The sequence below is a fragment of the Arthrobacter sp. SD1074B genome (assembly GCF_056780195.1).
The window spans coordinates 446,924-504,594 of the sequence record NZ_JBRAZT010000001.1 but is presented as its reverse complement, the minus strand read 5'-3'; the positions used below and the strand labels follow the sequence as shown (position 1 = coordinate 504,594).

Genomic DNA, 57,671 nt, shown 5'->3' with positions numbered 1-57,671 from the left:
GATTCGTGCCCGTAAGCCGGTCCCCCACCGCGACACCCTCAACCCGCTCCCCCGCAGCGAAAATCCCACACGGACGCGGGAATCCGGGATTCGCGTATACCCCGCCCGCAAAACTGTCGCGCTTTGGTACCTCAACTGCATCACTCTGGAAGTGCAGGGGCCTGCATTCCGTTGGGGAAAGAACGGATCGGGCGGGGCCAGAATGGGATGAGCACCTCCCTTAGAGCAAGCCCTGGTACTTGGATGAGGTTCTTCGATCGATGAAGTTCAGGGTACCCATGAGTATCCTCTCGGGGGCACCGATGATTCCCCGAATGAACCAGCGAATGAGGCGTGGCAGAGAAAGCACTCCGGCAACGATGACGCCCGTGAGAACGCCAACACCCAATGGAGAGGCGGACCATGCGAGAGCTAGTGCCGTTACTGAATCTATCGTCATGAGCGGAGCGTAATCTGAGCGTGCGACATTTAGGCGCAATGCCGGGCCCGAGGAATCCTTGCACCAGGGCGCTTCTCAATAACGAAGGTTTTCAAGATTCCTTTCCTCCGTCCCATTTCCTTAGAAGTGGAACACGCTCGATTGGACAAAACTCCCCCGCGGCCCTGATCCACGGACCCGAGTAACGTGACATGGTCGCCGGCTGGCGCGAGCTTCAGTGCTACGATCCAACGGATTAGCTGGGAGCTGCCCTTTTTCGGGTTGGGATCTGATTCCCGGCCAGCGCGGCCTGAAGTCTGCATGACCTAAAAGTGGGGATAGATATGTCCGACAAGTTTGACGCTGGCCTTGAGGCCCTTGGCGCGCTCATTGATGCTGAGAACGAGCGTCAAGCCGAGGATAGAAACGAAGCAACCACTCGCTACCAACTTATCGACGCAATCGTCCGAGATGTTCTGACTTGGGACGATCATGCGGTCGTGTGCGAAGAGAAAGCTGGGACTGGCCGTATCGACTATGCGCTGGGGTTTCCTGCACGGCAATTCCTCATAGAAGCCAAGCGCGAGAGCATAACCTTCAGTCTTCCTGCTGGGACAAGACACGGCGTTCATAGCTTGAAATCCCTGACGCATGGGGCAGAAGCCAAAGCGGTTTCTGATGCCGTTCATCAGGCGATGGAGTACGCCAGCGCTAACGGCATTCAAATCGCTGGCATATCAAACGGACATCAACTCATATTGTTCGTCGGAGCCAGAGTTGACGGTGTGCCGCAATCCGATGGCAAAGCGTTGGTGTTTACAAGCCTTGAGGACATGCGGACGAACTTCCGGGCTCTATGGGATGCTGCCAGTCCAGAGGGCATCGATAATCGAACGCTCCTTCAACGCCTCGTAACGACAGTCAGCCAGCCCCCGCTGCCTCTGTCGGCACGTCTTCCCGTTTATCCAGGAATGAAGCGAAGGAACGAGCTGCAGGCTGACCTCGAGATACTTGGGGATCTTTTCCTTGAAGACTTGGCAAAGATCGGGGACATGCGAGACCAGTTCCTTCGAGACTGCTATGCCACGAGTGGTGCTTTGTCGCAACATGCGTCGATTAGTAAAAACATCCTCGAAAGTAGGTATGCCGCACTCGATTATGAAGGCACCACGGAAGCCGTTCCGGCGCAAGGAAAAAGAGGACTGGCTCCGCAGCTAACACGGGACATGCTGGCCACAGCAACCAACCGTCGTCCCATTGTTCTCCTCGGCGATGTCGGAGTCGGGAAGAGCACTTTCATTCAGCGGCTTGTACACGTCGACGCAGTGGAACTCTTCTCCCAAGCATTCACTGTCTACATCGACTTTGGTTCTAGCACTACACTTGCAGATCTCCGAGAGCACGTGCTGACTGAGACCATCAGACAACTGTCGGATCTTCTTGGTACGTCGTTGAATGACAATTCCTTCGCCCAGTCGGTTCACCGACAGGCCCTCAAGGACTTCGATTCATCCCCGTCCGGCCAACTCCGGGAAATTGATGAGAGGGCCTACAAGATCGCCAGACTGCAGTTCCTGCAGAAACTAGTGGATGACCGCCCTGGACACATCGCGACAAGCATTAAGAACATCCAAGCCTCGAGGCGAAAGCAGGTCGTCGTTTTTCTGGACAACGTAGACCAGAGAAGCACAGACGACCAGGACCAGGTCTTCCTGATCTCAAACGAGCTCGCAAGCACGTGGAACGCAACCGTTTTCGTAACGCTAAGGCCAGAAACGTTCTACCAATCGAAGCGAACCGGAGCTTTGTCGGGCTATCAATCACGCGTTTTCACCATCGCGCCACCCCGCGCTGACGTGGTACTCACGAAGCGCATCCAGTTTGCTCTCAGGAACATGCACGGAATAGGTCAGGGAGGCCTCCTGCCGGCCAACGTGTCCGTAACCAGTGAAAAGCTTGAAACCTTCCTTCGAATGTTCGAAGAGAACCTACGGACGAACAAGGGGCTGATGTCGCTCATAGATAACATGGCCTCAGGCAACATGCGACTCGCCCTCCAGTTCGTTTCCGACTTCATTGGGTCAAGCCATATCGCTACTGGCAAGATGTTGGAGATAATCGACCGTTTCGGACGATACGACGTTCCCGTTCACGAGTTTCTTCGTGCACTCCTCTACAAGGATCATGAGCACTTTGATCCGTCAGCTTCGGACATCGCGAACGTATTGCGGTTGCGCGACTCTGATGGCCGGGCCCACTTCTTGATCCCCCTCATAGTTTCCTTCTCCCAGTCACGCGGGGACCAAGTCTCTGGTGAAGGGTTTGTTGAGGCCGCTGAGATATTCACCTTCAGCCAACTTCTTGGTTTCACGGATCTTCAAACCAAGGAAGCCCTGGATCAGTGCGTGAGGGAACGGCTACTGGAGAGCACCCCACGATCCATAGAAAACCGAGACCGAATCTTCTATCGAGTCACCAGCGCCGGGGTCTACACGGTGAGGACCCTCCTGGGATTCTTCACATATGTAGACGCCATAATCGTCGATACGCCGATAACAGACCGTTCCGTCCGAGAGGACATACATGACGCCTTTACCATCAAGGAGCGGTTGGCCCGGGCCAAAATATCCAAGGCTTACCTAGACTCCCAATGGGATCGCATCGACGACGGCGATCTCCCTTGGAACTGGGCGGATATATCTAAGGTCCTACAGCAGGACATCGACCGCGTAGAGAGCAAGGCGGTAACTCCTTACGAACGGGGCTAACGGCTCTCTCGCACCCAAGGTAGCCACTGCCGCACGCAATCGCACCCGTAGCGGGAATCCCGCTCAGGGACGCTCAACGCAAGGAAAAAGCTGCCGATGACAAGCCTTAGTGCCGTAACCGGACTCGCCGTTGCTTGGACTGAGCGGCCTGCAACTCCCTGCAGATCCAGCGTCGGCTCAGGCCGCCGCGGGGATTCACCTGTCATCGCCGGGGCCTAAACCAGGATGTCCTTCGTTTTAATCCGGGAGCTGGTCAGCACTTCAGTATCTGCTTGGTGATCCACCACGCTGATGCGGCCCCGCGATCGGCGGCAGTTTCATCCCCGCCAGTCGCTTCACCGTCGGCGAGGTCTCGCGGTGCAGCTGTTCGTCGAGGGTGACTTTCAGCCGAGCCGCGAGGATTTCGCGGCGGAGCGTGGCGAAGACCTGATTGGTCTTTGCCGGGGCGGCTCTTGTGGCGTTGCCCGCAAGACTTCGTTGCAATGCTTCGTTTTCTCCGGTTGCCCTGCATTCCGCAAGGAGGCGCCGGATCTCGTTGTCACGCATTTTCGTGCATGAGCCTGCCCAGACAGTGTCGAGGATTGCCTTGTCCGCGGGACCGGTCAGATCACTACGGGCCAGTGCCTCAAGAATCGTGATGCCATAGAAGTGCCTCGTGTCGTTGCTGGAGGCAGCAGCCCCCAGGGCCCACTGGGTCCGCCGAATCCATTCGGCCCTGTCATCCGCCTCACGAATCCGCCTTAGGCCGCCGCCATAGGTTCCGACGTTGCCAAGGAGAGTCCTCTTCTGACGTCGCAGTTTCAGCAAAAGGTGAACGGCCACCCCGATGATGGCTGTCGAGAGGGCGATGGATGTGAACGCAGAAATCTGCGTCCACCACTCCGGACTTACCGGCATCGGGGTCCCCTGGGTTGCAGCTACGAGAACCCGCAGAAAATTGCCAACAGTCATGGCGTTGCCGTTCCCTTTCGTCGACCCCGCTCCAGGGGAAGCTCAGTCAAGTTCATCCAGAATCCGGGCTATCTCCCGAAGTGTCGCTGCATCAACCTGACCGCTCTGACAGACACGAAAATTGCGCACGCCTGCGCGCCGCATGCTGCGGACCAGAATAAGTTCCGCCTCGACCCGCTCGGAGACGGGGCCGCCCTCCTCCAACAGGTAGTCAGGGCTAACGCCGAACACCCCTGCCAAGGCCCGCAGGAGCTCCTCCGGGAGGGGCTGCTCCTTGCCGGTTGTCAGCAGGTCCCACCGCTCCCGGGAGACGTAGAAGCCGTGCGCTTGGGCTGCGTCGCGGACTGCCGGATAGTCGAAGGGTTTTCCGTTCTCAGCCGGGATGGTGTTCACAAGTAGGTCGACTTTCCGGGCAAGCGTCTCAGGTCGTCGCCAACGAGGACCATGCTCAGGGATCAGATCAAAATCGTTCATGTTTTCAACTCCAGGTCATTGCTATCCGAAACGATTGAACGGCGACATCTAGCCGCGGCGAATGCTTTGGCTTGTTCGCGCCAAGATCGTGTATCTCCCCTTGTGCATATCTGTCTCGATCCCTGCCCTACTGCGGCAGGCCACGCCTGGTGCACTTTCACACCTCGGGCACGACCGTGCCATGCCCTTTCGCATCTGTTCTTCAAGCCTGCGATTTTCCTCCGCCCGCATTCGCTCCCACTCCCTGGCCTCGATTCGCTCTGTAACCAGCTGTGGCGGGCTGGAATGCGCACTGATCCCCTCCGCGTAATTAACCGTGAGCTCCGGCCGCTTCTGGCCAAGGTCAGCCAGCCACACGATTTGTTTTGGGGATAGTGGCGCACCGCCGGGTGAGGACCACGAGGGCTGCCCCAAGTCGTCCTCCCCAGGAAACTCGGGCGCAAGAAGAGTGCCGGCGCCCACGTGTTCGCAGGCCCGCTCCAGGAGGGCGATTTCGCCTGTCACTATGCGCCGCGCATCCATGACGGCGCCATAGGAGGAACGCAGGTTGATGCGCACGTTGACGCCTACGAGCTTGTCAAGGAGGTGGCTCAGTGCACCCCGGGCACTTTTAAGGGACTGGATCAGCTCCGGGAAGGTACACTCGACCGCTTCGGGAAGTGCCTTGGCGATGTCCCCTTCCTCGGGAAAGGCCCAGTGTTGGACATTCTCTGTGTAGACGCGAGTAACGTCGTCAATGACGTCACCAGTCAGATTCTCGTTCCCTCGAATCTCGCCGAGGAAGGTGGAGACTGTATCAGGCTCCGCCACGGCCATCTCCCACTTGAGAATATCGAGCAGGGCCCTCCGGGAGAGCCTTTTCTTCTGGTACATTTCGACGGCCCGATTCAGCTGGGAGAGTTGATCGTCCGCGCTCTGGATCTTGTTCACTCGGACACCGTAGCCTCAAAGATTTGACCCAAAGTGCGGCGTTCGACAGCTGCACGGCCCGGCGGGCGAGGGACCTCTCGTAAACGAGCAGAAAAGGTATGATGAAGGTCACAAAATCGGTTCGCGCGGGTGACGGGGCGACAGCCCGATCATAGCCCGCCAAAAGCAAAGCCGACCCTGTTCTCAGATCCAGGCGGTCATCAAGCCCGTCACGGTCCCGGGCCACCGATCCGTCCACCTCGCCGGGGAGGGGCCAGCGAAGCGGGCGTCCCCTCCCCAACCACGCCTCAGTAACCCCTGAAGAACTCGTGCAGCTTCCGCCCGACCATCACGGTGAGCCAGCCGAAGCCGGTCAGCACAGCGAAGGCAGTGCCGGCGATCGCGAGCCTCCAGTACCACTCGTGGGCGTCCAGGAACCACATCCAAAAGGTATGGAGGATGGGCTGGAGCCCGAATGCCGCCCAGACTGCCTGGGCTGTCCCGAACACGATGGAAGCCGCTATCGCCAGCGGCAGGAGCGCAGCGCTGATCTGGCCGACGGTACGCCAAGTCACCGTTCCTCGGAGCCGTGCGACGTGTTCACTGGCTCGTCGGACCTGCTCGCTAACCTGCGTGCCGGCTTCGTTGAGCGCGACGCGACTCTCCTCCAACTGGGCCAGCATCGGACGGCTTGCATCAGCGAAAGCAGTCTGCATGGCGTGCTCGTGTTCCAGAAGCTGCTTGCCGAGTCGGGGAACCAGGTAACCGGCGAGCTTGTCGTGGTCGACGTTGACGGCACGCTGGCGTTTTACTTCGTCAGCCAACTTCAGGTTCGTCGCTGACAGCGCCATGATCTGCGCGGCCACTTTCCGCGTCAACGCGAGGGCGGACAGGTCGGAGGCCCGGACCATCGACCCGTCGGGCAGCTGCACGCTTCTTGAACTCGCCAGCACTTCGAGCATCTCGCTTTGTGTCTTCGCCAGCGTCCTCAGCATATTCTCGAGCGAGTCGTTCGCGGAGGCGTCGGAGCGCGTCTGCTGCTGCGTCGACCGCTGCCTCTGCTCCAGTGCCAGCCAGACGCGGGTCGAGATCTGTGTTGCCTCGTTGGTTGCCTTCACGACCTCCTGCTGGTTCTTCTCGATTTCGTCGAGCCGGGCGTGCAAGACGCTCAACAGCTCCGAAGTCCGCTGGTCCACTTGTTGCTGGTGCTGCTGTTCGAGACGATCCATGATTGTCACGCTGTTGCTCCTTCAATTCCTGTTTCCTTGCGAAAATCTTGTCGAGGCCGTCGGCGGTGAACTCCGGCGAGAGTGCGGAGGCCTTGCGCCGGCGGATCCGGGGGTCCTTGCCCGGGGTAGTGTCATCCCGCATCTTGTACGTGATTCCCGCTGCCGTGTCACCGGCTTTCCTGCTGCGGTACCCGTCGCTCTTGACCTTGTGCCGGGTAGTGACGACGTCGACTCCGCGGGCATTGCATGCCGCGGTGAAGGTCGCCATGTCAACCGCGGAGGGGTCGAGGGCGGCCTCCGTGATTGTGTCGCCGAACTGCTGATCGAAGGCCGCCATGTCGCCGCGCTTTTGAGCCCAGTAGGAATCCTTCTGCGCTGGCTCGGCCGTGATGACCTGCATGCCTTCCTCGCGCATCAGTTCGTCATTGGCGCGCCTAACCTGCCAGTGCACGCGGAAGTCCCGTGGCGCTCTGCCCGTCAGGGTGTCGTGGTTCAGGATCGTGATGTGGGCGTGGACGCAGCCGCCCTGGCCGTCGTCGTGGACCACGACCATCGCTGGACTGTTGGGCCGCATCTTCTTCGCCAGCAGGAACGCCAAATCCCCCGCCCTCCGTAGGTCAAAGGGATCATTGACATCCAGCTCGTCGGGATGGAAAGACACGATGTAGGAATGTGCCTTCACTCTGCGGCCGTTCTGCTCGGCGAGCAGGTTGCCCATCTTGATGAACGCGTCGATGCTCGGTGCATCGCAGTAAGACCCTGGAGCCAGCCGGTCAGTACCTGCCGCTTTGTGGCCTTTTTTCTTCGCCCCGACGCCGAGCTCCAGGTAGGCCGCCCGGGTACCCAAGTCGTAGACCGGAGACACCGTCGTGATGCTCATGACCGCTCCTTCCCGCTGAGCACAGAAACCATGCGTTCATAGTGCTCAGCCAGTTCGTCGACCACGGGGGCGAGAGCTCCAAGGTCTACCTCGCGCTTATGCGCCAAACGGCTCAACTGGTTGAGATTCACCCCGACGCGCTTCACGGCCACCCGCGCAGCATCCAGAACTTTGAGCTGCACCGCAGTGAGCACGACCAGCGGCGGCCCGGCCGCCCCGCCGCCGCCGACGTGCCCCTCGGCCTGCTTCGCCGCGGCAAGAGCCGCGCCCCGAACGAAGGCCGACGGCGCCAAGCCCCGCCACGTCGCCACCTTCTCGACTAACGCGAGTTCAGCTTCGCTGACCCGCGTGTCGATCCGGCGGCTCCTGGGCTCCGGAGCAAGCTGTTGCGAAGTGCTGCTCATATACCCGCCTCCGTCCAGTCCTGAAGCACGAAATCTGCGGTGGAAAACGAACGCAAGCAGGCACTCTGTCCGACACCGCTTCGCTCGTCGTCCAGTGCGCCGCTTGCGAGGGGCTGGGCTCCGCCCTTCCCCCTCGACCCCCAAACCCGAACCACGGCACTGCACCCGGGTGCTTCTTCACCCAGGTACTGGCCGCCGACGACACGCTGCCCGCCGGTCACGGCGCATCCTCCGTGCTGCGCTGAACGTGCTGGGTAATGGCATGCTCGTCGCCACTGCGGTCCCCAGGCGTCGGCACCGCCCTCGAAGTCCTCGCCCGTGAGGACCGCTGCGCCGACTCGGCGGTAAGCTGCGCACGCGCTTCAACCTCGAGCTGAGCTGCCGGCCCAGGGTGCTTATCGCGCATCAACATGAGCATCCTCGTGTCCACGGCCTGCTGCTCCTTGCGCTCACGATCCCGCAGGAGCCGGAGCTTCTTCGCTGCCGCTGCTTTGACGGCTGCAACCTCATCTTCAATGGCCATAGTGTTTTTCCTTTCGTGGGTTCTCCAGCCACAGGTGGCGGGCTGGAGGTTACTGAGTTACGCCGCGTCTACGGTGCGGTCCTTGCCCGTAACGACGTTGCTGGCCCGCAGCATGCGGTCATAGCTATCTCCCTCGAAGCCCAGCCGATCCGCGATCCAGTTCAAGCTCTCTGTCAGAGTCACTCCAGTGCGCACCCTGAGTTTCATGTCCTGGTGGTGGGGCGTCATGGTCCCTGCTTCAACGTGAGCCATCCTGCATTCCTCGGCCAGGCGTTTCAGGGTAAAGAAGTGTTTCGCGTATACGAACGGGTCAGTTTCGCGTACTTCCCACAGCGACAGGTTCCCTGACAGCACTCCGACTTTGATCTGGTCCAGGCGTGTCGGGAGCTTCAGGGGCCTTGCGAAATGGGCCTCCACTTCCCCGCGCCAATCAAAGTTGGCCACGACCTTGGTATCCGGGTACCGGTGCTTACCGAGAGCCTGCTGAGTCGGATCTTCGTGGGTCAGATAGCGAAGGTAGCTCGCGAAGCCGCCCCTGCCACCCAAGATCTGGACTAACTCCAGGGGTACACCGAACCACTCGGCGATTTGCTCACGGGTGCGGGCATCCTTGCACTGCAACGCGACGTGGACGTGGGGAGGAACCAGGCTTCCATCATGACGACGGTCCTGGTCGTGCTCAGTCCATGCCCACTTGGTGATCGAACGGTGGGCAAGGCCCCGCTGGAGTTGCGTCGGGGTCATGAGTGCTTCGCCCGTTTCCGGATGACGGCGGTACTGCGTGATCTTGAATGAGCGATAGCGAGGGGGCGCGGGCTTCTTGTCCTTGGATTTGGACTTGGATCGGACAGTAGATCGTCCAGGATTGCGCGGACTGACCGCTCTCGAAGTGTCGTTCGCGACGGAACGGTTTTTTGCTGCCGGCATTAGTAACGCACCTCCTCGGAGGTGCTGCGGTGCTCCTGGGAAAGCAGCCAGGCTTCGACAGCCGCAGACCGGTAGCGGACCGTTTTGCCCAGTCTGATGAAAGCGGGACCGCGGCCCGTGATACGCCACTCGCTGAGAGTGCGCTCGGTGACATCCAGTTGGCCGGCGAGGGCCGGCGGAGTGAGAAGGCTGTCCAACACGGGGACGCGAGTACTTGAGATATCGCGTTCGATGGCCGCTAGGCGTTCGGCGATGGAGCTGAGGGTGGGTCGGCTTATGGAAATGGATGTAGTCATAGGAATCCCTTGCGGCTTTTCAGCGGCAAGAGGATCACCCGACGAACCATTTCAGATTTCTATGTCGGCCGTGCACCTTGTGGTGCGTATCCACTCGGGGAGATTACTCTCCACTACTCCTTGTGACTGTTTTCGGAGCATTGATCTCGTGTGTCACACAGTATACACACATGCGTGAGTCGTCCCACGAATCCTCACATTCTTTTACGTAATCCAAATATTTTGGGCTGGCACAGCTCAGCACAGTTCGGGGCCATATCCCCATTGCAGGTATCCGGTTGACGTCCCTACGTCCTATCGGGCCAATGACTGCGCTGGTAATGACGGAGAATCAACCATCGGCCCTCGGTGTGTCGCGCACAGTTAGGCACAGTGCGGTTTCAGTCTCACTCAAGAAAAACTTCCTCTGGGCACGCGGGCGTAGAGCCCAACAGTGGCAACAGATCCGGCCCTGACCTTGCCGCCGCGGAGCTTTCGAGCACAGTTGAGCACGCCAATTTTCAAAGGTTTTGATGTCGGGACAAACTCGAGAATCGGCGGTACACGCGGCACACGCCTTAAAGCAGCGGGATCCCCTGATAAACCAACGAAAAGCGCTCCCAGAGGATGTGCCACTTTTTGTTTCAATAACGCTACACGGTCCGGCGAAATCACAGATCCCCGTACTCCCAACGCCTTTTAGACGCTTGACGAAAAGCCCAAACTCACATTTACTGACACTTCATCCGCACCACGGCGACTGCAAGAAAGATCGGGCATGGGGAGTATCCATCCATACGAAAATAAGAGCGGCAAGTGGTACCGCGTGCTCTATAAAAAGCCGAATAACAGTCAGGGCCAGAAGCGTGGGTTCAAGCTCAAGCGTGATGCACAGGCTTTCCTGGACGCCGTGGAGGTTTCCAAGAGAAGCGGTGAGTTCATAGCTCCGAGCGATGGTCGCATCTCTGTCGAAACCCTCGGGGTGGAGTGGCTGGCAGCCCATAGACACACGGTCAAACCTTCAACGTTCCACAGCATTGAGAGCGCCTGGCGGAGCCACGTCCATCCCAAATGGGGCGACCGCTTTGTCTCTTCGCTGCTGCGCTCGGAGATCAAAGCGTGGGTAGCCTCCCTCTCAGAGCATCGCAGTCCCACAACGGTTTCACGTTGCCTCGGCGTACTCTCAGGGATTCTTCACGACGCCGCGGAAGACAAACGTATCTCCTCGAACCCGGCGGAGGGCGTCAAAATCGCCCGCCGGACGAACCGTCCCCGTGGGTACCTGACGCACAGCCAGGCTGAGGCCCTTGCCTTGGAATCCAAGTACCCCGATTTTGTGCGGTTCTTGGCTTATACCGGTCTTCGATGGGGTGAGGCCACCGGCCTGCGGGTCGGCCACGTGGACCAGTCTGCGCGGCGCGTAATCATCGTAGAGAACGCCGTCAACGTCAATGGCAAGATGGTCATCGGCACACCGAAAACTCATGAGAGTCGTTCCATCGTCTATCCAGCGTTTCTGGCACCTGCCATTGAGTCTGCCTGCGCCGGCAGGGAAAGTCATGCACTCCTTTGGGGCGATGGTGCGAATTACCTTCGCCCGGGAAACATGGAGAGCGGGTGGTTCGCTGCGGCCCGGAAACGCGCGCAAGTGAACGACCCGGCGTTCCCTACGATCACACCCCACGACCTCCGGCACACCGCGGCGTCGCTTGCCATCAGTGCCGGCGCCAACATCAAGGTGCTCCAGCGGATGCTCGGGCACGCATCGGCCGCGATGACGTTGGACCGTTATGCCGACTTGTTCGAGGATGACTTGGACACGGTCGCTGGCGCGTTGCACCAGGCCCGGCAGGATCAGCTCTGGCAACGGGGCGCCACGGCGCCTGAGCCCTGAACTCCAGGATGGTCGGCCTCCCGGCCTCCACGGCAAGCCGGGCTGGACTTGGGCGGCCGACCTAGGCGGATCACGGACAGTCAGGTCCCTAGCACGGTGCACCTGGTCGAAGGGGGCGCACCCGCTGCACAGGTTGCCCGCGACCTCGGAATGTCCCGCGCGATGTTCTATCGACGCTCCCAAGCCCTGGCGCCCTAGAGGGTCACAGCCAGCGCTCCCCTACCTCGGGCGATTCGCTGCCTCCCTGGGGCTCTGGGCCCTGGCCCGGCCGGCTGCGGCTCACCAGAGTGAAAGTGAGAGGGCTTCTTCGTACGCTTTCATGATGTCCTGGCTGATGCGGCCGCGGGCGCTGGGGTTGTGCCCGTTGGCCTCGGCCCATTCCCGGATCCGCTGCGTCTGTTCCCGGTTGGACGTGGTGGCCCTGCTTCTCTGGCGGGCTGAGGAGCCACGAATACGCCGGCCGCGGGCAATGTAGGGTCCCAGCGTCTTGCGCAGCCCGGCTGCGCTCTCTTCAGCCAGGTCGATTTCGTACTCGACACCATCGAGGGCAAAACGGACGGACTCCTGGGCGTCTTCGCCTGAAATGTCATCGATCAGCTGAACGTGAACTTTGCGGGCCAATGGGGTTCCTTTGCTCGGATTAGCGGTGTTGCTCCCCCATGCCAACGCCAGTCTTATCTTTTAGCTCACACTATTTCACACTCGGTTCTCGGCGCTCTCAGGTGCTGGCCGCGCCCACCCTCAACACTGTCCGCGACATCGCCGCTGGCGCCAGGCCGCTTAACCGGCAGCATGGCCACTGACGACCAAACTCACACCGGCAAAGTTGGGCGCAAGGACAGGGAATGGCCTCGCCGGAGTGTTGACTAGGTCTGGCACTCCCTGACTGGGCGGCGCCCATAGCTCACCTCTGCTTTTGAACCGAAGACAGAACTGCAAGACGCTCGAGACATTAGAGAGCACCTGTCCTTACAAAGACCTGCCCGTTTTGCGGAACGCGATCACTGAAACGGATGCCTATCTCAATGCCTTCCGTTGTCGTTTGAACGCTCGTCTGGTCACGCGATTCGACCTGGATTGAGGTGACAGTACGTGCGAACCGGGATCCATCGTTAGCTACCACGAAGCAAGCATCTCCCTCCGACAGGAGAATGGCGGCCTCCGCAACCACTACGACGATGGATCCTTTGAACCGCTCGGTGTAAGAACCCACCCGCTTGTAAGCACTCGAGCTGGGATGAAATGAATGAGCATAGAGAGCCGCCTGGAGGGCCACACCGAGCGCTCGAATACCCTTGAGATAAGCAAGCTGAAACGTCTCATCAAAGGTGTCTTGAATCTCGGCACCGTGTGCGATGTCATTCCTCCGCGTGCAAAGGTCGTCGAGAAAAAAGAGGGCGTTCTCGTGGGGCCCAGGCAGTCCCACATTCCGAAGAGTGGCACACAAGGCGCTGTCTCGAAGGGATAGACCCCAAGCCTCGTCGGCTCCAATATCTCCGAGCATTGAGAGGACGGTCGAACTGCGGAGGTTGGCCGAGTGATGAGCAAGTGCCACGGAATTGATACTCGAGTATTGATGTCGCTCAACCAGGGTCGCATTTTCAAGAAGGACACCAACGTCCTCGTTCGCGTAACGAGGGACACCCTTCTGTATCAGCGAGATAACCTCCATTGACTTGGCAAGGTGTCTTTTACATACGTCCTGGGCAAGGGAGGTGCCACTAGCGGCGCACTCTTCGGCATAATTCTTCAGTAGCAATTCTACGAATGCCTCCCACGCCGCATATAGCTCGATGACTGCCCCTGAGTACTGGGCTCGTCGCCGTGAGGCCGACGAGGGCGCCAAAAGAGCTCGAAGAGTTTGTTCCGCTATCGGGCTAAGCGCAAGCGCCCCTGATCTGCCGAGCCGCCTGATGTCGTTCGTAGCCTGCTGCATGCGAATTTCGTGATCGAGTTCTTGGAGGCGCTCAATAAACGCTTCCAGGGCGGCGATCATCCTGCTGGTGAAATGAAGTTAGACAGAAATTCATTTAGTGAGCGGACGCGCCTCGCGATATCAGCGGCATCCGCAGTACGGCCGCCCCACTCGTTAGCGTTCTCTTCGTAGTAGGACCTGAGCCCACTGCGAATTTCCTCCGCCTTGCCGATTAGTTCGCTCGATTGAGGCAACAGTTGAGATAGAACTATCATCCACGGGTCGTACGCCGCCAAAGTCGATCGCCGGTTCCAGTTCCAAGTCTCATTTTTTCGCGGCCGCCATAGGTAAAAAGCCTCCTGCCCGAGAAGGTCCTCCGCGAACGTAATAGTCTCCACGAACAGGTTCGATAGCTCTCCCAGGAGTTGAGGGGAGAACTTGTTCGAAGCTTCGAGGTAGCTGTCGAGATAATCCCTAAGGGCCAGGCTTTTCTGGAGATCAAGCAGCTGACGGTACGCGAAAAACCTCAGGACTAGCTCTGCATCTGCCATCGATCTATAGTCTTCGTTGCTCCACACGCTGTCGTCCGGGGCGGGCTCACCGGACTGGACTTCCACGTCAGAAGGCTCGGGGATGCCCCATAGACGGCAAAGCGCTCCGGTGCGAGCTAATGTACGGCAGAGCCGATTCATTGGACCGTCTCTCAGGGCATTACGACTCTCCTGGGGAGTCAGCCGCACCCCGCCGCTGTTGATCCTCTCAAATACCAACTGCTTCAGTTGCTGAGCTAGGGCAGGGGTTTTAGCCGTCTCTTGCAGGAGAATGATGGATGAAAGATATCTGCGGTCGATGCCCTTCCGTATCTTCTCGGGCAGTTCTGTATATCGCATACCATTCAGTTGCGCCCATTCGACCAGACCCACTAGGGCGAACTTGTCGGCATAGAAGTCCGAGATGGCAGTCAGACGCTGCAGTCCGTCCATAACCTCGTAGTGACCGAATTCGTCCTCGTAAAGGAAAATCGGCGGGATGGGAACGTTCATGATGAACGACTCGACGAGCCTAGACTTTGCCGTCGAGTCCCAACGATGCCTACGTTGAAAGTCAGGATTCAGTTTGTAATCTCCGCTGCTAAGCAACGTCGGAACAGCGCTAAGAGGATATCTAGCTTGGTCCGTCACAATCCGGACTTCACCCTCCACGTACCGCGTCTCTGGATCCATAGCTGGTAGCACTTGCTCGGCTTCTTTTGAGATATCCACTCTCTCACCGGGCAGCAATTCAAGGCGAACTTCGGTCATGAATGAAACCTTTCCCTAGTAGGTGCAAGCTTGCCATACGTGGATCGAGGCAGCCGACCTCCGCCCCGCAGTCCTCCCACTTTGGATCCCTCCCCCGCCAGCGGCTGGGCATTTCTTACACCTAACCGGGTCGAGGTGATCTCCGTCGACAGCGCCCACCGGCCGGGGCCCTCCCCGCCCGCCGGTGAAGCGCCCCACGACTCGCCCCGCCGATTACTGTCCAGAGGGGATGAGAGGCGAGTTACTACAGGCTCACCCCACATACTTTAGAAATGAATTGGCTGAATGAGGTCCTTATCCCGCTCCTGGCTGCCACAGCATCCGCACTTGGCATCCTAGTTGCCCTAGATCAGGTGACAGCTATGCCACGTATACGCCGGCAGAGCACGTTTTGGCGGGAAGCCCGTCAAAGCTCCAGTCTCGACCGGGACGAAGAGATTTATCTAAGCCTCGAACGGGACGCCAACGCAAGAGTCATCGCGCTTCAGGCACTTCCGGCTAGGAAGTTTTTGTACCCGTCCGCCCTCGTCGCTTTGGGCGTGTATACCTCGTGGCAGGGTGGATACTCAGCCGGAAGCATTCCGCCCGACGCATTTTCTTGGGCGCAAGTTCAGCAAAAGTCGAGTGAGTCCGGGTTGGAACTGCCGTTACTAGTCATAATTCCACTCATCACCTTCGTGGGATTGGTCGGTTGCATCAACGTCATACTGGAGCGCAGCCGAATCATCAATGCTTATCGGGATGGGGAGACCGTTGACCGGTGGAACTTTAAATCGCAGGGTGATGATTGGCCAACAACGAAAGCCTTTGGGTGCCTAGGCACGTTTGCCCTATTCCTTACTGGGTTCGGAGCGCTCTGCCTGTCCGCCGCGTTCGGAGCGTCAGCTGGTGCACGAGATCACCACCTGTCTCAACCACTCCCGCTGTGGACACTCCTCTTATTGCTCATCGGGGTGCCCCTTCTCATGATCGGGATACACGTCTTTAGCCGGATTGCGCAACATACCTCAGTGGCATGGGTGCATCCACGGCCGCTGACTCAAAAGGTCCGAGCCAAAAAGTCAAGCGCTGCACACCGCCGTGCATTCAGGGAACATACGATGTCGTCCTGGCCCGGTAGAGCTCGACTGCCGGCACAAGAAGCCCGTCGCGTCCGCGTCCCGCCACGCCCTACTCGGTAGCCGGAGGAGGGAGGCCGCCGCGGCCGTGAACGGTTACCCTTCCCAAATTTCACTATTCAAAGGAAACCTATGGTTCGGCGTAGCTTAATGCTGTGGTGCGGCCGCGGGCCTGGGCACCTCTTTGTCCTGGTTCCGCCCTTGGGTTGTACGCCGGCGCGTGGTCGCGGTGGATGGCGGTCCGCCGCTGGTGAGTGGCTGCTGTGGTTCGCCCTGAGTGGCGGACCGCCCGGTCTGCGGGAGGTTTCGCCCCCCATGGGGTCAGTGGCCGGGCAGTTGCGATAAGGGGGGAATCCAGCCGCCCGCCCTTCCACCCTTTCGGGTGGAAGGGCCTGGGCTCTGCATTGGGGGTTCAGTTACCCTGCCTAAGCCGGACTATTCGCCCTCGGTGGTGTTTTTGTCAATGATGATCTGCTCCACGGCACTGGCGGTGTATCCCCATGGGGTGAGCTGGTTCAGGTAGTCGAAGTGCCGCTTCTCGGCCGAGCGTCGTGAGTCTTTCTAGATGGTTTTCTCGTACCCGGCGCAGATCAGGGCGATCAGGGAGAACTCGGCCCGTGCGGTGGTTTTGGCGGTGTGGTCCCGGAGCGGGTTCCAGCCCCACCGGTCGGTGTCTTCCACGTCCTGGCTCTGGTGTTCACAGTTGCCGCAGCGGGGGCGCGGGCGCTGGTCGTCCCCGACCTCGTCGTCGCCAGGCCGTCTGCGGGCGATGTCTTCATTACCGCCTTGAATGGGGTGGCGCCCGTCGTCTTTTGGGTGTGGTGGTCACGGGGTAGCTCGCGGCGGGCAGGGTAGGCTGCATCGAAATACTGACTCTGAGAAATGGGGGAACTTATGAGACTCGAGCTGTGGCATTTTTTGGTCATCCTGCCTTTCCTGATCACCGGCGCGGTGGTCTTCCTCATTGCCCGAGCGGCACGTAGGGGCCGCGCCGGGGACCCCGATCACGGTCCTGGGAAGGGCCCGGCCAGCTGACGCTCCCCACCTCTTCTCGGCATAACGAGAAGAGAGCCGGCAATATGTGAACTGCTCCCCGAAAGTTGGACTGAGAAATCAGTTCTGACTTTCGGGGAGCAGTTTTATGCATGGACGAAGTTCGTTGTCCGAGGAGCAGCGCGAGGCCGCGGTGGCGTTGTTTGAAACCCGTTGGGGGTGCTTTGGCGGTAGCGACTCGACTCGGAGTAGGTAGAGGTGCCATCAAACGTTTATGTGATCGATGGCGGACACGCCGAAGTACGACGCTGGTGGCGAAGCCAACACGGCCGGTGTTCTCGTTTGAGTTCAAACTTGATGCTGTGCAGCGGTACCGCGCGGCCCACGGGAGGATCCTCGCCCCTGTTGGGGTCAGTGGCCGGGTAGTTGCGACAGGGGAATCCAGCACCGAACAAGAAGGTGTCAGATTGTTTGTGTAGGAGGGCTGTAGTCGCCGATTGATTGGAGAATCATTGTGGCTATGACTAAACCCCGTGAAGCATCGCCGGAGGAGTTGGCCCGCAGGGCTGCGGCGGCCGGCAGCATGGACGCGTTGAAGGCCTCCGGGGCGTTCGATGAGCTGATGGCGCAGATCGATTCCGGGCAGCTGGAACTCGACGGCAAGGACGGCTTCATCCAGCAGCTGATCAAGGCCTCGCTGGAACGCGGGCTGCAGGCCGAGCTCTCCGGCCATCTTGGCTATGACAAGGGCGACCCAATCGGCCGTTTCCTACCCAACTCTCGCAACGGGTCCTATCCGAAGACGCTCGGAACGTCCGCCGGGGACGTGGATCTGGCCGTGCCGCGGGACCGTGACGGCTCGTTCACCCCGCATCTGGTCCCGAAGGGTGCCCGCCGGACCGGCGGCCTCGATGACATGATTATCAGTCTCTACGCCGGCGGGATGACGATCCGGTACATCGCCCACCATCTGGAATCCACGCTCGGCACGGAGCTGTCCCACGAGACAATTTCCAAGATCACCGACGAAGTCCTCGATGAGGTCCTGGAATGGCAGAAACGACCCTTGGAGCCCCTGTATCCCATCCTGTATCTGGACGCGATCATCATCAAGGTCCGCGACGGACACCAGGTGCAGAACCGGGCCGCGCACATCGCGGTGGGTGTGGACATGGAGGGCATCAAGCACGTTCTGGGCATCTGGGTTGAAGCCGCCGAGGGCGCGAAGTTCTGGGCCGGGGTCTGCGCCGAGCTCGCCAACCGTGGCGTGAAGGACGTGCTGATCGTCTGCTGCGACGGGCTCACCGGGTTCCCCGAGGCCATCGCCGCGACGTGGCCGGCAGCGACCGTCCAGACCTGCGTCGTGCACCTGATCCGTGCCTCGATGCGGTTCATCGGCTACCAGGACCGGAAGAAGGTCGCCTCGGCCCTGCGGCCGGTATACACCGCCCCGACTGCCGACGCCGCGCAGGACGCACTAGATGCGTTCGAGGCTACCGATCTGGGACGGAAGTATCCCGCAACCGTCCGGACCTGGCGGAACGGGTGGGAGAAATTCATCCCGTTCCTGGCCTTCCCGCCGCCGGTGCGCCGCATCATCTACACCACCAACGCGATCGAGTCGCTGAACTACCAGCTGCGCAAGATCATCAAGAACCGCGGGCACTTCCCCAATGACCAGGCCGCCGTGAAGCTGCTCTGGCTGGCGATCTGCAACATCGAAGACAAACGCACCAGCGAACGGGCCAAACTCGACGGCAGAGCCCGGGAGAACCGGTCCAAGACCGTCAACAAACTCATCGAAGGAACCACCACGCAAGGATGGAGCGAAGCCCTCGGCGTCCTCGTCCTGAACTACCCCGACCGAGTCGGACCCTACCTAAACCGATAAGACTCCACCCCACTTACACAAACAACTTGACAGGCTCCCGAACAAGAACACGCCCTCGGAGCGTGGATCCACGGGCAAAGGCAGAAGCTAAGAGAAGATACCCTCCCCCTGACAGGCGGCCCAGCTTGACGCCGCGGTCCCGGGCTGGCAGAAAGGGAGAACGAGGGGCCGCCCGGTCCGGTCCTGAACGCGTCACCGGATTCCGCCCCCGCATCTGTTCAAGGACGGACTTGAACACCGTGGCCAGCGGACTCGACCTGGCCTGACGGGATCGGTCCCTTGGCAAAGAATTGGCAAAGGAATCGCTGTGAAGTGATGTCTCCGACCGTCGGAGACTGTGACCAAAAGCCCCCCTTTTAGCTGGAATACCAAGGCTTTTCGGGATTTTCCGCGGAACTGCGGGGATGATGAAATGGGTTCAAATCCCACCGTCACCGCGGATGAGAAAGGCCCTGCTTCCCTTGTAAACAAAGGGGAAGCGGGGCCTTTTGTTTTGCCTGGAACGGGCCAGCGGTAACAAGGATTTGACGGGCGCTCTCCGCCGGCAGCGCCGGGACCGACGCGCAGTCCCGCGACCAACTCGCTCACCGGGAAGGCCGGGCCTCCTGCACACTGCCCTTGGAGAGCCAGCCACCGGCGAGGATTAGCCGTTTGCCTCTGAGCTGGCTGGGTTCCGGCGACGTTCCTTGAGTCCTGACCGCACGGTAGTGAAGATCGCGATGCCCATGCCCACTGCGGTGAACCACAGACCCTCCGATCCCTGAAGGGCCATAGCCACCGAGACGATCAGGAGTACTGCGGCAACTATGAGAACTGCCCACCGTCCTGCGGTCATTGATTCTTCTGTTCGGTGGATTGGTGAAGCGTACGGGGTGCGCGGGACTTCGCATCATGCCTGCGAAAGATCAGAGCGACCACCACCATGGCCACCACGCCAACCAGCACGGACGGCACGGCGCCGATGGAGCGCCAGAAGAGCGTGAACGGCAGGAACCCGGCCGTGAAGACGATTACATTGCGGAGTGCTCTGGTCTTAGGTGGCATTGGATTGCTCCTTCGATGCGGAACCCGGGTTGGACTTGCTGAGTCAGATACATCCCAACCTTGTGACATGCCGCGAGCCTATCCACTGGGGCAGCGAACGCAAGTCACAGCTGAGGCTCCCCGCCAGAGGACAGACGCGATCTGAGTTCTTCTGCGTGAGCAGCAATCAGCCGGCGCCGCTCCCGAGTGAACCCTCTGACTTGCATGTCCAGGATTGCCCGGCAGCTCAGTTCGTCCAGCTCAAGAAGTTCCATCAGACGACGGCGTGCTTCGTCGAAGTCCTCTGAGTCCTCGACCACGTGGAAGACTTCCTCCCGCCGATCCGCCGCCTTCACGAGGGCGTCCACGACTCTCAGAGTGTCCTCAACATGCCTCCGCTGTTCCGCGTCCATGCAGCGATTCTTCCACGCACGACTATTGCCGGCTTAGCCGTGGCCAACCAGCTGAGCCGGCCAGTTCTGCCACAGATGCCCCAGGCATTTCAGCTGGTCAGGCCGCTGTCGGGAAACTCACAGCAGATCGCTGGGAAGTCCCCAGTGCCAGTGGTGTACCTTGCTTGGCAGACACCCCCCAAAAAACCCAGAAATGAGACCGTCCTCCGTGGCAACCGATTACGACGAACTTCGCTCCGACGTCAAAGAGTCCCAGCACAACTCCCTGGAGGCACTGCGTTCAGCCAACACCCCTGACGCCCGCAGCGTGGGCCGGGAGCTGGACGAAGCAGAGACAGTCGACGGGGTTGATCTTCCGGGGGACTTCATCGCCGAGGAACTGATCGTTCAGGTCATCCCCCAGGCGGACGACGAGTTCACCTGCTACTCGTGCTTTCTGGTCCGCCACCGCTCCCAAGTGGCCCGCCAGAAGAACGGCCAGAGCTACTGCATCGAATGTGAAGGCTGAACCAAAGTACTGGTCGGCTCCAACACGCGTGGTCTGACTTCCCCGGGGAGCCGCGCCAGGCAGGACGCTGTTAGGCGCCAGCGCGATCCAGAAAGCCGGGGTGTTTGGGGTCTGTAGCTTCGTAGGCCAGGTCGGCGTCTTCGTCTGTGAAGACAGCTCGGCGTTCAGATCTGTAAGAGTCCAGCTGCTGCTGATGCTCAGCTTCACTGCTCCGGTGCCACACACTGGCTCTGCCGCCGCTTCCAGCGCAGTGCCTTCATGGGGCCATTGTGCGCCGGAGGAGCCCACACCGGAAGTGGTGCGGGCCCCTCCATGGGCAGATCCAGCAGTGTAGTCAGGTGGGCGTCCCGGCTTCCCCGGGCGCCAGTCCGCTCCCACAGCTCAAGTTGGTTTAGCCGGCGGCCGAGCTACGTCGAAGATACGTTCTCGATGCTGGCATCCACATCAGCACTGCACCGGCAAGGGCCAGGACCAACCCCGCAACTACCAGCGGTGTTGGTGCGGCACTCAACGCACCTGCCAGGGACAAGATGGCCACGATGGACAGAACAAACCTGGCCCAATGTTCGCCTCGCAAAAGCCTGACGGCCGCCCAGGATTGCAGGACCGTCACCGGGAGAACCAGCCCCAAGGTAACCGCGAACAGATCGGAGTCTGTCGGCCACACGGCCATCACGATGGCCGGTACGACTCCTGAAACGAGCGCACTGGCAAGCCAGAAGTATGTTGATGCTCGAAGGACCGCAGGCGCTGTGCCTGCCGTCGTCTGGTCAACAAGATGGTCCATTTTGAAGTCCCCATTCTTCGCACATGCTGCGCCACTTGATGGGCGGGCGCGAAATCCCAAGATTACCTCGGTGCGTCGAACGCTATGCGGCTGGTTCTTCGTCCGAGACAGGCTTCCGGGCCTGCGCGATGTCCGCGGTGGAATTCAACAGGTCGATCTTACGAAGAGCGCGGAAGATACTGGCGAGAATCAGCAAGGCTCCCAGGAGAAGGAAGCCCCCGCACAGCGCGAGCAATGTGTAGAAGTCCTCATCACTGCGGTATGCCGCATTGGCGACCCAGCCTCCGGGCGGGACGAGGAGTATCCAACCGACGGGCACCAGGAGCATTCCCGTGAGAAAAACCGGTGCGTTGTGCCTTCGACCCATTTCATCCCCAAGGAATTGTGAGGCCCCAGAGTAGCCTGTGTCACGCCGGGAGGTGGTGAAGTGGCACTTTTGGCGAGGTAAGCGGCAGCGTAGACCGCAAGGTTGCAGAGCACTCTGGTCTAGCTGGACTTTCTGGCGGTGCTCTTACTCGTGGCCAGGAACGTCGTCACGCCGAGAACCAGCGAAACAGCAATCGCGATGTTGACGGGCATGTTTCCGTTCACCCAGAGGGCGGAAAACAGCGAGAACGCTGCCACTGACAGCCCCGCAAGAATGGCAAATGTCCTGGTCCTGCTCTTAGTCCCCATGCGGCGAGCCTACGCGCCAGCCCTCGGAAGGCAAGTCACAGCCGGCGGGCAGCGCGTGAGCGCTGCGCCGGCTGGAAGTAGTCGGTGAGAAAGCCAGCCAGTAGACCAACCAGGACCAGCACGAGCGCCGGCGACAGCGTGACCGGGCCAATGAAGTCACGGATGTCGACCCTGAACACGAGCATCAGGACGATCACGAGCAGAACATAAGCCACAGCCAAGGCTGCGCTGACCACAGTGATGGTCTTTCCTCGCGTCCACCGCTTCTGCTTGGGGAACTGCTTCGCGTAGTCTTCCGCTGTGCCGAATTCGGCTTGCGCTGTCCCTGTGGCGGCTTCATGGGCCCGGACTTCATCCAGGGTTTCGGCTATCTCAGCTTCAGAGAGCCGGCGGACTCTGAGGTTGAAAGTCAGGCTTCGCTCATAGCTCATGGTTGGTCCTGTCGGGTCCTCCGATCCATGATGGCCACCCTGGTCGGCTCCCTGCTCGAAACGCCGGTCGACGATAATGCGCAGACACCGGCCTTAGCCGGGCAGTAAAAAAATACCTTGATTCCAGCTATAACAACCCCGCTCTAGACGTGGCCATGGTCGCCGAAAGGTTCAACCTCTCCCGTCGCTCTCTGTTCTACGTCTTCGAGAATGACGAACTCCGCCTGGGTGAGCGTATACGCGCCTTGAGAACCCGCAAAGCCTTCGATCTGATCCTTCAAGCAGGTACCCAAAGCATCACCTACTCAGAAATAGCGACCTCGTGCGGATTCAGCAATGTGCAAAGCCTGCGCCGTGCAGTAAAAGAATTTACCGGGATGAACGTGAGGGACATCCATCGCTCCGAGACCGTCGCTCGTGACGCACTGCAACAGCTGCGGGAGTCACTGAACTCCTGACGCCTAAGCACGCTGGGGGAGCGTCAATTGACGACATCCCGGGCACTCCTCAAAGCTGGATTCGGCGTCAGAAGCCAGCGCGTCTAAAACAGGAGAATCCCAACGGCGAAGCGCGTCTTCTAATCCCCCGCGCCGGACGACGAATGTGCGCTGAGGTAGGTTTTCCCAGACGTTCATTTCAGATTTCCAGCGTTTCGCATCTTGACCATAGTGCCGCCAGAGTTCTAGTCGTGGATTGTTGACTCTCCATTGGGCTTGGGTGAGGTTTGGGTATCCGGGGTCTATCACGATGAGTACGCCATCATGCTTCCCCTTAAGCCAGCGGCGTATCAGTGCATTCACGCCGGTTCGAGGGAACGGGGCTCGTTAACTTACATAAAGTCCACCGTCGGCAAACCCCTAGGGATTATCAGAAGGGGCGAAAAACCCGAAAAGACGGGTAAGCCTCAACACAGACAGTCACGTTGAGAACGGCGCCCGGGTTTGAAGTCACCGCAATGACGACCGGTCGGTCAGCGAGCCTGTTCCCCGGTGCAGCCGCGGACGAGAGAGACCGTGGACAGGGCCATGGCGGGGCTTCGAGGCTTAGGTCCGGGGCAACCTGGTCGAGAGCCTCGCGGTCGCGTTTGCGATGTCACGCCCGGAGAGGAACCCTTTTTGGCGACCCCGGTTGCCAAGGGGATGTTCTCCGCCACCGAGAGGGCGGGCACAAGCTTGTGTTCTTGGTAAATGGTGGCAATGCCCGCCACTTTGGGGGCCATGGTGCTGGCGTGCATGAGCTCGCCGTCGACTTAGACGCCGCCTTCATCGGTGGTGTAGGACCCACTGAGTCCTGCTGGCCCAATGCGGTTTGCCGAGACTCCCAAGCACCCTGAGGAAAATACCGGGACGGCTGATCGGTGTGGTCCAGCAGCCGGTCGGCGAGCTGGCACCCAGAGGTGCTACCAAGGCGTCAGCTATGCGCTCCCCGCAACCGCGTGTAGGTCAAACCCGGGACGAACGGCGACTGCGTGGTGGCCTTTTCTGTCGCCCACGGCATACTGCCAATCGGTCAAGGCTTCCGCCCCCTCAGCATCTTGAGATCAAAACGGCACAGAACGGGCGGGCATCTTTCGACCCTCAAGTGCAACGTGCACGCCAAGACCCCTTCGAATTGTGCAACCAGCATCCGTGCGGGCAGGGCGGCATGTATAGCGTGATTTTCCACACAGCGTATCTAGCAAAGCTATGAGGAGAAACACATGCCGAACTACAGGGTGTCGATGGACATCGGGGGAACGTTCACGGACATTGTGGCGTACGACCAGCAGTCCGGAACCTATGAGGCGACGAAGGCGTCCACCACGCCGGGCAACCTGAGCGCCGGTGTCATCGCCGGACTCGAATCGATTGTTACGGACCTGTCCGACATCGAGTTCCTGGTCCACGGCACGACCCAAGGCCTGAACGCGTTCCTGGAACGCCGCGGTGTGCCGGTACTGCTGCTGGCCACCGCCGGAGTCGAGGACACCTACCACATTGCCCGCGGCCCCCGTCTCGAACTTTACAACGCCCAGTACCGCAAGCCAGAGCCGCTGGTTGAGCGAAAAGATGTCATCGGCGTCGGAGGCCGGCTTGACGGCCAGGGCCACGAAATCCGCCCCCTCGACGAGGTGGCCGTCCGGCAGGCGGCGCGCCGCGCCGTGGACGAGGGGTATGGCGCCGTTGCCGTCGCATTCCTCTTCAGCTACAAGAACCCGACGCACGAACTCCGCGCCCGCGAAATCCTGCTCGAGGAACTGGGTGAAGACTTTACCGTCTCCCTGTCACACGAAGCAGCCAAGGAATGGCGCGAATATGAACGCACCTCGTCGGCCGTCGTCGAGGCCTACACCGGCCCGGTGGTCCGCAACTACCTCCTGGATCTGGAAGAGAAACTAGCGGACCGCGGCGTAGAAGCCCCGCTGCACATCATGCAGTCCTCCGGCGGCGTCCTCACGGCCGAGTCGGCCCGCAAGCGGCCACTCCAGACCCTGCTCTCCGGCCCCGTCGGCGGCGCTATGGGCGACGTCGAACTGGCCGGCGTCTCTGGCAACCGCAACCTTATCGGCGTGGATATGGGGGGAACCTCCTTCGACGTTTCGCTGGTGGTTGATGGCAAGCCCGACGTCTCCACAGAGGCGCACCTTGAAGGCCTGCCGATGCTCATGAGCGTCGTCAACATCCACACCGTGGGCGCCGGCGGCGGCTCGGTAGCCTGGCTCGAAGCCGGCGGGCTCCGTGTCGGTCCGCGCTCGGCCGGAGCCACCCCGGGACCGGCATGCTACGGTCGCGGCGGCACCGAGCCTACCGTTACCGACGCCAACCTCGTGCTGGGCCGTGTCGACCCCGATTGGTTCGCCGGTGGCCAGGTCGCTTTGGACCGGGAAGCGGCTATCACCGCGCTTAAGACGGTGGGCGACCAGCTTGGTCTGGACCCTATCGCGATGGCCGAAGGCATCTGTGATGTCGCCAACTCCCAGATGGCCCAGGCCATCCGCACCATCACCATCTCCCGCGGTATCGAACCCCGTGACTTCGCCCTTGTGGCCTTCGGCGGCGCCGGCCCCATGCACGCTGTCTTCCTTGCCAAGGAACTGGGCATCCCCGAAACCGTCGTTCCCCGGTTCCCCGGCGCATTCTCGGCCTGGGGGATGCTGCAAACCAACATCCGCAAGGACTTTTCGGAGCCGTATTTCTACCTTGACGAGGACATCGATCCGGCGGACATGGCCCGAGTCCTGCGGTCCATGGAAGTCGAGGGACTGCGTTCGTTGGTCTCGGAAGGCGTTCCGGAGGAAAGCCGCCGCACCACTGCCTCGGTGGACGTCCGCTACCAGTCCCAGGAATTCTCGCTGAATGTACCGCTGACCTCGGCGGACGAACCAGAATCCGCCGACTTTGTCGCCAACCTCGCCGTCCGCTTCTCGAACATGTACCACGAACGTTACGGTCACTCCAACCTTGGCGCGCCCATCGAGATCGTCGCCCTGCGGACGCAGGCCGTCGGGGACCTGGGCCGGCTGGAAGCGCCGCTCTTCGCCCCGGCTGAGAGCTCCGAATTCAAGCACGAAATTCGCCGCGTGGTCTTCGACCACGTCGAACACGACACCACGGTGGTCCGCCGGGACGATCTGGCCGCCGGCCACAAGTTCGAAGGTCCGGCCATCATCGTGGAGCAGACCGCCACGACCGTGGTGCCGCCAGGGTTCGACGTCACCGTCGACGAATTCGGCTCACTGGTCATCCGCACCCAAGACGTCGAAGGAAACTGAGGTACCGATCATGACACTCGAAGCAGTCAAAACCCTTGATCCCGTGACCGTGGAAATCATCCGCAACGCGCTGACTAGCGCCGCGGATGATATGAACGCCACCCTGATCCGCTCGGCCTATTCCCCCATCCTCTACGAAGGCGGGGACTGTGTGGTGGCACTCCTGGACACAGAGCACCGGGTGCTCGGACAGTCCGCCGGCCTTCCCCTGTTCCTGGGCAACCTGGAAACCTGCTCCATTGCGGTGGAGGAGCTTTACGGCCGGGAGGTCTGGAAGGAGGGCGACGTCTGGATCCTCAACGACTCCTACTTGGGCGGAACCCACCTGAACGATGTCACCATTTTCGCTCCGATTTTCGACGCCGGCGCTGTAGTCGGCTTCGCCGCTACCCGTGCGCACTGGATGGACATGGGATCCAAGGATGTAGGCGGCTCCATGGATGCCACCGACATCTTCCAGGAAGGCTTCCGCATGGGCCCGGTCAAGCTGATGGAGGCCGGAGTCGAAACGTCCGTCGTGGACCTGATCCGCACCAATGTGCGCTTCCCCTACCAAACCATCGGGGACATGCACGCGATGATCGCTGCCCTTCGGATGGGGACCACCCGGATGAAGGAGCTCGTGGGCAGATACGGCATGGACCAGTTGGACGCAGCCCGTGACGAAATCTTCCGCCAGACCGAAGAGATCGAGCGCGAAACCGTTCGCGCCATCCCCGACGGCGTTTATGAAGCCGAGGGAGTGCTGGACAACGACGGGATCAACCTGGACTCCCCCATTCCCATCAAGCTGAGGATCACCGTGGACGGCGACACCGTCGACTTCGACGTCACCGAATCGGCGGACCAGACCATGGGACCCGTCAACTGCGGCGCGGCGCAGGCCGTCTCGGCTCTGCGGGTGGGCTACAAGCTGCTCATCAGCCCGGACTCCAACTCCAACGGCGGATCCTTCCGGCCCATGACCACGCAGGTGCGCTCCGGCTCCGTTCTTGGCGCCGTCGCACCAGCACCCTGCCAGTGGTACTTTTCCCACCTTGGCCTGCTGATCGACCTCGTTTCCAAGGCCATGGCCCCTGCCATGCCCGAACGTGTTGCAAGCGCCAGCCACGGTGACTCGATGATCATCACTGCGGCAGGCTTCGACCCCCGCTTCGGTCGGAATTTCGTCAGCATGGAGGCCACCCTCGGCGGCTGGGGCGCATGGCAGGGCACGGACGGCGAGTCCGCAATGATCAACAACGTCAACGGCTCCCTAAAGGACCTGCCCATCGAGATGATGGAAACCCGCTACCCGCTCCGCATCAACGAGTACTCCATCCGCCCCAACTCGGGCGGCCCGGGCCAGTGGCGCGGCGGCAACGGCGTGGTGCGTGAATACGAGTTCCTGGCCGACTGCGTCGTCGGGCTGTGGTTTGAAAGGTCAAAGACCCCCGCCTGGGGCCTCTTCGGCGGCTCGGATGCGCAGGGCCCCGAAGTTGTCATTAACCCCGGCCGTAGCGACGAAGTCCGCACCTTGAAGGCCAATGCCCGGAAGGTCAAGGCCGGCGACATAGTGCGGCTCGCCGTCGGAGGCGGTGGCGGTTTCGGAGATGTCGCCAAACGCTCCCGCGAGGACATCGCCTACGACATCGTCAACGGTTTCATCACAGAGGACTTTGCCAGAACGCACTACGGATACTAAGCACCCGCCACCAGATTCACAACAGAAAGGATTGCCCGTGAAATACTTCAAGCGATCAGCCACAGCCATCACTCTCGCGAGCCTCGCCTTGCTCACCTCAGGCTGCACCCCGCCCACGCAAGCCGCCTCAGGACCAGCGTCCGCTGCCGATGCCGATGCCGATGCCGGCAAGCAGCTCAAGGTCGGGTTTTTCGGTTTCGCCAAATCCAACGGCTTCGCCCAGGGGACCTTCCTTGGCGTCGAGCAGGCGGCGAAGGCCAACAATGCCACGGCCACCTTTGTTGACCCAAACTTCAACGCACAGACCCAGGTCCAGCAGATCCAGGATGCCGTCACCTCCAAACAGTTCGAGGTGATCGTTGTCCAGGCCAACGACAACCAGGCGCTCATTGCGCCCCTGCAGCAGGCTGTACAGGCCGGCATCACGGTCGTGGTGGAGTTCTCGGTCATCGGACCGAAGTTTGACACCATCCAGCCGCAGATTCCTGGTGCCATCAGCATCGTTGACCTCCCGACCAGCAACGGAAAAATCCTGGGCGAGATGGGCAAGGAGGCCTGCGCCACCGTTCCCGGGGACACCTGCAAGGTTGCCTACCTGGAGGGATTCAAGTCCCTCCCGCTGGACAACGCCCGCACCGACGCCGTGAAGGCGGAGCTGGCCACGGACCCCAAGATCAAGCTCGTGGCCAGTGTGGAAGGCGGCTACACCCAAGACAGCGGCCGCCAAGCGTTCCAGAACGTTTCCCAAGCCAACCCCGATGTCGACGTCGTAATCGGCGCATCCCAGGCGATCACCGGGGCGGCAGCCGCGGCGGGCAGTAGCGACATTAAGTTCATCGGCAATGGCGCGTCCAAATCCAACGTCGAGGCCGTCCGGTCCGGCAAATGGTTCTCCATCTACGTGAGCGACGTCGTGGCCAATGGTGCGAAGGCCACGGAACTCGGCCTCGCCAAAGCCCGGGGAGAGCAGGTCGAGACGGCAGTGGACGAGGCGGCCCTGGCTCCGAACCGGGCCAAGGGAACCAAGCAGGCGCTGGACGCCGCGAACTACGTCTCGAAGTACTCCGACTAGGCCCTGCCTGGCACCACCACGGGTTCCCGGACCGGATCGCTCCCGATCCGGTCCGGGAAACCCCGCTCAAAAGCCCGCACTCAAGTCCCCTTCCATCCCCAGAGGTCACGATGGCTACACAGCAGTTGGAAACACCAGAGCACGTCCGGGCGAACAGGGCCCCGGAGATCTCAGTCTCGGGAATCGGCAAGCGGTACGGTTCCAGCACCGTCTTGCAGGACGTCACGCTGTCCGTTGCTCCCGGGGAAATCCACGGCATCATGGGGGAAAACGGCGCCGGGAAGAGCACGCTGCTGAAAATCCTTGGGGGGGCCATCGTGGCCGATGCCGGCACCGTGTCATTGAACGGGTGCCCGGTCCGGATCACCGCACCGCGGGACTCGATCTCCCACGGCATTTCCTTGATCTCCCAGGAACTGGCGCTCATTCCCGGGCTCTCAGTTCTGGAGAATGTTTTTCTGGGCCGGTGGTCCAACACGGGGAGCCTCCTTCGTTCCCGGAAGGACGCCGCACACTTTGCCCGGCTGCTGGAGGAGACAGGTTTTGACCTGGACCCGAGGGCGATTGTCGGAACCCTGCCCATCGGCCAGGCGCAGCAGGTGGAAATCCTGAAAGCTCTGGCCCGCGGAGCCAGGGTGCTGTGCATGGACGAGCCAACGGCCGTCCTCAACGAAGCAGAGAAAGCGCAATTGTTGCAGGTAATCAGGAACCTGGCCCGCTCCGGTACCACTGTCATACTCGTTTCCCACTACCTGGAAGAGGTTCTGGGGCTCGTTGACCGGGTGACGGTCCTGCGCGATGGGCGGCACATCGTCACCGAAGACGCGGCGGGACACACGCCTGAATCGCTTGTCGGCTTGATGGTGGGCCGGGAAGTTGACTTCCTCATCCCCGAAATCCCTCCGGTCCCGGCCGGTGCCAAGACGGTATTCGAGGCGGTCGGCCTGACCAGCACTAAGGTCAAGGACGTCTCGTTCTCGGTACGAGCCGGCGAAATCCTCGGCCTTGCCGGCCTGGTGGGCAGCGGCCGCAGTGAGACCTTGTTGGCCGCCTTCGGTGCCGACCGGGTTACCGCCGGCCACGTGGAGATCAACGGACGCCGTACCCGGCCCAATTCCATCCGGGACGCGATCGCGGCCGGTCTTGCGCTCGTGCCGGAGTCGCGGAAGGAGCAGGGCCTCGTCATGTCCCGGCCGGCTCCAGAGAATATCGCCCTTGCTACGCTCTCAGACCGGTCGTTGTTCGGCTTCGTCCGAGTCGGTCGGGAAAAGGCCGTTGTCTCCAGTATCAGCCAGTCCGTTGATATCCGTGGCGTACGTCAAGGGCCCATCGCGGATCTCTCCGGCGGCAACCAACAGAAGGCGCTCTTCGCCAAATGGCTGCTCAGCCCTCCGGCGGTGCTCATGGTGGATGAGCCAACCCGCGGTGTCGATATTGCCGCCAAGGCGCTCATCCACGGACTCATCGTCGAACTCGCCGCAAAGGGCACGGCCGTGATCGTCGTGAGCTCCGAGCTTGAGGAAGTCATCGGCCTCTCCCACCGTATCCATGTCATGAGGCAAGGCCGCATCGTCGCCGAATTCGACCGGAATGCCTCCCGCGATGAAGTCATGACTTCAGCTTTTCTGAAATAGGTGAATCAATGTCCACAGCTTCCGTTGCCGTGTCCAAACCGGTAGAGAAAAAACTCAAGATTAACGTCAAGGACTTCGGGATCCTTTTCGGCCTTATCGCCATCATGCTGTTCCTGACCCTGAACACCGGAACGTTCCTCACCGGCCGCAATTTCATCAATCTCTTCGACCAGGCAGCCATCGTGGGCCTGCTCGCCGCCGCTGCCACTTTGTGCATCATCAGCGGTGTATTCGACCTGTCCTCGACGGCCACCCTGGCCGTTTCCGCCATTGCGGGCGTCATGATCACACAACACTTTGGTGTGGCGGCCGGATTCATCGGGGCCCTGCTGATCGGTGCAGCGTTGGGAACCGTCACCGGCCTGATCGTGGTGGGCACGAAGGTCAACTCGTTCATAGGCACGCTCGCGGTCAGCATTATCTACCGAGGGCTGGCCATCGTGATCACGGGCGGCGCAATCGTCGCACCGTTGCCCGAGCAGCTTTTTGCCTTCCAGACTTGGACCTGGCCCAGCCTCTTCGGCCTCACCGCGGGCTCAGTCCTGATGCTTGCCATGACGGCTGTGCTGGGCATCGTCTTGTGGCGAACCACTTTCGGGCGCCGGATCTATGCGGTGGGCGGCAACCTGGAGGCGGCGCGGCTGAGTGGTATCCGTACCGGCACCATCCACGTTGCGGTCTTCGCCATAAGCGGCGTGTGCTCCGCTATGGCCGGAATGATCCTGGCCTCCCGCGCCGGTTCCGCCCAGCCGGCCATGGCGATCGGCGTGGAACTCACGGCCATTGCCGCAGTAGTGATCGGTGGCACCAGCATCCTCGGCGGACAGGGCGCAATGTGGCGTGCGTTCGCCGGGGTCATGATCCTGACGGTCATCAGCAACGGCTTCAACCTGCTGCACTGGGACACCACGTACCAGCAGGTGGTCACTGGTGTCCTCATCCTGGTGGCCGTCGCCGCCGACGGATTGTTCTTCCGCAAGGCGGTGAGATGAGGGCCCATGGTGGACCCTATATATATGGAACCGATTCAGCGGCCCGTAGGCGGCGTTCAGCAGGAAGTTAAAGGATGCGGATAGGACTGCGGCTGCAGGAAGCCAGTTGCCGGAGCCTCGTTCTGGATGGCCGGAACATCGTCTCGGCGGCCCGCGAGGTCCACGCCGACAGCTTGGCCGAGGCGCTGGACTCGGCGCTGTCCGGGATCCGTCGTGAGTTCGGGACCGGCGTCACGGACATCACTGCCGACGTCGGACGTGTCCTGGCGGCCCGGAAGCTGGCCAACGTCGTCGCGGTCCGCATTTCGCCCCGTCCGCCGGCGGACGCGTTCCATGTAGCTGGGCTGCCGGCCCTTGTCGAACCGGCGGTCAGCCGGACCGTGCATGTCTGCGGCGGACACGATATGCGCGGCCGGCCTTTGGCGCCTCTGGACCTTGAAGCCTTCCTGACGGCGCTTCCCGGCACACTGTCCGGGGATGTGCGGAACGTCGCCATTACCTCAGTCGGATCAACAGCGTCGATGGATCACGAGACGCGCATTGCTGACGCCATCCTTTCCAATGACAGCGAAATGCGGATCAGTATCTCCAGCGCTTTCTTTTCAAGCATATTTAGGGACCGCGACTACACGGCAATCCTGAACAGCGCGCTCATGGAGACGGGCGAAGAGCTGGCGGCAATCCTGGAGGCGGCTGGCCGGCGCCATTTTCCCGCCGCTACCCTGTCCTTCGCCAGGAACGACGGCGGCCGCGCCCCTCTTCCGCGGCTTGCGATGATGCCCGTTCACGGGCTCCGGCCCGAACCGGCCATGGCAATCCTCGGTGCGGCCACTCTTGCCGGAGTCCCCGACGGCGAAGTTATTCTCTGCACCGACTCCGGTGTCAGCGTGGGCTACACCCGGCGGGGCTTACCGGCTGCAAACAGCCTAATCCGTCAAGGGTATGAGGCGAGCCTGGCCAGCAACGCTGCAGTTGTCGACTCCTATACTGCTAACCACATGACCCGCCCGGACGTCCCCTCGGTCGTAGCTGATCTTCGTACAGACCAGGGGACCCCACCTCCGTTTGGGCTTATTTCGACCCTGCCCGCTGCCCAGGACGTCGCGCTTGTAGGTTCCGCCGCAGCGCCCCTAACGTCGTGGATCGACAGACTCGAGACGGTCACCGGACGCACTGACCTGGAAGCCGTGCAGCATCGGGCTGAGGAGGACGCCCGGTCGGCAGCGGTACAGCTGGGCGCCAACCCAGGGCAAACCCGCATCATTGAATCGAACGTCTTTGCAATGCCCTACGGCAACCCAGGAATTGTCAGGATCCGCGTCCAGGCGGCCGGTGGAGAGACCGCCAGTGACGCGGAGCAGTTTCTGGCTGCCGGAGCACGGCGTTCCACACCATGAGCACCCGGATCACGGCAGACGATGTCCGGAGCCTCAGGACAGGAGCGCACTTTCTGGCCTGCGCCATCGACCCGACGGCCATCCACGTCTACACGGACATGATTTTGCGGGCCATGGAGCACCAGCCTTTGGAGCTCGCCGCCATCGACGAGCTCGCCCCTGACGACCTGGTCGTGGCAGTCGGAATGGTGACACAGGGCCTCTTCATAGCCGACATGCCTCCAGTGGGTGACGAGTTCATTAGTTGCATCAGTGCCATAGAAGCGAGCCTGGGCAGGAGGGTCCGGGCAGTCTATCCACTCGCTGCTGCCAATATCAACGGAATCATTCCCTTGATGGTCGGGCTGCAGTCCTCGCTGCCGGTGATCGATTCCGACCCGATGGGCCGGGTCTTTCCCCTGATCAGCCAAACAACCCTGAACATCGGCCGGGTACCTATCAGCCCCATCGCCATGACGGGAGTTACGGGAGAACGCGCGCTCGTGCAAGCCAACAATCCGCAGCGGGCCGAGACTCTGGTGCGCGCACTCGTGACCGAACTAGGCGGCTGGGCCGCCACGGCCATGTATCCCTGCACTGCCGCGCAGCTGAAGGAACATGGCGTCCACGGGTCCGTCAGCCGGATGATCCGAATAGGCCAGATCCTGGATGCGGAAACGTCGGTCGAGAGAAAGTTCCTGATGCTCGCGGAACTTCTCGGCGCCACGCGCGTCGCCCGCGCCCGCGTGAGCCACATCGAAGGCCTCTCCCGGCCCACCGATCTCGGGTTGCCTGCACAGCCGTCAAGCGTGACCCTTGAAGACGAAAGCACCGGCCAGATCATCCGGCTGGAGATCCAGAATGAGATTCTCCTGGTCCTGGTGGATGGTGCCATAGCGGCAGCCGTCCCTGACATGGTGACGCTGCTGAACTCCGAGCACGGCACAGTGGCTAGCCTCGACGACTTGCGCGTGGGCAACGTCGTGGACATCCTCAAATACCCCGGCGCAGCCCAGTGGTATTCGCGGGCTGGCCTTGACCTCACCGAGCCAATGGCTTTTGGCATCCCCCTCCGGCACCCAAGGCGGAGTGATGCATAGGTCGAAAAGCGTCACCCGACTGGACGTCGCAGGGCTTTTGGCCCACGGTTCCCTCCGGGGCACGACGCCGCTATATCTGACGCCCTCGAGCGCGACAATAGAGAATGTCGTCCTGGTCTCCCAGCTTGAGGCTATCCAGCGTGTGCGGCCCAACACGGTCGTCGTCCTCTCCCCCGGGATGGGAGCAGGCGGCTGGCTGGTATCCGCGGCGTTACGGCACGCATGGGAACGGAGGGCCAGCGCCGTCGTCGTTGCCGAAAGCACCTACTCCACTGCCGTGATCGGCCTGGCCGAGCGGCTTGGCATCACTCTGCTGGCCGCCGACGAGGACCCGGCCGGCGTCGCTTTGGCAATGGCGGCTGAAATCGGTGCCGCCTTGTCCGTTGTTGACGCAGAGCTGGCCCGCTTCGCGCGCGCGGTCGCAAAGAACACCTCCCTTGGCGATGTGCTTAGAACCATTTCCAACGAACTGGACGGGGTGGGCATTTCGGTGGAATACGACGGCGTCGTCCTGGCCTCAGCCGGGATGCCCTTGCGGGAAGCGGCCGAAGTCATCGCGGTGGAAATACGCGGTGGGAACAGCGCCGTCCGCTCCACTCTGTCAGCCCGCGTTCCCGCATCCGGCGTCCACAATCTGCAGCTGGTTCGTTCGATCCTTGAGGTCGCCATCCCTTCGGTCAGGGCGGCTTGGCTGTTGGGCGACTTCCTTGAGGCTTCGCGCGCCGTCCCCACCGCCGCACTCGCCGGACTGGACCAAGGCCCCGATTCCTCCGGCGGGGCGTTCGAAGTAGAACACCGGCACCTGTTGACCCAACTGGGTTGGCGGCCGGAGGATAAGTACGTCGCTCTGTGGATCCGGAGCCGTCCAGGGCACGACGCTCGTTCCGAGCTGACGGCCGTGCTGCGCCTGCTATGGCGGAAGGTGGCAGCCCGCCGTCCCCTAGCCGAAGTGAACGGCGGCTGGCTTGCCCTTGTACCGGCCGAAAACCGCGACGTCTCTGCACAGTTGGAAGCCCGGATCAGGACACGGCTCGCGGAGACTCTTGCCGAGCTCGGCCTTGTTGTCGGCCTGTCAGCCTGGTGTGAGGACCCGCCCAAACTTCCATCCATCGTGCGCGAGGCCCGACTTGCTGCTGAATCCGCCTGGGCCGCGGGGCCAGGCACGGTTCTATCCTTCGCCGACCTGGGTGTGGCGGCGGCCACCACTTTCGTTGACTCGGACGCCATCAGCCTCGTGGCCGAGCTCGCGCTGCCCCGGTTGATGGCCTCCGCCGACCGGGATGTGATTATTTCGGCCGTGGCCGCCTTCCTGGACCACCACGGATCTGTAAGCCTCGCAGCGAAAACACTGGACCTGCACCGGAACACCCTCCAGACCAGGCTCAACCGGGCCCGCGAGTTGGGTGTTCCGCTCGACAGCCCGGCTGAGCTGCTGTCCGTCCATCTGATCCTCAATGTGCTGCGAGGGCCCTCCCGGGGCAAACCAAATTTCCAAAGAAACACCTTCGAAACCAGAAAGGACTCCCTATGAGTTCACAGTTTGATTCCTTTGACGACGTCTACGCTTCCGCGCAGGACACCGTGGGCGTTCGCCTCTTCACCGCCTCCGTCATCGCTGACGCCGGCACCAGCATGGCACGCATCTTCACCACCCACCCCGACGTTTACCCCGTGGGAGGCAAGAAAACACTCGCCGGGGACACCAACCCGGTATGGCTGGAGCAGGTCCTCCAAGGACAGCAGCCGTTCCTGGGTGCTGACACCGACGCTATCCGCGCCTTCTTCTTCGACTCGGCAACCATTGAGTCGCTGGGATGCGGGGCGATCGTTAACGTTCCGGTGGTGAGCAACGGCGAGACCATCGGATCGATGAACTTCCTCGGGCCCGAGGGAAGCTACGACCAGAAGTCGGTGGACGCCGCCATGAAAATCGCGCGGCGCTCCGTTCGGCTGCTGGAAGATGCCCTGGCCGACAACAACTAGTTCCAACCGCGGCGCGGCAGTTGGACGCCGCCCGCGGAAGGGCAACAGAAAGGAAGACGCTGCATGACAAGAAATCAGCCGGGTGCCCTGACCATCCGGAACGCCCGGATCTTCAACGGTGAATCGCGCGACCTGTTCGAAGGCACCATCACTGTCCGCGCCGGCCGGATAGCCGCCTTGGGCGACGACGAAACAGCAGGCTCCGCGGCCGGGACGGTGCTCGACGCAGGGGGCCGCACCGTGATTCCCGGGCTCATCGATGCCCACTTCCACGCCTACGCTCTCAGCCTGACTTCGGTCGAGAACGAGACGGGCCCGCTAAGCTACTCCGCGCTGGCCGGAGCCCGGCGCCTTGAAGCCGCACTTCGCCGCGGTTTCACTTCCGTTCGTGACGTGGCCGGGGGCGACATTGGCCTTGCGAATGCCATCGAAGAAGGCCTGTACCCTGGCCCACGTTACTTCTTCACCGGCCCCGCGCTGAGCCAGACGGGCGGCCACGGAGACATCCGCGCGGCCAATGATGGGAGCTGTTTCCATGGGGGCCATATGTGCGAAGTGGTGGACGGCGTGGATGACCTGCTGCGCGCCGTGCGTCACCGATTCCGGACCGGTGCCACGGCGGTCAAGCTCATGACGTCCGGGGGCGTCATTTCGCCCGTCGACCCGATCCGGGTCCCGCAATACAGCGCGGCGGAAATCCGTGTTGTGACAGAGGAGGCATCCCGTAGGGGCAGCTACGCCACCGCCCATGCCTACTCGCCCGAAGCCATTCGGCATTCCGTATTGAACGGGGTTCGCTGCATCGAACACGGCAACCTGCTGGATGCAGAAACCGCCCGACTCATGGCCGAACATGAGGTCTTTCTGGTGCCCACCCTTGTCACCTACGATGCCATGGACCGGCGCGGAATAGAGATCGGCCTCACCGACGTGGGAGCGGCCAAGAACCGGGAAGTACTGAATGCCGGCAAGGAGGCAGTCGAACTTGCACGGGCTGCCGGGGTCCGGATCGGTTTTGGATCTGACCTCATGGGTGAGCTGGAGGACGAGCAACTCGCCGGGCTGCGTCTTCAATGCGAAGTCTTGGGTGTGTACGACGCCCTCCGCTCTGCTACGTCAACCAATGCTGCCCTGCTGCGGCGTGATGACCTGGGACGAATAGCAGAAGGTGCTTGCGCGGACCTCGTAGTGCTGGACGGCGATCCTTTCGATGAGCCCTCAATCCTCTGGGACGAGAGCCGGACCCGCACCGTAATCAAAGACGGAAAGGTCGTGACCACAGGGCACTTTAACAACTACATGCCACCCCTAGACATGGAGACTGCTCCGTCAGTTGAAGTGTAGAAAAACCAGGAAGTGGCTGCAGCCGCTGTTCGCGACGGGATACTCCAGGCGCAAGAACGCCGCCGCGCGATGAAGCAACCAGATAGCTAAACCAAGATCACCGGTTGCTGCGGCCAGCACCGGACCGCAGCGCGTGCTCGAGCAGCACAAGCCGGGCAGCCCAGAACACGAACAGGGAAGCCCCAGCCGCCACGAGCAGAGCGTCCGGCCAGCTGAAGCCACTCTCCAACAGACGGAACCATGCCGGACCACCAATCGTCGTCGAAACGAACATCCCCAGCCACACGGCCAGCCGCGTGCCGTAGCGTTCGGTGGGCGTCTTCTCCATCAGTCCCCCTGCAAAGTTGAAGTGCGGTCCCGCCCCTCGACTCTAGAACACGCGGCTGGCATAGGCTTCCGGCATGGCCGGAAGGAATCACGGTGCTGCAGCCCCGAGAAACACGCCAGAGGCCGGAGGTTCACGTCGCGCGGCGTTCGTGGCGTCGTTCACGTCAGGGTCGCGTGCTCTCACCGCATGCTTGGTTAGAGTAGTGCCCATGACGTTGGGGGACGCGGCCGCCGAGCCGCTTGTACACATCAAAGACTTCCGGATGGACTTCGGGGACAAAACGGTCATCAGGGACCTATCCTTCGATGTCAGGGCCGGGGAAACCTTCGGGTTCCTCGGCAGCAACGGCTCCGGAAAAACCACCACGCTCCGGGCCCTGCTGGGGATCTACCAGCCCACCGCCGGGACCCTCCACATCGGCGGGAAACCCTTCACACCGCGCGACGGCGCCCGCCTGGGGTACCTGCCCGAGGAACGCGGCCTCTACAAGAAAGAAAACGTCCTCGACGTGATGGTCTACTTCGGCCGGCTCAAGGGACTCGACAAGAACCACGCCAAAACCTGGTCCCGCGAGTACCTCGAACGCGTCGACCTCGCCGACAAAGCCACCACTCGGCTGGACAAGCTCTCCGGCGGCCAGCAACAAAAAGTCCAGCTCGGCGTCACCATCATGAACGACCCCGAGCTGCTGATCCTGGACGAACCCACCAAGGGCTTTGACCCGGTCAACCGGCGCCTGCTCATGGACATCATCGAAGAACAAAAACTCGCCGGTGCGACCGTCATCATGGTCACCCACCAGATGGAAGAAGTTGAACGCCTCTGCGACCGGGTCATCCTGCTCAAGGACGGAACCGCCCGCGCCTACGGCAGCGTCACCGACGTCCAGGAACAATTCGGCGGCACCCTCTACCGGATCACCTACACCGGGCACCTGCCCGTCTCTGCCCTCTACGACGTCGTCTCCGACGCCGGCGGAGACGCTGAGCTCTCACCCCGCCCCGGCGGCGACGAGGCAACAGTCCTGCGCGTACTCATCGGCCACGGCATTGCGGTCCGGTCTTTCACCACCGCGAGGACATCGCTCGACGAGGTCTTCATCAAGGTCTACGGCGAACAGCACGAACTGGCGGAGGCATAACCCGATGACACAGCACACCCCCACGCAGCACCCCTCCCCCGCGGGGCCGGCCACCCCGCCGCTGCCCAAGCGCCCCTTCGCCCGGCACAACCTCGGCACCGTGATCGACTTCGAATTCACCCGCACGTTGAAGAAACGCGGGTTCTGGATCGCCACCCTGGCCATCCCTGTCGTCATGGCCATCGTTTTCGCCCTGGTCTACGTCAGCAACTCCTCCACGGCCGCCAGCGAAGACGCCCAAAAAACGGCCGCAGTTTCCTTCACCTACACGGACGATTCCGGGTTGATAGCAGACAACATTGCCAAGGCCATGGGCGGCAAAAAGGCAGGGAGTCCGGACAACGCCCTCTCGGACGTGAAGAAAGGCCTCAGTGACGCCTACTTCGTCTATCCGGCCGAGCCAGCTGCGGAGGCGGTCAAGGTTTACGGAACCGACAAGGGGATCTTTGAGAACGGCAAGTACGACGCCGTCGCCAAACAGCTCCTCACCGCTTCGGCCCAGGCCGCCGTCGGTTCCCGCCAGCTGACCGCCGCGGCCAGCGGCGACGTCACGACCGAGTCCCAGACTTTCAAGGACGGCCAGCCCACAGGCGGTTTCGGCTCCGCGATCCCGCCGCTGATGTTCCTGCTGATCTTTTACATCTCGATCATTCTCCTCTCCAACCAGATGCTCAGCAGCACCCTGGAAGAGAAAGAAAACCGGGTCACCGAAATGATCCTGACCACCCTCAATCCGACCACCCTGATCATCGGCAAAGTTGCCGCCCTGTTTATGGTCGGCTTGGTCCAGATCCTTGTGTTCCTCACTCCGATCGTCGTTGCCTTCATCTTCTTCCGCGACAAACTCGCGATTCCCGACTTCGACTTGTCCACCATCAGTTTCGAACCAGGGACGATGATCGTCGGGGCACTGCTGCTCCTCGCCGGGTTCACCGTCTTCACCGGGGTCTTGGTGGCGATCGGGGCAGTCATGCCCACTACCAAGGACGCCGGCGCGATTTTCGGGCCCCTAATGGCACTGATTTTCGTTCCGTTCTACGCGATCAGCCTGATCATTTCCGACCCCCGCGCACCCATCGTTCAGATCTTCACCTACTTCCCGCTCTCCGCCCCCATCACCGCCTTGCTCCGCAACGCATTCGGCACTCTGAGCCCGCTCGAATCCACCATCATCATCGCCGAGCTGTTCATCGCCGGATTCCTCATCCTCCGGCTGGCCGCACACCTCTTCCGGTACGGGTCCATCCAGTACTCGGGCAAACTCTCCATCGCCGGCACCTTCCGGAAACGCACTACGCCCACCGGGAAATGACGCCTATGCCAACCAAGTTCGCGGACCCTCAGACGTCCCGGCTAATCCGATGCCTACGGTGGGCCTTCGGCATGTCATGTACGGGGCTCGCCATATCAATGACCCTCTCGTGGGACGATCCGGGTCTTCCGCCGATGTTTGGGCCAATACTGGTTCTGGCGTTTTTTGTTTGTGCGGCGAGCAGCGTAGCCGGACTGGCTGCCGTCCGAATCAAACACTCCCGGAAATAGCCCAAGTGTCAGTTTCCGAAGTCGTTTGCCCGGAATGCCTAAAGTCGTCTGCACTGAGTGCGAAGTAAGTACTCCCTGAGCCGCTCCCGTTTCGGTGGCACGCTCTCGAGCTCAGTTCAGGCGGCGCGCCGGACGAACGTTGGGGCGCATTCTCAGCGGCTATAGCCCCACCGGGGCGACAAGGAAGACTACCTCAGGGGCGGAAGCTCCAACTGGGCCAGCCTCTTCACGGCTTCGGGAGTCACCCGGCCCCGTTCCTTGTCCAAGGCGACCCTCAACTGCGCAGCCAGGACATTGCGGCGTACATGGATAGCCAAGACTCTCCGCGACGCCGGATCGGTCTTGAGCTTCCCGTCCGGCGTTCTCAACGTGACGAAGGCGGACGGCAATTTCGGGGGCGTTAGCTGGGCGAGTCGTACTACCGCCTCCGGCGTCTGACGGCCCTGGACTTCGTCGAGGGTAATTCGAAGTTGCGCCGCCCGAATACCCCTCCGTATTCGCAGAATGGTTTCCTTCCGGGATGCCCCGGCCTCCTCATCCACAGCAGACATTGCCTCGCCCCTCTCAATCCACTTCAGTCCTCATCTCGAAGACGTCCGCTAAAGCCAATGGCTTCGCGTCACCGAAGCGGACGGTGCAGCAGCTCTTATAGGAGCGTCTTAACAGAAGCCCACACTGGGTCACATGCGGCATCGGTTCGTCGATCAGCCAGGGTTCAGCGCCTCAACTACCCCATCAGCGTCAGTTGATGATTTCTGCTCGCTCGCTCAAAAGCACCGATAGTCGTTTCCGCCATGTCTGCAGCTGTTCGGGTGTCAGTCGGTTCCACTCGGTGATTTCGCCGCAAATCCGCAACGGGTCTCTGCTCCGGTACGAGCGGGTTGGGTTACCGGGGAACTTTTTGTCGGTCACGTTGGGGTCGTCCTCGAACGCCCCGGTCGGCTCGACCACGTACACCCGTGGGGTCGCCGCCCCCTCCGCCAGTTCCGCGGCGATCTCCGCCGCGAAGCCAGCTCCGTCCGCAAGGGCCGTGAAGTAGATGTGGTTCATCACGATCTCAGGGCGATAGTTCGATCGGTTGCCTGCTGTGAGCAAATCGCCCAATTGCAGATCCGCGACCGTGCCATGGAAAAAAGGGCCTTCTTCAAGCGGTCTGGACATCAGGGGGCCTCCTGTCGGCGTACTCGGCCCCGCGAGTATGCCACGTCAGCCGGGTCTTGCCGCAAGCCCCCCGCCGCGCTTTATCCTGAGAGTAGTGGGGTAGAACTCGCATTGCGGCGACAAGCATCAGCACGGACACCGGTATCAAACAGCCGGGGACGACCCTGGACGGCCAGTCCACCTGCAACGACCGGTTCGGGTTCGCCGCAGCCTCAACCTCCTAGCCGGCCGGGCTGACCACGTCCTCCAGCACCGACCGGTCGAAAAAGCGGACCTCGCCGGTTTCCGGAAAGAACACCGGAACCACGGAAGTACTCGGATCCTTCGAGGTCTCATAGATTTCAGGCGCGCCCCCGTGCCTGCGCGCAATGGTGCCGACCAGGTCCGTACCGCGGACCCTGACAGTCCGATATTTGTAGCTCATGCGGCCTCCTTCAGTGATGTGGATCACAGCCTACTCCCCCGGCCTCCGGCCCCCTGACCAGCGCCCGGCGCCGGGCGGCGGCGTCACGGAAGACCGCGCGGCCCCGACTGGTGCACAATGCGTTCATGACCAAAGACGCTCCCCGCCCGGTCTACTTCCTTTCGGACAGCACGGGCATCACCGCGGAAACGCTCGGCAACACCCTGCTCACGCAGTTCCCCGCGAACGAATATGACCGCATCACGGTCCCCTTCATCACCACCGTCGACCAGGCGCGCGCCGTCGTCAGGGTCATCGACAACTTGGCGGCTACGGGCCCGCAGCCGATCGTCTTCTCCACCGCCGTCGGCAGCGACATCCGCCAGACGCTGGGTACCTGCAAGGGGATCCTCGTGGATCTCATCGGACCCCACGTCGGGCAACTGGAGCATGCCCTGGGCACGCAAGCCAGCGGGGAACCGGGCCGGGCCCACGGACTGGGCAACGCGGCCCGCTACCAGTCCCGGATGGCCGCCGTCGAATACGCCATGGAGCACGACGACGGGCAGAGCCTGCGCGCGCTCGAAAAGGCCCAGGTGATCCTGGTGGCCCCGTCCCGCTGCGGCAAGACGCCCACCACCATGTATCTGGCGCTGCAGCACGGGATCTTCGCCGCGAACTTCCCGCTGGTGGACGAAGACTTTGAACGTGAAGGACTCCCCAAGCCGCTGCGGCCGTTCGTATCCAAGTGTTTCGGCCTCACCACCAACCCGCTGCGCCTGAGCCAGGTCCGGACGGAACGCCGCCGCGGCTCGCCCTACGCGTCACTGCGGCAGTGCGGCTTCGAACTGCGAAGCGCCGAACGCCTGTACGTCTCCCACGGGATCCCGTACCTCAACTCGGCCAGCGTCTCCGTGGAAGAAATGGCAGCCACCATCCTCCAGAAGATGAACCTCAAGCACTGAGGCCACACTTCACAAGTGTTGCGTGGACCACATCGTATGGAATCACCGGCGCCGACCTGTCACTGTGGACAGGACTTGCGCCCATCAAACGGCGGCCGCCCCACGCGGGCGGCATTACGGCATGCCACCATCTGCAAAGGAGCAGCAACCATGACGACGGACATCCTGTGGTTCTCAGAACTCGGACTCAAGGACCTGGACCGGGTGGGCGGCAAGAACGCCTCCCTCGGCGAGATGGTGCAAAACCTCACCTCGGCCGGCGTCCAGGTTCCTGACGGCTTCGCCACGACAGCGGACGCCTACCGCCGCTTCCTGGCCGATTCCGGCCTGGACCAGAGAATCGCCGACCGGCTGGTCGGACTGGATACCGACGACGTGACGGCCCTGGCCGCAGCGGGCCAGGAAATCCGCACCCTGATGCGCGAGACGCCCTTCCTGCCGGACTTCGAGGCACAGATCCGCGACTCCTACCAGAAGCTGGTGGACAAGCACGGCGGCTCCGAGGACCTGTCCTGGGCCGTCCGCTCCAGCGCGACGGCGGAGGATCTTCCCGACGCGTCCTTCGCCGGGCAGCAGGAGACCTTCCTGAACGTCCGCGGCATCGAGAACATCCTGGCCGCCGTCAAGGACGTCTTCGCTTCCCTCTACAACGACCGGGCCATCGCCTACCGCGTGCACCACAAATTCGAGCACGCCGAGGTGGCACTTTCCGCAGGCGTCCAGCGTATGGTCCGCTCCGACGTCGGCGCTTCCGGCGTCATGTTCACCATGGACACCGAATCCGGGTTCAAGGACGCCGTCTTCGTCACCTCCTCGTACGGACTCGGCGAAGCCGTGGTCCAGGGCGCCGTCAACCCGGACGAGTTCTACGTCTACAAACCCGCCCTCGCGGCGGGCCGCCCGGCCATCCTCAAGCGCGGGCTGGGCGAAAAAGCGCTCCAGATGACGTACACGAGCAACCGCGAAATCGGCCACACCATCGACTTTGTCCCGGTGGAGGCGTCCCTGCGGAACCGCTTCAGCCTTAACGACGACGACGTCGAGCAGCTCGCCCGGCACGCCGTCGCCATCGAAAACCACTACGGACGTCCGATGGACATCGAATGGGGCAAGGACGGGGTCGACGGCGGCCTGTACATCCTGCAGGCACGCCCGGAAACCGTGCAGTCCCGCCGGACGTCCGGCAGCCTGAGCCGTTTCCGCCTGAACGCGTCCGGGCGGGTCCTGGTCGAGGGCCGCGCCATCGGCCAGCGGATCGGCGCCGGCAGTGTCCGGATCCTCACCGCGATCGACCAGATGGCCGCCTTCAAGACCGGCGACGTCCTGGTCGCGGACATGACGGACCCGGACTGGGAACCGATCATGAAGCGCGCCTCCGCGATCGTGACGAACCGCGGCGGACGCACCTGCCACGCGGCCATCATCGCCCGGGAACTGGGGATTCCCGCCGTCGTCGGCACCGGTGACGCCACCGACACCCTCTCCGACGGGCTCGACGTGACCGTCTCCTGCGCCGACGGCGAAACCGGCCTCATCTACGAAGGGCTGCTGGACTTCAGCGTCGAGGAAACCGAAATCACCCAGCTGCCTGAGGCCCCGGTGAAGGTCATGATGAACGTCGGCACCCCCGAGCAGGCCTTCACCTTCGCCCAGCTCCCCAACCACGGCGTGGGCCTGGCCCGGCTGGAATTCATCATCAACCGGCAGATCGGCATCCACCCCAAGGCGCTGCTGAACATGGACGATCAGCCCGCGGAGGTGCTCGCGGAAATCCGGGAGCACATCGCCGCCTACGACGGCCCGCGCGATTACTACATCAAGCGCCTGGCCGAAGGGGTGGCAACCATCGCCGCCGCCTTCGCGCCCGAGCCGGTGATTGTGCGGATGTCCGACTTCAAGTCCAACGAGTACGCCAACCTGCTTGGCGGACCGGCCTACGAGCCGCACGAAGAGAACCCGATGATCGGCTTCCGCGGTGCTTCCCGGTACCTGGAGCCGTCCTTCCGGGACTGCTTCGACCTGGAGTGCGAGGCCCTGTCCTTTGTCCGCAACGAGATGGGCCTGACCAACGTCAAGCTGATGATCCCGTTCGTGCGCACCCTCGACGAGGCCAGCGGGGTCATCGACCTGCTCGCCGAGAACGGCCTGCGCCGCGGCGAAAACGGCCTCGAGGTCGTCATGATGTGCGAGATTCCGTCCAACGCGCTGCTGGCAGACGAGTTCCTGGACTACTTCGACGGCTTCTCCATCGGCTCCAACGACATGACCCAGCTGACCCTTGGCCTGGACCGGGATTCGGCCATCGTTGCCGGCAGCTTCGACGAACGCAACCCTGCCGTCAAGAAGCTCCTGAGCATGGCCATCAAGGCGTGCAAGGCGCGCGGCAAGTACGTGGGCATCTGCGGCCAGGGCCCGAGCGACCACCCGGACTTCGCCCAGTGGCTGGTCGAAGAGGGAATCGACTCCGTCTCGCTGAACCCGGACACCGTGGTGGACACCTGGATCCGGCTCGCCGGGGCGGCCGAAGCGTCAGCCGCCGCCGGGGTCAGTGCAGCAGGCGCCGCCAGCAAGTAGGCCACGCGCTGCTCTCACCTCCGCGGGAGCGGCGCGACCCGGCGCGCAGTTGGGGCTCTTCCCTGGTAGACAAGGATTAAGGCACAGTGAACCCATGGCCATTGAACGATGCATCGAAGAGCTGACCATCACCCAGGCGCACGAGGCCTTCCTCGGCGGTGAATTCACCGCCGAGGACCTCGTCGGCGCGTACCTGGACCGCATTGAACACCTCGACCGGTCCGGACCGGAACTCAATTCGTTTATCTCCGTCTCGCAGAGCGCGTTGGAAGAAGCACGCCAGCTCGACCGGGAACTCGCCGACACGGGCCGGCTCGTCGGACCTCTTCACGGCGTGCCGATCGTCGTCAAGGATCAGATAGAGACCGCCGGCCTGCCCACGACTTTCGGCAGCATCGCCTCCGGTGACTATCAGCCCAAGCAGGATGCAACCGCAATCGCCAGGCTGCGGGCCGCCGGCGCCATCATCCTCGGTAAAACCACGCTGCCCGACTTCGCGACGTCCTGGTTCTCGACGTCCTCGCGCAGCGGGGTAACCAAGAACCCGTACGACCTTGCCCGCGACCCCGGCGGATCCTCCAGCGGAACCGCAGCTGCGGTCGCGGCGAACCTCTCCCTCGTCGGAGTCGGAGAGGACACCGGTGGCTCGATCCGCCTGCCCGCGTCCTTTTGTGGCCTCGTCGGCCTCCGCGTCACTCCCGGACTGATCAGCCGCGCCGGCATGTCCTCCCTGGTGAAGCCCCAGGACACCTCCGGGCCGATGACCCGGACCGTGGAGGACGCCGTCCGGCTCCTTGACGTTATGGTCGGCTACGACGCAGCCGACGACTACACCGCGGCCGCCGTCATCGCAGGCCAGAAGGAGCCCTACGCCAGCGCACTTCAGGACGCGACCCTGGCCGGGAAGCGAATCGGTGTCCTCCGCCAGGCGTTCGGCGACGGCTCCGACCCGGACGGAGCCAAGGTCAACACGACCATTGAGCAGGCGCTCGCGGCACTGCGCGACGCAGGCGCTGAGCTCATCGACATCACGATCGACAACCTCGACGATCAGGTTGGCTTCACATCGCTATACACCACACGGTCGCAGTCGGATATGAATGAATTCGTCGGCGCCCGCCCTGATGCCGGAATCCCCTCCATGAAGTTTCTGATCGAGACAAAGCAGTACCACGTGAAGCTCGACCTGCTCGAGGCGATCGTGGCCGGACCGGAACGGCCCACCGATGACCCTCACTATGTGGAACGCCTGCTGGCCCAAACCGCATTCCAGCGGCAGGTGATCGGAATCATGGCGCAGAACCGGCTCGACGCCGTCGCTTTCCCGGACGCCAAGCTTCCGGCACCCACGCGCGAGGACATCTTCGCTGACCGCTGGACCTGCCTGACCTACCCGACCAACACAGTCATCGCATCCCAGCTCCTCTTCCCGGCAATCACCATCCCGGCCGGACAAACAGCTGATGGATTGCCCGTGGGCCTCGAATTGATGGCGGTGCCCTACGGCGAACGGGCCCTCGTGGCACTCGCCGCTGCTGCCGAAGCCACCCTGCAGGGACGGAAGGCACCTGCCCTCCAGGATACGATGCCCGGCCGGGGCTGATCGAGTTCGCAGCCCTGTAGAAGTCGCCGCTAGAATCAAGGCACAACCCGCGGACGGCAAGGCGCCTGCGGGAGTATCCATGGCCGCCGCTGGCGAAGGGAGTGTTCCGTGCGCACCGCCGCCAGAGCGCCCTTCCACGCGTTGCGTTCGGCCATGGTCGCCACGACCGTAGTGACCCTCGCCGCGGCAGCGCACGTCGTCGCCGGAGGCCTGCTTCCGGCCCCCGCCCTCCTGTTTGCACTGCTAGCGCTCACCGCCCTGGTAACCACCACGGCCACCCGGCTGAAACTGAATCTTGCGGGCATGTCCGCCCTGCTGGGTGCCGGCCAGGTCGTTCTGCACGAGGCGTTCTCCGCCCTCAGCCCGTCCGCTGCCGGGGCCGTGACCGGCGGACCGGCAGAGCGGGCACACCACGGCGGCGCGGTCTTCCTTCCGCTCCCGGCGGACCACCTCCACCAGCTCCACCAGCCGGATTCCGCCCTGGCCTGGTCGATGCTCGCCGGCCATGCCCTGGCAACGCTCGCGTGCGCCCTGCTGCTGGCCAGGGGCGAGGACGCGCTGTGGTCGCTGGCGGCCTGGCTCCGACCGCTGGTCCAGCTCCCGGCTCCGCTGCCGCCACGACCCGCCGTCGCACGGGCCCTGGCGCCGCGGTCCCTTGCTGCCATCCCGCTGCCCTGGCGCAACCTCCGGCGAGATTGCCGCCGCGGGCCGCCTGCCGTCGTCGTTTTCTCCTAACATTCCTTCCGGCCGCGGCTGGACCTGTCCGGTAGTGGCTCCGCCACGGGCAGCGCCGCCGCGCCTCCCCGTTTCTGCGCGCCGCCTGACGTGCCGCGCGCATGCCTGAAAGGCACCTGTTTTGACCACTACACAGCACCCATCTGCTCTCCGCCGCACCCTCTCCGGCACCGCCGTCGTCGGAGCCACCGCAGCCCTGATGCTCGCCGGCATCAGCGGCGCCTCGGCCCACGTCGATGCCACCCCGGACAACACCGCAGCCAACTCTTATGCCCTGCTGAGCTTCGCCATCCCGCACGGCTGCGACCAGTCCGGCACCACCAAGATGACCATCACGCTGCCGTCCGAGCTCAACGACGCGCAGCCCACCGTGAACCCCAACTGGACGGCGGCCAAGGTCACCGAGAAGCTGCGGGAGCCCAAGAAACTGCCCGACGGCTCCTCTATCACCACCCGCACCAGCCGGATCGTCTACACTGCCAAAACGCCGCTGAGCCCGGAGCTCCGGGACGTCCTGGTGCTCTCCGTGAAACTGCCGGACACGGCGGGAAAAACCCTCTACTTCCCAACCCTGCAGAACTGCGAACAGGGACAGACCGACTGGTCGGAGATTCCGAAGGACGGCCAGGATGAGGAGTCGCTCCAGAGCCCCGCGCCGTCGGTCACGGTCACGGAAGCCGTCGCGGCGTCCGACGGCCACGGCGCGCACGCGGCCGGGGCCCCAGATACTCGCACGGCAACGGACGCGGCGGCTGCCGTGGCCGACGACGGCGGCCGGGCCAGGAGTTGGGCGGGCCTCGTGGCCGGCGTCGGCGGCCTGGTCCTTGGCGGACTCGCGTTACTCCGGAGCCGGAAGCCCGCCCCCGCCCGGGTACCGGCGGCCCGCGCTTCCAAGGAGTAAAAGCCGTCGGGTAGCGCCAGCGGATTGATGCCCGGAAATTACAATCCGGGCATCAATCCGCTGCCTTCGTCGTGGCGTCGTTGACTCAGGCAACTGTGGGACATCACAGTTGTCCCATGAGGCCTCTGCAGATGAAAAACAGACTGGTAATTACTTCCGTGACGGCGGCTGCCGCGGCGGCCCTGCTGCTCAGCGGGTGCGGCCCCACCCAGAGCCAGCCCCAGGGTTCCACCAGCGCCGCGTCGCCGCCGTCGTCTGCCTCGACCCCAGCCAGCGAGTCCAGCCCGGCGAGCCCGGCTGCGACGACGTCTGCCTCCCCCAACGCATCGTCCGCACCTGCCTCCACCACCGCCGCGGCCGGACCGGCCCTGTGCAAGGCCGCGAACCTCACGGCTTCCCTGGACGCGAGGGGCGGCGGCGCGGCCGGCAGCGTCTACATGCAGCTGATCTTCAAGAACTCCGGCGTAGAGCCGTGCCTGCTGAAAGGCTTCGCCGGGGTGTCCCTCACCGCCGGCGCCAGCGGCGGCCCCATCGGTGCCGCGGCGAAGCGCGACGATTCCACGCCGGTGGCCGACGTGCTGCTCGCCCCGGGACAGGCCGGAAAAGCCACGCTGCGCTACACCCAGGCCGCCAACTACCCCGGCTGCACCCGCACCCCGGCCGCGGGCTTCCGCGTCTACCCGCCGGAAGACACCGCGTCACTGTTCATCGCCGCCCCCAAGGACGCCTGCCGCGAGTCGGCGATCAATCTGCTGACCATCGGGGCGTTCACGGCGGCGTAGCCTCCGCCTCCGGGTACCGCCCCGCACTGGGGCAGCACCCGGTCGTCCCGCGATCGCCCCGGCAAAGACCCCGGCAAAGACTGTCTGCGCCATAGGGCATGATGGAGGAATGAAGGGGCAGGAGCTCGCCGGCGGCACACTCGCGGCCGAGGCCATGGACCGGTTCAGCCGGCCGACCCGGGAGTGGTTCCTGGGCGCGTTTTCTGCGCCCACCCCGGCGCAGGACGGCGCCTGGAACGCCATTTCCTCCGGCGCCCATGCCCTGGTGGTGGCCCCCACCGGCTCCGGCAAGACGCTCGCCGCCTTCCTTTGGGCGCTGGACCGGCTCCTGGTCTCCGCGCCGGCGGCCCCCGAGGAACTGCCCGGGCTGGATGCCACGGCCGCCAAGCCGGGCCGGAAGAAGGCTCCGAAGCGGAAAACCCGAGTGCTCTACATCTCCCCGCTCAAGGCGCTGGGCGTCGACGTCGAACGCAACCTCCGCGCCCCGCTGATCGGCATCACCCAGACCGCCAAACGCCTCGGCCTGCCCGCGCCGCTGATCACGGTGGGCGTCCGCTCCGGGGACACGACGGCGACGGATCGCCGTTCGCTGCTCAGCCACCCGCCGGACATCCTGATCACCACACCCGAATCCCTCTTCCTGATGCTGACCTCCAAGGCGCGGGAGACCCTCGACGAGGTGGACACCATCATCGTGGATGAGGTGCACGCCGTCGCGGGCACCAAGCGCGGCGCCCACCTTGCCGTCTCGCTGGAACGCCTTGATGCGCTGCTGCCGAAGCCGGCCCAGCGGATCGGGCTCTCCGCGACGGTGGAACCGAAGGAACTCGTGGCGCAGTTCCTGGCGGGGTCCGCGCCGGTCGAGATCGTGGCGCCCCCGTCGAAGAAAACCTGGGACCTGACCGTCTCTGTCCCGGTCGAGGACATGTCCGACCTGCAGGGCGCCGCCGGGGCCTTCGATTCGGGTCCGGCGTCCGGGCTGCAGCCGCACGCGTCGATCTGGCCGCACGTCGAAGAGAAAATCGTGGATCTGGTGCTGGCGAACCAGTCCACCATCGTGTTCGCCAACTCCCGCCGGCTCGCGGAGAGGCTCACCGCCCGGCTCAACGAGATCTACGCCGAGCGCCAGCTGATGGCCACCGGCGGGGGCTGGGACGCCGCCGCGGCCCTGGAGCCGGACGGCCCGCTGCCCGCGTCCACCGCCACGCCCGCGCACATGATGGCCCAGGCCGGCAGCACCGCCGGCGCCGACCCGGTCTTGGCCAGGGCACACCACGGCTCAGTCTCCAAGGACCAGCGCGCCCTGATCGAGGATGACCTGAAGTCCGGCCGGCTGCGCTGCGTCGTGGCCACTTCCTCGCTGGAACTCGGCATCGACATGGGCGCCGTGGATCTCGTCGTCCAGGTCGAATCACCGCCCTCCGTGGCCAGCGGCCTGCAGCGGGTGGGCCGCGCCGGTCACCAGGTCGGCGAAATTTCCCAGGGTGTCCTCTTCCCGAAGCACCGGGCAGACCTTGTCCACACCGCGATCACCGTGGAACGCATGCTGGACGGCAAAATCGAGCGGCTCTACGTCCCGGCCAACCCGCTGGACATCCTGGCCCAGCAAACCGTCGCCGCGACCGCGCTCGGGGCGATCGACGTGGAGGAATGGTTCGCTACTGTCCGCCGCTCTGCCCCCTTCGCGTCGCTCCCGCGCTCCGCCTTCGAGGCGACCCTGGACCTGCTGGCGGGCCGCTACCCGTCCGACGAATTCGCCGAACTGCGGCCCCGGATCGTCTGGGACCGCAATGCCGGCACCATCGAGGGCCGCCCCGGATCGCAGCGGCTGGCCGTCACGTCCGGCGGCACCATCCCGGACCGCGGGCTGTTCGGTGTCTACATCATCGGCACCGAGGTCGAAGGCACCGGAACCTCCGGAGGCCCGGCCGGCGGCAAGGCCGCGGGCCAGGCCTCCCCGGCCAAGGGCGGCCGCCGCGTCGGCGAACTCGACGAGGAAATGGTTTACGAATCCCGCGTCGGCGACGTCTTTGCCCTCGGTGCGACCAGCTGGAAGATCGAGGACATCACGCACGACCGTGTCCTGGTCTCCCCCGCCTTCGGCCAGCCCGGGAAGCTGCCGTTCTGGAAGGGCGATTCCCTCGGCCGGCCGGTGGACCTGGGCCGTGCGCTCGGCGCGTTCGTGCGCGAACTCGCGGCGTCCGACGTCGGACCGGCCACCGAACGCTGCAAGGCCAGCGGCCTGGACGACTTCGCTGCCAACAACCTGATCCAGTATCTCGCCGAACAGAAACTCGCCACCGAAGTGGTGCCCAGCGACACCACCCTGGTGGTGGAGAGGTTCCACGACGAACTCGGGGACTGGCGCGTGGTGCTGCACAGCCCCTTCGGCATGCCGGTGCACGCACCCTGGGCCCTGGCCGTGGGCCAGCGGCTGCACCAGCGGTACGGGATGGACGGCTCCGCGATGGCCGCTGACGACGGGATCGTACTGCGGGTGCCGATGATGGAGGACGAACCGCCCGGAGCCGAGCTGTTCCTGTTCGAGCCCGAGGAGCTCGAACAGATTGTGACCGCGGAGGTCGGCGGCAGCGCGCTGTTCGCCTCCCGCTTCCGGGAGTGCGCCGCCCGGGCCCTGCTGCTGCCCCGGCAGACCCCCGGGAAGCGGCAGCCGCTCTGGCAGCAGCGGCAGCGCTCGGCCCAGCTGCTGGACGTCGCCCGGAAGTACCCCACCTTCCCGATCGTGCTCGAAACCGTGCGCGAGTGCCTGCAGGATGTCTATGACCTTCCCGCGTTGAAGGATATCGCCGCCTCGATTGAGCGGCGGGAGCTGCGGATCCTGCAGACCACCACGCAGCAGCCCTCGCCGTTCGCCAAGTCCCTGCTGTTTGGCTATGTGGCGCAGTTCCTCTACGAGGGTGATTCGCCTCTGGCCGAGCGGCGGGCCGCCGCCCTGGCCCTGGATTCGACCCTGCTCAACGAGCTGCTGGGCCGGGTGGAGCTGCGCGAGCTGCTCGACCCGAAGGTCATCGAGGCCACCGAGCTGGAGCTGCAGCGCCTGGCGCCGGACCGGAGGATGCGCGGGCTGGAAGGCGTGGCCGACCTGCTCCGGCTCCTGGGACCGCTCACCCCTGATGAGGTGGCGGTCCGGCTGGAGGCGCAGGTCCAGCCCGAGGTGACGCCGCAGGTCCTGCCCGGCGAGGCTGCAGCCACGCCGGGTCCGGGGACAGCGGACTCCGTGGAGGCAGAAGCGGCCGACGGCGAAACCACGGCGGAGCCGGAGCGCGCCGCGGCCCGGGGCGCCGATCCCGGCGAGGCCACAGCGCACCTGGCCGCGCTGCAGCGCGCCAACCGGGCGATCAAGGTCAACATCGGCGGTATTGAACGGTTTGCCGCCGTCGAGGACGCCGCCCGGCTGCGGGATGCCCTCGGTGTCCCGCTGCCGATGGGCGTGCCGCTGGCATTCATCGAACCCGTCGCGGACCCGCTGGGCGATCTGGTCTCGCGCTACGCCCGGACCCACGGGCCCTTCACCGCCGCCGAGGCCGCCGCCCGGCTGGGACTCGGCGTCGCCGTCGTCGGCACCGCGCTCAAGCGGCTGGCCGCGGACGGGCGCGCCGTCGAGGGCGAGTTCCGGCCCCACCCTGCGGCGCCGGAACCAGCCGGAGCCACCGCCGGGGAACCTGCCGGCGCGGACGCCGAGGACGGCGCCGCCGCCAAGGACGCCGTCGTCGTCCCGCCGGTCGTTCAACCTCTGGCGGCCAGCGAATGGTGCGACGCCGAGGTGCTGCGCAAGCTGCGCCGCCGCTCTCTGGCCGCGCTGCGCGCCGAGGTGGAGCCTGTGGACAGCGCTGCGTACGGGAGGTTCCTCCCGGCCTGGCAGCACGTGCGCACACCCGGCGGCCGCGGCCAGTCCGCGCTGCGGGGGCTCGACGGCATCGTCACCGCCATCGACCAGCTCTCCGGTGTGCCCATTCCGGCGTCCGCCTGGGAACCGCTGGTCCTGGCCAGCCGCGTCTCCAACTACCAGCCGGCCATGCTCGACGAACTCATGGCCGCCGGCGAGGTCCTCTGGTCCGGAGCCGGCTCGCTTCCCGGCAATGACGGTTGGGTGAGCCTGCACCTGGCCGATTCGGCCGAACTGACCCTGAACCCGGCCCTGGACTTCGAACCCGGCGACGCCCAGCAGCGCCTCCTGGACCATCTGCAGAACAACGGCGGCGGGTACTTCTTCCGCCAGCTGACCGACATCGCCGGCGGGATGGACACGGTGCTCAGCGACCAGGATGTCGTCTCCGCCCTCTGGGATTTGGCCTGGGCGGGCCGGGTCACCGGCGATACGTTCGCTCCGGTGCGTGCCCTGATTGCCGGCGGGCACACCGCGCACCGGCAGGTGGGACGTGCCCCGCGCGCCCGGGCGCCCCGGCTCAGCCGGCTGGGACGCGCCCACGGGACCGGGCTGCTCGGATCGCCGGGCCTCGCGGGCGGCCGGTACGGCTCCGTCAGCGGCGCCGCCCCCACGCCGCCGCTGGCCGCGGGACGCTGGTCCGCGCTGCCCGCGCCAGAACTCGATGCCACCATCCACGCCCGGGCCACCGCGGAACTCCTGCTCGACCGGTACGGTGTGGTCACCCGGGGCTCCGTGATGGCGGAGAACATCCTGGGCGGCTTCGGCCTGATGTACAAGGTGCTGGCCCGGCTCGAGGAAGCCGGACGCTGCCGCCGCGGCTACTTCATCGAGCACCTCGGTGCCGCCCAGTTCGCGGTGCCGGCCACGGTGGACCGGCTGCGGTCCTACGTCGAGGATGCCCAGCTGAACAAGGCCGAGCCGGTCGCCCTGGCACTCGCCGCCACGGACCCGGCCAACCCCTACGGCGCCGCGCTGCCGTGGCCGGCCCTCGACGTCGAGGCGGGCACCGGCCACCGCCCCGGCCGGAAGGCGGGCGCCCTGGTGGTGCTGGTGGACGGCGCCCTGGTCCTCTACGTTGAACGCGGCGGCAAGACCCTGCTGGCGTTCAGTGCCGACGCCGATGTCCTTGCCGCCGCCGGTGCCGCGCTGGTGGGAGTGGTGACGCGCGGCGCCGTGGACAAGCTGATCATGGAAAAGGTCAACGGCCACGGCATCCTGGACACCCCCGTCGCCGCCGCACTGGCCCAGGCCGGCGCCTACTCCACGCCGAAGGGGTTGAGGATCCGTGCCTGAGGGCGATTCCGTCTTCCGCGCCGCGGCGCAGCTGCATGCCGCGCTGGCGGGCAAGGAGCTGCTCGCCTCGGACTTCCGGGTCCCCCGCTTTGCGACGCTCAAGCTCGGCGGCTGGCGGGTCCAGGAGGTCATCCCCCGCGGCAAGCACCTGCTGATGCGGGTGGCGGGCCCCGCCCCGAAGGACCAGCTCACCATCCACTCGCACTTGAAGATGGAGGGGACCTGGCAGATCTATCCCCCAGGCGGGCGCTGGCGCAAGCCCGGGTTCACTGCCCGCTGCGTGCTCCGGACTGCGACGGCGGACGCCGTCGGGTTCTCGCTGGGGCTGCTGGAGGTCATCCCGACGGCCGAGGAGGCCAGCGTTGTGGGCCATCTCGGACCGGATCTACTCGGCCCGGACTGGGACATGGCGGAAGCCGGACGCCGCCTGCTCGCGGCGCCCGAGGTGCCGGTCGGCGTCGCCCTGCTGGACCAGCGCAACCTGGCCGGCATCGGCAACATCTACCGCTGCGAGGCGTGCTTCCTGTCCGGCGTCCATCCGGCGGCGCCGGTTTCCGCGGTACCGGATCTGGCGGCGATGATCACCGACGCCAAAATCCTGCTGTCAGCCAACCTCGGCCCGGGCCGACGGGTCACGGTGCTGAACGCCCGCGGCGTCCCGGTCGGCCGGACGGCGGGGCGTCCGGCCTACTGGGTGTACCGGCGCGAGCACCAGCCCTGCCTCAAATGCGGCACGCCGATCCGGCGCGGAGTGCTGGCCAAGGCCACCGGTACCGAGGAACGGGACATCTACTACTGCCCCCGCTGCCAGCCGCTGCCCGGCACACAGCCCTGACGTCAGCGGTGCCCGTCCAGGTGGCGCCGGAGCCGGGCCCGGCAGGAGCGTCTACGACGCCGGCGCGGACGTTCCTGCCACGGCGGCTTCCGCTTCGGCCCGGGCTTCACCTGCGCCCCGGGGTTCCGGCACGGTGAACCGCGGCAGCAGGAGTTGCACCAGCGGACCGATCGCCAGTGCGTAGAGCACGGTCCCCGCGCCGACCGACCCGCCCAGCAGCCAGCCGGCGCCCAGCACCACCACCTCGATGCCGGTCCGCGCGCCCCGCACCGGCCATCCGGTGCGCCGTGCCAGGCCGGTCATCAGCCCGTCCCGCGCGCCGGGCCCCAGCCGGGCGCCGATGTAGAGCGCGGAGGCCACGCCGTTGAGCAGCACGGCCCCGACCAGGAGCGCGATCTGGCCGCCCAGGTGCGAGAACCGCGGGATCAGCGCCAGCCCGAGGTCGGCAAACACGCCCACCAGCACGGCGTTGCAGACGGTGCCCACCCCGGGCCACTGCCGGAGCGGAATCCAGAGCAGCAGTACCAGGAAACTCACGATGATCACCACCGTGCCAAGGCTCAGCCCGGTCCGGCCGGCGAGGCCCTGGTGGAAGACGTCCCACGGCGCCGTCCCCAGGCTGGCCCGGATGACCATGGCCAGCGAAACGCCGTACAGGGCAAGGCCGAACAGGAGCTGGAGGAGTCTGCGCGTCAACATGACCCCCATCCTTCCCGAAAACTGGCCTTGTAATCCATATCCAGTTTGAAATACTGGTTTTATGTCCGCCTCCCTGAACCCGAGCTCCCTGGCCCGCCTGCTGGGTGAGTGGAGCGTCGGCGCAGCCCCCGCATACCGCGAGCTGGCCGACGTCGTCCGCCTGCTGATCCTCGACGGCCGCGTCGCCCTCGACGTCGCACTGCCCAGCGAGCGGTCGCTGGCGGCGACGCTCGGCATCAGCCGCACCACTGTGACCGCGGCCTACGCGCTGCTGCGTGACCAGGGATTCCTCAGCAGCGGCCAGGGCAGCCGGAGCAGGAGCTGCATCCCCAGCCACGGCCCCGCCCATACCGGCGGGAGCGACGGGGGGCTGCGGCTCAGCGGCGCCCCCGGGCTGGCGGTGCCGGACGGGATCCTGGACCTTGCCTACGCCTCGCTGCCCGCCAGCGGCGAGGTGGTGCACCGGGCCTTCGCCGCCGCGCTGACCGAGCTGCCGGCCCTGCTGCCCGGTTTCGGTTACGACGCCCTCGGGGTGGGGCCGCTGCGGGAGGCGATCGCGGCCCGCTACACGGCGGCCGGGGTACCCACCACCGCCGGGCAGATCCTGGTCACCTCCGGCGCGCAGCACGCCCTGAACATCGTGCTCCGGACCCTCGCCGGGCGGTCCGGGCAGGTGCTCGTGGAACATCCGAGCTACCCGAATGCACTCGACGCGATCCGTGCCGCGGGCTGCCGCCCCGTGACGGTGGCGATGCCCGCCGCGAGCCGCGGCAGTGCCCAGCCCGGCGGCTGGGACGTCGAGGCGATGGAGTCGGCGCTGCTGCAGCAGCGGCCGGCAATGGCCTATGTGGTGCCGGACTTCCACAACCCCACCGGCCGGCTGATGCCCGATGCCCAGCGGCGCCGCCTCGTTGCGGCTGCCGCCGCGTCGGATACCGTGCTGGTGGTGGATGAGACGCTGCGGGAGCTGAACCTCGACGGCGCCAGCTCCACCCCCATGGCCGCGTTCAGTCCGGCAGTGGTCTCCCTGGGGTCCCTCAGCAAATCGCACTGGGCCGGGCTGCGCACCGGCTGGATCCGCGCCAGCGAGCCCTTCATTCAACGCTTCGCGGCGGTCCGCACCACCCTGGACCTGGGCGGTCCGGTGGTGGAGCAG

The 57,671-nt window shown here is 63.7% G+C and carries 47 protein-coding genes and 1 pseudogene (1 of these 48 cut by a window edge); 26 read left to right on the top strand and 22 right to left on the bottom strand.

Annotated elements, in window-relative coordinates:
* Window positions 1-762: 762 nt before the first annotated feature.
* Window positions 763-3,186: an AAA family ATPase gene (locus tag ACUYM2_RS02410; RefSeq protein WP_481598620.1), complete on the top strand. Its 2,424-nt coding sequence runs from the start codon at window positions 763-765 to the stop codon at window positions 3,184-3,186.
* 261 nt (window positions 3,187-3,447) lie between these two features.
* Here the strand turns inward: ACUYM2_RS02410 and ACUYM2_RS02405 are convergent, their stop codons facing one another.
* The 9 genes from ACUYM2_RS02405 to ACUYM2_RS02365 form a co-directional block, all read right to left on the bottom strand.
* Window positions 3,448-4,137, bottom strand: coding sequence for a hypothetical protein (locus tag ACUYM2_RS02405; protein WP_481598619.1), 690 nt, complete (start codon window positions 4,135-4,137; stop codon window positions 3,448-3,450).
* 42 nt (window positions 4,138-4,179) lie between these two features.
* A complete protein-coding gene (locus ACUYM2_RS02400; RefSeq protein ID WP_481598618.1) occupies window positions 4,180-4,611 on the bottom strand; it encodes a hypothetical protein in 432 nt (143 codons plus the stop codon).
* A 48-nt stretch (window positions 4,612-4,659) separates the two neighbouring features.
* On the bottom strand, window positions 4,660-5,541 hold the full coding sequence (locus ACUYM2_RS02395; protein WP_481598617.1) for a zinc finger domain-containing protein: 882 nt from the start codon (window positions 5,539-5,541) through the stop codon (window positions 4,660-4,662).
* Between the two features lie 287 nt (window positions 5,542-5,828).
* Entirely contained in the window at window positions 5,829-6,344 is a 516-nt protein-coding gene (locus ACUYM2_RS02390; RefSeq protein WP_481598616.1) for a hypothetical protein, read from the bottom strand.
* Window positions 6,337-7,629 carry a relaxase/mobilization nuclease domain-containing protein gene (locus ACUYM2_RS02385; protein ID WP_481598615.1) on the bottom strand — a complete coding sequence of 431 codons (1,293 nt, stop codon included), beginning with the start codon at window positions 7,627-7,629 and terminating at the stop codon, window positions 6,337-6,339. The genes ACUYM2_RS02390 and ACUYM2_RS02385 overlap by 8 nt, the downstream gene beginning before the upstream one ends.
* Window positions 7,626-8,033 (bottom strand): hypothetical protein, encoded by a 408-nt coding sequence (locus ACUYM2_RS02380; RefSeq protein WP_481598614.1) that lies wholly within the window; start codon window positions 8,031-8,033, stop codon window positions 7,626-7,628. Before ACUYM2_RS02380 ends, ACUYM2_RS02385 begins: the two co-directional genes overlap by 4 nt.
* A 217-nt stretch (window positions 8,034-8,250) precedes the next feature.
* Window positions 8,251-8,556 carry a hypothetical protein gene (locus ACUYM2_RS02375; protein WP_481598613.1) on the bottom strand — a complete coding sequence of 102 codons (306 nt, stop codon included), beginning with the start codon at window positions 8,554-8,556 and terminating at the stop codon, window positions 8,251-8,253.
* A 57-nt stretch (window positions 8,557-8,613) separates the two neighbouring features.
* A complete protein-coding gene (locus ACUYM2_RS02370) occupies window positions 8,614-9,483 on the bottom strand; it encodes a Rep family protein (RefSeq protein ID WP_481598612.1) in 870 nt (289 codons plus the stop codon).
* A complete protein-coding gene (locus ACUYM2_RS02365) occupies window positions 9,483-9,779 on the bottom strand; it encodes a helix-turn-helix transcriptional regulator (RefSeq protein WP_481598611.1) in 297 nt (98 codons plus the stop codon). The genes ACUYM2_RS02370 and ACUYM2_RS02365 overlap by 1 nt, the downstream gene beginning before the upstream one ends.
* Window positions 9,780-10,536: 757 nt before the next feature.
* Here ACUYM2_RS02365 and ACUYM2_RS02360 point away from each other — a divergent pair.
* A complete protein-coding gene (locus ACUYM2_RS02360) occupies window positions 10,537-11,652 on the top strand; it encodes a tyrosine-type recombinase/integrase (RefSeq protein WP_481598610.1) in 1,116 nt (371 codons plus the stop codon).
* A 279-nt stretch (window positions 11,653-11,931) separates the two neighbouring features.
* Here the strand turns inward: ACUYM2_RS02360 and ACUYM2_RS02355 are convergent, their stop codons facing one another.
* From ACUYM2_RS02355 to ACUYM2_RS02340, 4 genes and pseudogenes are all read right to left on the bottom strand, one after another.
* Window positions 11,932-12,273 (bottom strand): histone-like nucleoid-structuring protein Lsr2, encoded by a 342-nt coding sequence (locus ACUYM2_RS02355; protein ID WP_481598609.1) that lies wholly within the window; start codon window positions 12,271-12,273, stop codon window positions 11,932-11,934.
* A 331-nt stretch (window positions 12,274-12,604) separates the two neighbouring features.
* Window positions 12,605-13,648: an MAE_28990/MAE_18760 family HEPN-like nuclease gene (locus tag ACUYM2_RS02350; protein ID WP_481598608.1), complete on the bottom strand. Its 1,044-nt coding sequence runs from the start codon at window positions 13,646-13,648 to the stop codon at window positions 12,605-12,607.
* Window positions 13,645-14,868, bottom strand: coding sequence for a GmrSD restriction endonuclease domain-containing protein (locus ACUYM2_RS02345; RefSeq protein ID WP_481598607.1), 1,224 nt, complete (start codon window positions 14,866-14,868; stop codon window positions 13,645-13,647). The genes ACUYM2_RS02350 and ACUYM2_RS02345 overlap by 4 nt, the downstream gene beginning before the upstream one ends.
* 1,553 nt (window positions 14,869-16,421) lie before the next feature.
* Window positions 16,422-16,652, bottom strand: a pseudogene (locus ACUYM2_RS02340) (ParB/RepB/Spo0J family partition protein); the annotation flags it as partial.
* A 910-nt stretch (window positions 16,653-17,562) separates the two neighbouring features.
* On the opposite strand from ACUYM2_RS02340, the gene ACUYM2_RS02335 reads away from it, so the two are divergent.
* Complete coding sequence (locus tag ACUYM2_RS02335) at window positions 17,563-18,870, top strand: IS256 family transposase (RefSeq protein WP_481601384.1); 1,308 nt, start codon at window positions 17,563-17,565, stop codon at window positions 18,868-18,870.
* Window positions 18,871-19,513: 643 nt separating this feature from the next.
* On the opposite strand, the gene ACUYM2_RS02330 is transcribed toward ACUYM2_RS02335, so the two are convergent.
* The 3 genes from ACUYM2_RS02330 to ACUYM2_RS02320 all read right to left on the bottom strand — a co-directional run bounded on the left by ACUYM2_RS02330 (window position 19,514) and on the right by ACUYM2_RS02320 (window position 20,306).
* Window positions 19,514-19,705 carry a hypothetical protein gene (locus ACUYM2_RS02330; protein WP_481598606.1) on the bottom strand — a complete coding sequence of 64 codons (192 nt, stop codon included), beginning with the start codon at window positions 19,703-19,705 and terminating at the stop codon, window positions 19,514-19,516.
* Window positions 19,702-19,914 carry a hypothetical protein gene (locus ACUYM2_RS02325; RefSeq protein ID WP_481598605.1) on the bottom strand — a complete coding sequence of 71 codons (213 nt, stop codon included), beginning with the start codon at window positions 19,912-19,914 and terminating at the stop codon, window positions 19,702-19,704. The genes ACUYM2_RS02330 and ACUYM2_RS02325 overlap by 4 nt, the downstream gene beginning before the upstream one ends.
* A 104-nt stretch (window positions 19,915-20,018) precedes the next feature.
* Window positions 20,019-20,306 (bottom strand): DNA gyrase subunit A, encoded by a 288-nt coding sequence (locus tag ACUYM2_RS02320; RefSeq protein WP_481598604.1) that lies wholly within the window; start codon window positions 20,304-20,306, stop codon window positions 20,019-20,021.
* A gap of 208 nt (window positions 20,307-20,514) precedes the next feature.
* Here ACUYM2_RS02320 and ACUYM2_RS02315 point away from each other — a divergent pair, with 208 nt between their 5' ends.
* On the top strand, window positions 20,515-20,814 hold the full coding sequence (locus tag ACUYM2_RS02315; protein WP_481598603.1) for a DUF4193 domain-containing protein: 300 nt from the start codon (window positions 20,515-20,517) through the stop codon (window positions 20,812-20,814).
* A 1,273-nt stretch (window positions 20,815-22,087) separates the two neighbouring features.
* Here the strand turns inward: ACUYM2_RS02315 and ACUYM2_RS02310 are convergent.
* Window positions 22,088-22,276 (bottom strand): hypothetical protein, encoded by a 189-nt coding sequence (locus tag ACUYM2_RS02310; RefSeq protein ID WP_481598602.1) that lies wholly within the window; start codon window positions 22,274-22,276, stop codon window positions 22,088-22,090.
* Window positions 22,277-22,311: 35 nt separating this feature from the next.
* Window positions 22,312-22,707 (bottom strand): hypothetical protein, encoded by a 396-nt coding sequence (locus ACUYM2_RS02305; protein WP_481598601.1) that lies wholly within the window; start codon window positions 22,705-22,707, stop codon window positions 22,312-22,314.
* A 155-nt stretch (window positions 22,708-22,862) separates the two neighbouring features.
* Between ACUYM2_RS02305 and ACUYM2_RS02300 the strand changes: the two genes are divergently transcribed.
* The 11 genes from ACUYM2_RS02300 (at window position 22,863) to ACUYM2_RS02250 (ending at window position 37,643) form a co-directional block, all read left to right on the top strand.
* Complete coding sequence (locus tag ACUYM2_RS02300) at window positions 22,863-23,165, top strand: helix-turn-helix domain-containing protein (protein ID WP_481601383.1); 303 nt, start codon at window positions 22,863-22,865, stop codon at window positions 23,163-23,165.
* Window positions 23,166-24,406: 1,241 nt separating this feature from the next.
* Window positions 24,407-26,458 carry a hydantoinase/oxoprolinase family protein gene (locus ACUYM2_RS02295; protein ID WP_481598600.1) on the top strand — a complete coding sequence of 684 codons (2,052 nt, stop codon included), beginning with the start codon at window positions 24,407-24,409 and terminating at the stop codon, window positions 26,456-26,458.
* Between the two features lie 10 nt (window positions 26,459-26,468).
* Window positions 26,469-28,142, top strand: coding sequence for a hydantoinase B/oxoprolinase family protein (locus ACUYM2_RS02290; protein WP_481598599.1), 1,674 nt, complete (start codon window positions 26,469-26,471; stop codon window positions 28,140-28,142).
* Window positions 28,143-28,179: 37 nt separating this feature from the next.
* On the top strand, window positions 28,180-29,214 hold the full coding sequence (locus ACUYM2_RS02285) for a sugar ABC transporter substrate-binding protein (protein ID WP_481598598.1): 1,035 nt from the start codon (window positions 28,180-28,182) through the stop codon (window positions 29,212-29,214).
* A 110-nt stretch (window positions 29,215-29,324) separates the two neighbouring features.
* The gene (locus ACUYM2_RS02280) at window positions 29,325-30,848 is read left to right on the top strand and encodes a sugar ABC transporter ATP-binding protein (RefSeq protein ID WP_481598597.1); all 1,524 of its coding nucleotides are present in this window, start codon (window positions 29,325-29,327) and stop codon (window positions 30,846-30,848) included.
* Window positions 30,849-30,856: 8 nt separating this feature from the next.
* Window positions 30,857-31,840 (top strand): ABC transporter permease, encoded by a 984-nt coding sequence (locus ACUYM2_RS02275; protein WP_481598596.1) that lies wholly within the window; start codon window positions 30,857-30,859, stop codon window positions 31,838-31,840.
* Between the two features lie 74 nt (window positions 31,841-31,914).
* Complete coding sequence (locus tag ACUYM2_RS02270) at window positions 31,915-33,237, top strand: hydantoinase/oxoprolinase N-terminal domain-containing protein (RefSeq protein WP_481598595.1); 1,323 nt, start codon at window positions 31,915-31,917, stop codon at window positions 33,235-33,237.
* Window positions 33,234-34,316 carry a DUF917 domain-containing protein gene (locus ACUYM2_RS02265; RefSeq protein WP_481598594.1) on the top strand — a complete coding sequence of 361 codons (1,083 nt, stop codon included), beginning with the start codon at window positions 33,234-33,236 and terminating at the stop codon, window positions 34,314-34,316. Before ACUYM2_RS02270 ends, ACUYM2_RS02265 begins: the two co-directional genes overlap by 4 nt.
* Window positions 34,309-35,847 carry a PucR family transcriptional regulator gene (locus ACUYM2_RS02260; protein WP_481598593.1) on the top strand — a complete coding sequence of 513 codons (1,539 nt, stop codon included), beginning with the start codon at window positions 34,309-34,311 and terminating at the stop codon, window positions 35,845-35,847. The genes ACUYM2_RS02265 and ACUYM2_RS02260 overlap by 8 nt, the downstream gene beginning before the upstream one ends.
* The gene (locus tag ACUYM2_RS02255) at window positions 35,844-36,299 is read left to right on the top strand and encodes a GAF domain-containing protein (RefSeq protein WP_481598592.1); all 456 of its coding nucleotides are present in this window, start codon (window positions 35,844-35,846) and stop codon (window positions 36,297-36,299) included. Before ACUYM2_RS02260 ends, ACUYM2_RS02255 begins: the two co-directional genes overlap by 4 nt.
* Window positions 36,300-36,362: 63 nt before the next feature.
* Window positions 36,363-37,643, top strand: coding sequence for a metal-dependent hydrolase family protein (locus tag ACUYM2_RS02250; RefSeq protein WP_481598591.1), 1,281 nt, complete (start codon window positions 36,363-36,365; stop codon window positions 37,641-37,643).
* A 97-nt stretch (window positions 37,644-37,740) separates the two neighbouring features.
* Here ACUYM2_RS02250 and ACUYM2_RS02245 read toward each other — a convergent pair whose 3' ends face one another.
* On the bottom strand, window positions 37,741-37,971 hold the full coding sequence (locus ACUYM2_RS02245) for a hypothetical protein (RefSeq protein ID WP_481598590.1): 231 nt from the start codon (window positions 37,969-37,971) through the stop codon (window positions 37,741-37,743).
* Window positions 37,972-38,179: 208 nt separating this feature from the next.
* Between ACUYM2_RS02245 and ACUYM2_RS02240 the strand changes: the two genes are divergently transcribed.
* Window positions 38,180-39,112: an ABC transporter ATP-binding protein gene (locus ACUYM2_RS02240; RefSeq protein ID WP_481598589.1), complete on the top strand. Its 933-nt coding sequence runs from the start codon at window positions 38,180-38,182 to the stop codon at window positions 39,110-39,112.
* Window positions 39,113-39,116: 4 nt separating this feature from the next.
* Window positions 39,117-40,424, top strand: coding sequence for an ABC transporter permease (locus ACUYM2_RS02235; protein WP_481598588.1), 1,308 nt, complete (start codon window positions 39,117-39,119; stop codon window positions 40,422-40,424).
* 971 nt (window positions 40,425-41,395) lie between these two features.
* On the opposite strand, the gene arr is transcribed toward ACUYM2_RS02235, so the two are convergent.
* Window positions 41,396-41,815, bottom strand: a complete 420-nt coding sequence (gene arr, locus ACUYM2_RS02230) for an NAD(+)--rifampin ADP-ribosyltransferase (RefSeq protein WP_481598587.1) — start codon at window positions 41,813-41,815, stop codon at window positions 41,396-41,398.
* 220 nt (window positions 41,816-42,035) lie between these two features.
* Complete coding sequence (locus tag ACUYM2_RS02225; protein WP_310058873.1) at window positions 42,036-42,239, bottom strand: hypothetical protein; 204 nt, start codon at window positions 42,237-42,239, stop codon at window positions 42,036-42,038.
* Between the two features lie 125 nt (window positions 42,240-42,364).
* Here ACUYM2_RS02225 and ACUYM2_RS02220 point away from each other — a divergent pair, with 125 nt between their 5' ends.
* The 8 genes from ACUYM2_RS02220 (at window position 42,365) to ACUYM2_RS02185 (ending at window position 55,816) form a co-directional block, all read left to right on the top strand.
* Window positions 42,365-43,183: a pyruvate, water dikinase regulatory protein gene (locus ACUYM2_RS02220; protein WP_481598586.1), complete on the top strand. Its 819-nt coding sequence runs from the start codon at window positions 42,365-42,367 to the stop codon at window positions 43,181-43,183.
* 150 nt (window positions 43,184-43,333) lie between these two features.
* Window positions 43,334-45,757: a phosphoenolpyruvate synthase gene (ppsA, locus tag ACUYM2_RS02215; protein WP_481598585.1), complete on the top strand. Its 2,424-nt coding sequence runs from the start codon at window positions 43,334-43,336 to the stop codon at window positions 45,755-45,757.
* Window positions 45,758-45,851: 94 nt separating this feature from the next.
* A complete protein-coding gene (locus tag ACUYM2_RS02210; RefSeq protein WP_481598584.1) occupies window positions 45,852-47,360 on the top strand; it encodes an amidase in 1,509 nt (502 codons plus the stop codon).
* Between the two features lie 108 nt (window positions 47,361-47,468).
* On the top strand, window positions 47,469-48,095 hold the full coding sequence (locus tag ACUYM2_RS02205; RefSeq protein ID WP_481598583.1) for a hypothetical protein: 627 nt from the start codon (window positions 47,469-47,471) through the stop codon (window positions 48,093-48,095).
* Between the two features lie 199 nt (window positions 48,096-48,294).
* Entirely contained in the window at window positions 48,295-48,996 is a 702-nt protein-coding gene (locus ACUYM2_RS02200) for a YcnI family copper-binding membrane protein (protein WP_481601382.1), read from the top strand.
* Between the two features lie 131 nt (window positions 48,997-49,127).
* The gene (locus ACUYM2_RS02195) at window positions 49,128-49,778 is read left to right on the top strand and encodes a DUF4232 domain-containing protein (RefSeq protein ID WP_481598582.1); all 651 of its coding nucleotides are present in this window, start codon (window positions 49,128-49,130) and stop codon (window positions 49,776-49,778) included.
* Window positions 49,779-49,887: 109 nt separating this feature from the next.
* Entirely contained in the window at window positions 49,888-54,981 is a 5,094-nt protein-coding gene (locus tag ACUYM2_RS02190; protein WP_481598581.1) for an Lhr family helicase, read from the top strand.
* Window positions 54,974-55,816 carry a DNA-formamidopyrimidine glycosylase family protein gene (locus ACUYM2_RS02185; protein ID WP_481598580.1) on the top strand — a complete coding sequence of 281 codons (843 nt, stop codon included), beginning with the start codon at window positions 54,974-54,976 and terminating at the stop codon, window positions 55,814-55,816. Before ACUYM2_RS02190 ends, ACUYM2_RS02185 begins: the two co-directional genes overlap by 8 nt.
* Window positions 55,817-55,867: 51 nt before the next feature.
* Here the strand turns inward: ACUYM2_RS02185 and yczE are convergent, their stop codons facing one another.
* Entirely contained in the window at window positions 55,868-56,515 is a 648-nt protein-coding gene (gene yczE / locus ACUYM2_RS02180; protein ID WP_481598579.1) for a membrane protein YczE, read from the bottom strand.
* 61 nt (window positions 56,516-56,576) lie between these two features.
* Between yczE and yczR the strand changes: the two genes are divergently transcribed.
* Window positions 56,577-57,671 carry the 5' portion of a MocR-like transcription factor YczR gene (gene yczR, locus ACUYM2_RS02175; RefSeq protein ID WP_481598578.1) on the top strand. The gene runs 402 nt beyond the window's last position, so only the first 1,095 of its 1,497 coding nucleotides appear in the window; the start codon lies at window positions 56,577-56,579; its stop codon lies beyond the right edge, outside the window.

Excerpts from the sequence above, each read along its gene's own strand:
- ACUYM2_RS02410 (WP_481598620.1), top strand. The coding sequence starts at position 763 with ATGTCCGACAAGTTTGACGCTGGCCTTGAGGCCCTTGGCGCGCTCATT.
- ACUYM2_RS02405 (WP_481598619.1), bottom strand. The coding sequence starts at position 4,137 with ATGACTGTTGGCAATTTTCTGCGGGTTCTCGTAGCTGCAACCCAGGGG.
- ACUYM2_RS02400 (WP_481598618.1), bottom strand. The coding sequence starts at position 4,611 with ATGAACGATTTTGATCTGATCCCTGAGCATGGTCCTCGTTGGCGACGA.
- ACUYM2_RS02385 (WP_481598615.1), bottom strand. The coding sequence starts at position 7,629 with ATGAGCATCACGACGGTGTCTCCGGTCTACGACTTGGGTACCCGGGCG.
- ACUYM2_RS02380 (WP_481598614.1), bottom strand. The coding sequence starts at position 8,033 with ATGAGCAGCACTTCGCAACAGCTTGCTCCGGAGCCCAGGAGCCGCCGG.
- ACUYM2_RS02375 (WP_481598613.1), bottom strand. The coding sequence starts at position 8,556 with ATGGCCATTGAAGATGAGGTTGCAGCCGTCAAAGCAGCGGCAGCGAAG.
- ACUYM2_RS02370 (WP_481598612.1), bottom strand. The coding sequence starts at position 9,483 with ATGCCGGCAGCAAAAAACCGTTCCGTCGCGAACGACACTTCGAGAGCG.
- ACUYM2_RS02365 (WP_481598611.1), bottom strand. The coding sequence starts at position 9,779 with ATGACTACATCCATTTCCATAAGCCGACCCACCCTCAGCTCCATCGCC.
- ACUYM2_RS02360 (WP_481598610.1), top strand. The coding sequence starts at position 10,537 with ATGGGGAGTATCCATCCATACGAAAATAAGAGCGGCAAGTGGTACCGC.
- ACUYM2_RS02350 (WP_481598608.1), bottom strand. The coding sequence starts at position 13,648 with ATGATCGCCGCCCTGGAAGCGTTTATTGAGCGCCTCCAAGAACTCGAT.
- ACUYM2_RS02345 (WP_481598607.1), bottom strand. The coding sequence starts at position 14,868 with ATGACCGAAGTTCGCCTTGAATTGCTGCCCGGTGAGAGAGTGGATATC.
- ACUYM2_RS02335 (WP_481601384.1), top strand. The coding sequence starts at position 17,563 with ATGGACGCGTTGAAGGCCTCCGGGGCGTTCGATGAGCTGATGGCGCAG.
- ACUYM2_RS02330 (WP_481598606.1), bottom strand. The coding sequence starts at position 19,705 with ATGACCGCAGGACGGTGGGCAGTTCTCATAGTTGCCGCAGTACTCCTG.
- ACUYM2_RS02325 (WP_481598605.1), bottom strand. The coding sequence starts at position 19,914 with ATGCCACCTAAGACCAGAGCACTCCGCAATGTAATCGTCTTCACGGCC.
- ACUYM2_RS02320 (WP_481598604.1), bottom strand. The coding sequence starts at position 20,306 with ATGGACGCGGAACAGCGGAGGCATGTTGAGGACACTCTGAGAGTCGTG.
- ACUYM2_RS02310 (WP_481598602.1), bottom strand. The coding sequence starts at position 22,276 with ATGGGGACTAAGAGCAGGACCAGGACATTTGCCATTCTTGCGGGGCTG.
- ACUYM2_RS02305 (WP_481598601.1), bottom strand. The coding sequence starts at position 22,707 with ATGAGCTATGAGCGAAGCCTGACTTTCAACCTCAGAGTCCGCCGGCTC.
- ACUYM2_RS02300 (WP_481601383.1), top strand. The coding sequence starts at position 22,863 with ATGGTCGCCGAAAGGTTCAACCTCTCCCGTCGCTCTCTGTTCTACGTC.
- ACUYM2_RS02295 (WP_481598600.1), top strand. The coding sequence starts at position 24,407 with ATGCCGAACTACAGGGTGTCGATGGACATCGGGGGAACGTTCACGGAC.
- ACUYM2_RS02290 (WP_481598599.1), top strand. The coding sequence starts at position 26,469 with ATGACACTCGAAGCAGTCAAAACCCTTGATCCCGTGACCGTGGAAATC.
- ACUYM2_RS02280 (WP_481598597.1), top strand. The coding sequence starts at position 29,325 with ATGGCTACACAGCAGTTGGAAACACCAGAGCACGTCCGGGCGAACAGG.
- ACUYM2_RS02275 (WP_481598596.1), top strand. The coding sequence starts at position 30,857 with ATGTCCACAGCTTCCGTTGCCGTGTCCAAACCGGTAGAGAAAAAACTC.
- ACUYM2_RS02270 (WP_481598595.1), top strand. The coding sequence starts at position 31,915 with ATGCGGATAGGACTGCGGCTGCAGGAAGCCAGTTGCCGGAGCCTCGTT.
- ACUYM2_RS02265 (WP_481598594.1), top strand. The coding sequence starts at position 33,234 with ATGAGCACCCGGATCACGGCAGACGATGTCCGGAGCCTCAGGACAGGA.
- ACUYM2_RS02260 (WP_481598593.1), top strand. The coding sequence starts at position 34,309 with ATGCATAGGTCGAAAAGCGTCACCCGACTGGACGTCGCAGGGCTTTTG.
- ACUYM2_RS02255 (WP_481598592.1), top strand. The coding sequence starts at position 35,844 with ATGAGTTCACAGTTTGATTCCTTTGACGACGTCTACGCTTCCGCGCAG.
- ACUYM2_RS02250 (WP_481598591.1), top strand. The coding sequence starts at position 36,363 with ATGACAAGAAATCAGCCGGGTGCCCTGACCATCCGGAACGCCCGGATC.
- ACUYM2_RS02245 (WP_481598590.1), bottom strand. The coding sequence starts at position 37,971 with ATGGAGAAGACGCCCACCGAACGCTACGGCACGCGGCTGGCCGTGTGG.
- ACUYM2_RS02240 (WP_481598589.1), top strand. The coding sequence starts at position 38,180 with ATGACGTTGGGGGACGCGGCCGCCGAGCCGCTTGTACACATCAAAGAC.
- ACUYM2_RS02235 (WP_481598588.1), top strand. The coding sequence starts at position 39,117 with ATGACACAGCACACCCCCACGCAGCACCCCTCCCCCGCGGGGCCGGCC.
- arr (WP_481598587.1), bottom strand. The coding sequence starts at position 41,815 with ATGTCCAGACCGCTTGAAGAAGGCCCTTTTTTCCATGGCACGGTCGCG.
- ACUYM2_RS02225 (WP_310058873.1), bottom strand. The coding sequence starts at position 42,239 with ATGAGCTACAAATATCGGACTGTCAGGGTCCGCGGTACGGACCTGGTC.
- ACUYM2_RS02220 (WP_481598586.1), top strand. The coding sequence starts at position 42,365 with ATGACCAAAGACGCTCCCCGCCCGGTCTACTTCCTTTCGGACAGCACG.
- ppsA (WP_481598585.1), top strand. The coding sequence starts at position 43,334 with ATGACGACGGACATCCTGTGGTTCTCAGAACTCGGACTCAAGGACCTG.
- ACUYM2_RS02210 (WP_481598584.1), top strand. The coding sequence starts at position 45,852 with ATGGCCATTGAACGATGCATCGAAGAGCTGACCATCACCCAGGCGCAC.
- ACUYM2_RS02200 (WP_481601382.1), top strand. The coding sequence starts at position 48,295 with ATGCTCGCCGGCATCAGCGGCGCCTCGGCCCACGTCGATGCCACCCCG.
- ACUYM2_RS02195 (WP_481598582.1), top strand. The coding sequence starts at position 49,128 with ATGAAAAACAGACTGGTAATTACTTCCGTGACGGCGGCTGCCGCGGCG.
- ACUYM2_RS02190 (WP_481598581.1), top strand. The coding sequence starts at position 49,888 with ATGAAGGGGCAGGAGCTCGCCGGCGGCACACTCGCGGCCGAGGCCATG.
- yczE (WP_481598579.1), bottom strand. The coding sequence starts at position 56,515 with ATGTTGACGCGCAGACTCCTCCAGCTCCTGTTCGGCCTTGCCCTGTAC.